This window comes from Streptomyces sp. NPDC046821 (assembly GCF_040645335.1).
In the GTDB taxonomy this organism is placed as follows: Bacteria; Actinomycetota; Actinomycetes; order Streptomycetales; family Streptomycetaceae; genus Streptomyces.
The window spans coordinates 1-51,994 of record NZ_JBEYYB010000023.1 but is presented as its reverse complement, the minus strand read 5'-3'; the positions used below and the strand labels follow the sequence as shown (position 1 = coordinate 51,994).

The following is a 51,994-nucleotide window of genomic DNA, read 5'->3' as shown; positions in this document are numbered from 1 at the left end:
AGGACCGCCGGGGTGGCGGGGCGGGGCTCATCGGCCACGAAGCCTTCGAGTCGGTCGTTCAGCTCGCCGACGACCTGGGGCCCCGCGGCCAGTGCGCCCAGTACGGGGTGCAGGTAGGAGCGGCTGGGGGCCGTCGGGTATTCGGTGGTGAGGATGGCGGAGACGCTCTGCGAGGCCTCGGTGAGGAGGCCGGCCAGGTCGGTACGGGACAGCGGGGCTCGGTCGGTGGTCATCGCTGAGGGGCCTTTCGGGAAGCGGCGGCCGTGGAGCGGGCCGTGGGGGGAGGGGCTGTGGGGGAGGCCGTCGCGCGACTGGTGGTGAGGGTGGAGCGGGACCGGGCGGCCTGGACCCGGGCCTCGGCGGCGGAGGCCGTTTCGGTGTCCTGCTGGGGGCCGGTGCGCAGGTGGGCCGAGCGGTAGACCGCGTAGTCCTTCCGACTTCCGGCGGCGACGAGATAGACCTCGCGTTTGTGGGTCGAGGTCGGTGGGGCGGGGCGGAACTGGATGACCATCCGGTAGGCGACGGAAGGGTCGACGTAGACCTTGTGGAAGCCGGAGAGACGGCCCTTCAGCGGCAGGCAGTCGTCACTTCCGTGGACCAGGTTCTGCAGTTCCAGCAGTGCCAAGTCCCGTACCTCGTCTGGAAGTTCCCGCAGGTCGGCGATGGCGTCGGGGTGCGCGGCGAACGCGAAGCGGGCGCGGCTCACAGCAGCCTCCCCTGCCCCGGACGCTGGACCGCCCCCGTCGTCGGCGGCACGCGGGTGGCGTCGAGGCCGGACTTCGACGTGGTGGAGGCGGCGGCCGACCGGGCCAGGGCGGCACGGGCGATGCGGGCCCGCAGGACGGCGCCGTTGCGGCTGCTGTACTCCGGCGGCTCCGGGAGCGGCCCGTTGCGGTCGTTCAGCCAGGAGCGGGCGGCATCCACGTCGGCGAAGGCACCCTCACGCATCGTGTAGGTGCCGGCGTCGTGGTTCCACTCTTCGTGGAAGACGCGAACCGGCGCCTGACGAGCATCGGAGTCGCGGGTCAGCGTCCAGGTCTCGCTCGGGTCGTAGTCTGAGGTGTGGGTGTCGAGGACTTCGTAGCGAGTGCCGGACTCCCGGATCTGCTGTTCCACCTGGAGGGTGAGGTCGTCGTCGGGCTTGAGGTGGTCGTTGCCGACGAGAGCGATGTGCTCGGGTGGGCAGCCGCGTTCGGCAAACCAGTTCTGGGCGAAGGCCGTCGTGGCGTGGTGGCTCGTCTGCAGAGTGAACGTGGAAAGGCTGAGGTCCCGAGCGACCGCGATTGCAACGAGCTGGGGCGAGTTGGGGATCCCCCATGTCGCCGATTGGTCGTGGGCGAGGACGAAGCTGTGCGAGCCGTTGGGCGTGGTGTGGTGCTGGGACAGGACCTTCATGTCACCGGACCAGAGCCTGTCCAGCTCCTCCTCGGAGGCGGCATCGGCGGGCGCGAGCTCGTCGAGGTCGAAGTCGAGGTCGTCGTTCACGCCGATGCTCCCGCCTGCTTGGGCGACGGGGTGGCCAGCACGCGGTGGTTGGGCCGGGTTGTGCTCGTCGTGCACGCGGCGAAGGGCCCGTCGGGGGCGCGCAGGTGCACCAGCGCCTGGTCCAGGTGGTCGCGGTGCCAGGTCGAAGGACCGGACAGGCCGGCCTCCGTGTCGGTGAGCTGCTGCCACGCGAGCCAGAGCGCGTGGAGCCGGGCGACGGCCTCGGGGTGTTCGTGCCACTGCGCGCACCACGGTCGAGTGGTGCTGATCTCCCGGCCGTAGACCGGGAGGAAGAGGTGGTGCACCCAGTTGCTGAGGACGGTGAGTTCGGCGGCGTATGCCTTGCCGCCCAGGGCGACGATGAAGACCGAGGAGGGCCCGTCGGGCTGAGTGGTGTCGGCCGCCTCGGCTGCCGAAGCGCCGTCTCCCTGCTGGGGGTCAGCGGGATCGGGTGCGGGTTCGGAGCCGAGGCGGTCGAGAATGATGCCGTGCTGCCTGACCTCGGCCATGGTCTTGGCGAGGGCGCTGGCAAGGTCGTCGAGGTCCCCGTCCGGGACGCGGAACGGTTCGGGGACGGAAGAGGTAGGGCTGGGGTCGGGCATGGGGGCTTGCTCCATCTGTGAGACGGCGACATGCCCGAGAGGATCCGGAGAAACCACGGTTTGGCCGGGCCGGGAAAACCCGGTAGTGGAGCGCTACCCGCCCGCACAACGCGGGCAGCGCGGGAAGGGAGGTGCCAGCAACTGCAAGGCACGCGCGGCCTGTTGGGGGACAACGCCGTTACCGAGCGCGGTGAGCTGCGCCGGCCGTCCGAGCCCCGGGGTGGCGGTGACCCAGCCGGACTCCAGGCCCTGCATCCACTCCACGAAGTCGGCCCGCAGCCGCCCGGCCCCGTCCGTGGGGTCCGGTGCGGGACGGGTGAGCCTCTCCCAGCGGGTGATGGCGGCTGCGTACGGTCCCCATTGCCGGTGCGGTTCTCGGCCTCCGGCGACTCCTCCGCCCACAGTGGCAGGGCCGCCGCCGTCCGGGAAGGGCGCCGCTCCTTGCCGCTGGTCCGACGGGCGGGGGAGAGCGAGGCCGCCGCACTGGGCAGGGTCATGTCCCCGTTCCCGTGCCGCTGGTTGGGCGAGCCCTTGATCCCGTCCGACGCCTTCGGGGTCGGCAGTAGCCACTCGACCTCGTCGGCCAGGTTCGGACCGTGCCCGCCGCTCTTCCGCTTCGTGGGGTGCTGGGAGCCGCCGTTCTTGCCGATGTTGCTGGTCGGCGTCTTGAGCAGAGTCTCCGGCGGGCCAGGCGGCAAGGAAGGTCCGCTCGCGCCGGTGAGGGGCCCCGACGTCGGAGGCACGAAGCACGATCCACTTCGCGTCGTACCGCAGGTCGGCCAGGGATCCGAGTACGGCACCGAGTGCCCGCAAAGGAGGCTGACCTGGGGTGTCTCCCAGACACCACGGGCAGGGCTCCACGTCGCCAGGGGAGCCGGCGGGGGAGGTGAGGAGGCCGCGCACATTCTCGATCACAACCAGGCAGGGTCGGAGGGCCTCGACCGCACGGGCGACGTGCAGCCAGAGCCCGGAGCGGGTCTGGGCGTTGAGTCCGGCCCGGCGGCCGGCGACCGAGACGTCTTTGACAGGGGAAACCCGCAGTGAGGACGCACACCCGGGGGACGGCGGACCAGTCGACGGTCGTGATGTCGCCCAGGTTCGGGACGCTCGGCCAGTGGCGGGCCAGGACGCGCGAGGCGTTCGGATCGACCTCCGCGTGCCAGGCCAGGGTCCCGCCGAGGGCGGACTGCACGCCCAGGTCGAGGCCGCCGTACCCGGAGCAGAGCGACCCGATCAGCGGAGGACCCGCGGAGGCGGCGCGAAGGTCGCCGCCGCGCAGGGCCAGAACGTCGGAGGAAGGGGAGTCGATCAAGGCGAAGTCCAAGGAGGGTACGGGGAGGTGGGCTGGGTGGTGAGTGGCGTTAGGGGCGGGCGCGCGAGGGTCGCCGGGCGGCGGTCGGCGCGGGGATGGGGCCGGTCCGGGTCGGGGGTGATGCGGCGGGGTGTGGCGTGCTGCGGGCGCGGGCGGCCTGCACCCGGGCCGGAGGCGGTTCACCTTCCGATGGAGCGGAGGCTGTCGGCTTCGGGGCCGGACTGCCCTTCGTGGTTGCCCAGCGGGTACGTACCTCGTCGAGTGGGCCGAGGGCGTGTAGGGCGTGGTTGATCAGCCGGCCGGGTCCCAGGGCCTCGTCCTCGGCTAGGGCCCGGATGCAGCGTGCGGAGGTGGCTGCGGTGCGGGTGAGGGAGGAGCGCATCACCCGGTGTCCGAACCATTCGGCGCTGCCGGGGACCATGCCGTCGCCGATGGCGGTCAGTTGCTCGCCCGACAGGGTGCCGTCGGCCAGGAGGCCGCGCCGCTGGGCCTCCCAGAGCAGGGTGATCCGGTCGATGGGCTCGCCGCGATGGTGCAGCGCGCCGAGGCATCGGTAGACCTGCCCGTGGGCCGGATCGGCGAAGTCTCCCGGCCGCAGCCAGTCCACTACCTCGTCCATGGCCCTCGGCTGCTCGGTGAGGACGGCCAGGAGGAACTGCTCGTCCTCGGCGGTCTGGTCGGACTGGACCGGCGTCGAGACGGTGGTCACGGCGGCGGCTGGTGCAGCGGTGGGCGCGACCGGGCGTGGATCAGTTCCCCAGCGGCGCGCGAGATCGGCGAGCACTCCTGCCAGGACGTCCGCCGTGCGCAGCGCTCCCTTGACCTCGCCCTGGACGGCGTCGGCGCGAGCCGCCTGGTGGAGGCGGATTGCGTGCTGGGCGATGGTGCGGTGGATCGCTCCCTCCAGCACCATGCGGCCGTACACCGGAGCGTGTTCGGAGCGCGGGCAGGCCGAGATCAGAGTGTGGGCGTAGGACGCGGTCAGCCCCCGGACGTGGAGGCCGGCCTCGTGAACCGCGTCGGTCACCCACGACAGCGGCACCGGCCCATCGGCTGAAAGCGCCGGGTGGCCATCGTTTCGGAGCGTGCGGAGCGCGGCGAACAAGGCTTGGTGGACGGGCCGGTAGAAGTGATCCGGCGCGAGCCAGTCCAGGTGCGAGAGCTGGCCCGGGTCGATCAGCGCCGCGCCGAGGACCGCCTGCTCCGCTTTCAGCAGCGGGTTCAACGACGGCCTCCAGGTCGGGCAGGAGCTGGCGGCTCACCCTTGACACGGAGAAGGGCGACGGCCTGATCGGCGGCGGTCATCGACGCGGCGAAGCGGTCCAGCTCGGCGGTGAACTCCGGGTCGGCGGCGAGGACCGAACCCGAATCGGAGACCAGCCACCACTGGCCGTCGCGCACAACGACCGGCGTGTGGGCCAGCCGCCGGGAACGGGGCGCGCTCATACCGACAGCCCGAAGTCGCCGTGGCCGATGGTCTTGGCGAGGGCCCGCTCGGTGATGGCCTTCGTGGCGCGGGCGGAGGAGGGCCCGACGACCTTGGCTGAGGGTTCCTTGTACCAGGGCTTCAGGTTGAGCATCGCGACCCGGATGCCAGTGGCCAGCAGCAGCGCCTTGCCCTTGGGCAAGGCACGGATCGCGTCGGGCGGCAGGATCCGCTCGGTGCGCATACTTACCGAGGTTGACTTGCCGCCTTCGCTGGTCGAGACCGAGGTGGTCTGGACGTCGTGGTCACCGACTTGCCTGCTGAGGCGGTCGGCGAAGTCGGCGTCGTCGATACCCGACCCGATGATCTTGACGGTGGCCGCCGACCACAGGGCATCCATCCCGGCCTCGCCCCAGCACCGCTGGCCCTGGCGGTAGGACTGCAGGATCGTCATCGGGATGACGCCCCGGCTGCCCAAGTGGCTGTACAGGTCGGGGAGATCGGAGATCTTGCACACGTTGGCGGCCTCGTCGAGGACACACAGGGCAGGCGGGTCGAGCCGTCCGCCGGAGCGCTCGGCGACGACGACGGCCGCGCGCATCACGGCGTCAGCCGCCGCCGCGATGATCGCGCTCGCGCTGCCGCCACCGTCCTTGCTCAGCAGGTACAGCGTGTCGCGGGACGTGGCGAAGGCGAAGGGCTTGAACTCGGGGAAGTCCGCGGTCGGCGTGACCCAGGCCGCGACGTCCGGGTCGAGCAGGCAGCTCGCGTACTGCCGTGCGGTCTCGTAGATGCCGTCGCGGGTCTCGGTCGCACCCGAGACGGTGCCCTGGAGCTGGGCGGCGACCGCGTCGTGACCGGCATCGGTGAGAAGGTCCACCGGGGACCGGTCGGCTGGCATAGCCAGCCAGGCGAGGACGTCGGTGACCGGCCGCCGGTGGCTGGCGGCGGCCAGGAACAGCGCGCCCAAGGTGTTGGACGCGGCGGTCGACCAGAAGTCGGAACCGCTGGACTCGTCCACGCTCGCGGCGACGAAGTGTCCGGCGAGCCGTTTCGCGCCGGCCAGGTCGCGGGCGTCGGCCAGGATGTCCCACCACATCTCGCGCGGGTGGTGAGCGATCTGCTGGGGGTCGAGGGTCCAGACTGTGCCGACCTCGGTGCGGGCGTCCACGGTCGCGGTGAAGGCGTCGTTCGCGGCCTTGTTACTGGTGAGCAGGACCGGGCCGGGCGCCGAGAGGATCGCGGGGATCGCCAGCCCCGAGGTCTTTCCGGAACGCGGGGCCATGATCGCGACGATCACGTCCTCCCAGGAAGCGCGGACCTCGGCCCGACCCGGGGCAAGGGTGCCGAGCAGGATGCCGCGGTCAGCGGGAGCGACCTCTTTTACCCTCCCGGTCGCTCAGAGACGGCCGCAGGCTCTTCGCCTTGGCGGTGATCTCCTTGTCCAGCAGCGACGCCACGTCGCCCTTGCGGGCCAGACCGGACTTGGCACCGGACCGCCAGCGCATCCACCAGATCAAGCCGGTGGTGAACAGGGCCAGGGTGAGCAGACCGGGGATGACGCGGGCGCCGACCAGCAGCGCGGTGCTGCTCAGGGTCGGCCACAGCACCTCGGGGTGCAGCAGGGCGTCCGCGCGGAACGGGGCCCACGGACCGCTGCCGACAAGAGAGTTGGTCAGGTTGCCGGTCAGCCAGGCGAGAGAGGCGAAGGCGAGGGCGGCGCCGACGGCGCCGATCAGGAAGAAGAGGAGCGCGTCCGACCCGGTGGTGGTCGAGGGCGCGCTGGTACGCGGGGAGGGCAAGGCGGTTCCTTGGCGGTGTGAGCGGGAGGGGGGAGGGGCGCGCTCGGCTCTCGTGCAGTTCACGGGCTCACTCCTTGAGGATCGAAGAGAAGGGTTCAGCGGCGTCGGGTGACGGGGCGGGCCGCAGGAAGTGATGGTGCGGCGGGCGGCGTGGCCCTGGTGGCAGTGCTGGCGGTGGTCGTGACCGCAGAGACTTGGCGGGCGGCGGCCAGACGCCGGGCTTCGGGATCGACGGCCTCGCCGACGAGGCCCGGATCCGGGGCGGAAGGCGCGGCGCCGACGGGGCTCACGCCGAGGACGTCGTCGAGCAGCTCCCGGGTCCGCAGAACGCTGACCATCTTGTGGTGCCGGGGATCGGTCCGTTCCGCCGGGCACGCGGTGACCCCGTCCTCGGCAACCTCCAACTGCTCCCCGACGCCCTGGAGCATCCCGTGGGCGGCGGCCAGCCGCGTCCAGGTCTCGAAGGTCGGGATGTGGTGCGGGTCGTCGAACGTCAGACGGACACGGGTCCAGTCGGCCGCAGCAGCGACGAGCTCGGTCAGCTGAGGCAGCGCGCCGACCAGCGCCCGCACCGTTGACCTCCTCCAGAATTCCCGCGACCTCGGCAGGCGATGCGTCCTCGGTGAGACGGGCGATCATCCCGCGCACGGAGTATGGGGTCGGCGGAAGCACTGGGCAGGTGCCGGACCTGCAGCGGCGCGTCGGAGCCGGGTGCCACACCGCGGTGCGCGAGCCGGACGTTGTGCTGCATCGCAGCACCGATGGCCTCGCCGATGCTGGAGTAGTACTCAGGCACGCAGCCCTCCTCGGCGGTTGTCCCGGGCGTCAGAGAAAGGGACGAAGACGGCGGTCACCGCCGAGGGCCCGAGATGCGCGACGGGTGCACGGCTGCGTTGGACGGCGCCGTTTCAGTGCCGGGCGCCGAGGGGACCTTGGCCTTGGCCGCTGCGGGCGACGGGGCCAGAGCGGCGCCGCGCTGATCGGACAGAGCCGAGTACCGCATCCGTGACTCGGCGCGGGACTCGGACGCGGTGCCGACCTGGCGCAACTCCTCTTCGGAGTCGACAAGTTCGGACTGCGCAGCGCTGACGAACTCCGCAGCGAAGTCGAACCGGTCGGCGAGTCCGTACGCCTCGCCGTCGAGGTCAGTGACCTGCGCGCCTGCTGCCTCCAGCGCTTCCCGGACGCGCTCCAGGGCACCGTGCTCGGGGTGAATGAGGTGATCGACCGCATTCTGGAGGCCGGACCCGGTCTTGGCGGCCCTGATCGCGTCGGTGATCTGAAGGAGTTCCGCTCCAGCGGTATAAGGCCCAAGGACAGACACCGGGGGGTTCATCCGGGCCGTATCCAGGGAGGGCGGCAGGTCGACGTCGTAGCGGGCTGCACGGAGCATCTCGACCGCGTGGGTCGCGATGGCGACCTGGTCGGCGAGCGGCATAGTGGTGGGCAGACGATGACGCCGGCCGTGCCAGTCGTCGATCTGCTTGAAACCGGCGTGCTTGAGGAGCTGGGCGGACAGGTCGTCGGTGGCGCCCTTGGCGACGACGCTGCCGCTGAACTCGGACGTGATGGTGATCGAGGGGGCAGGCACGTGGGCCTCCTGGGTTCGGGGCAGGTGTCCCGGGTCGGCGGCGCTGCGCCGTACTTGGGCTGGCGGGGAGAGGATCCGCAGGATTCGAGGTTTGGCCTGGCTGGGGATCGCTGGTAGGGGCTGCGGCGGTTCGGGTGACCCGCCGCAGAGGGGCACCCCAGCGGTCAGAAGTAGGGGTTCTCGGTAGGCCGGTCGGCCTCGGTGGCGGCCTGAAGCAGCTCGGCGAGGTCGTCCGGTTCGGAGGAGCGCTGGTCGATCCACCACCCGGCACGGGTGACGCTACGAGCGGTGCCCTCGACCCCCTCCCATTCGGTCTCGCTGGTGTCGCCTTCGAGGACCAGAGCGGTGTAGGCGGCGGCCAGGACCTGGTGGCGACAGCGCAGACCCCAGGCCACGGCCCGCGCGGTCCCCTCCAGAGGAGGCATCCGGTACTGCGCGGACCAGGCTTCGGACTCGGCCTGCTCTTCGGCGCGCTTGGCCTTGAGCCACGCGGCCTTGTCCTGGTCGTCGCCCTCCTTGGAGGCACGCCAGCAGTCGGTGCACTCCTGCTCGGCGAGCCACTCGGCGAAGCCCGCCCGGCGGTCGGCCGCCCGGTCGGACAGATCGCGGTCGGCCTGGTGACCGCAGGTGTGGTTGATCGACCAGATGGTCTTCACGGCCATGGGGCCATCTCCTTAAGGAAGTTGAATCAGCGGGTGCGGGAAAACGCGATGCGCGGGTCGACCGCACGCGATGCCGCGGCCGAGTTGACGGGTGCGGGGGCCGGTGCCTTGCTCGGGAGACCGGAACGGGCTGGGCTGGCAGCGAGGGCGGCGGCGCTGATTGGAGACGCGCGAGGAGCGCCCTGGCCGCGTTCACGTGACGTGGCCGGTATGGGAGCAGGGCGAGAACGTGCCGCTACGTCCTGAGCAAGGCGGGGCTGCACCGCGACCGGGACGCCGGACCGGTGCAGCGCCAGCGCGGCGTCCGCGACCTTCCCCAGCGCCTCGTCCCGACCCGTGCCGGCGGGCAACGTGTAGATGTCCAGGCTCGGCTCGTGCCGCCAGCCGTGCTCCACCAGGGCGAGTGCGGTGAGCCCGGAGGCGCGGTTGTCGACAGCCGCGATGATGCCGAGCTGAGGATGCTCGGCGAAGGCGACATCGGGCTCGCCGAGCGGAGCCCGGTCACGGAGAGGCGCCACATCGCGTGCCGGCGAGGGGGCGAGCGCGGCGTCGATGTCGACCCGGTAGCCGGACTTGCGCAGCAGCTCGACGGCTCGGGCCGTACGGCCCTGCCCGTCACGTGCCTGGTCGACCAGCGAGTACAGCGTCGGCTGGCCGGGAAGGGGCTGGAAGTCGAAGTGCTTCAGCATCCACTCGCTGGCTGCGAGGTTTTTCGGGTTCGCGGCAACGATGCCGTGGACGGGGTGGTGGCCGAAGGCGAGATCGGGCAGTGCGTCGTAGTGGCTGGGCATGGCGGATCCATCCGGGGTGGGCTCGGTCGCAGTGGTGGTCGAGGGACGGATTGCTTCTGCCGATGCGGTACACGAAGGACTCCAAGACGGTGAGGGTCAGCGCCCGAGGGAGGACGAAGGGCGCGCGGGTGGCAGCGCGGTGTGCGCGGACGACGCTGCCGGTGGACCGGCCGGGACCGCGTGGTGTCCGGCCGACGGCGAAGGGGCGAGGGCAGCGCTTAGAAGCGCTAACAGAAGTCGTTGATCATGTGACTGTCAGCTTGTCCTGTCGTTGGTTTCGGTGTGGGAAAGCGTCAAGCGCGGCCGTGGGTCGTGTCGGATGAACTGTGGTCGCTGATCGAGCCGGGCCCGAAGCTGGTGGCGGGCCGGCCGAGGGTGCCGGACCGGCAGGCGTTGTGCGGGATCTTGTTCGTGCTGCACACGGGCATTCAATGGGAGTACCTGCCCCAGGAGTTGGGTTTCGGCTCGGGCATGACGTGCTGGCGGCGCCTGGCCGCGTGGAACGAGGCCGGCGTGTGGGACCGGTTGCATGTCGTGCTGCTGAAGAAGCTGCGGGCCGCGAACAAGCTGGACTGGTCGCGGGCGGTGATCGACTCCTCTCACGTCCGGGCGGCTCGGCGCGGCCCAAAAGCGGGCCGAGCCCGGTCGACCGCGCGCGACCCGGCAGCAAGCACCACGTCCTCACCGACGGCCAGGGCATCCCGCTCGCGGTGTCACTGACCGGCGGCAACCGCAACGACGTCACCCAACTGCTGCCCCTGCTCGACAAGGTCCCACCGGTTGCCGGCGTTGTCGGGCGACCGCGACGCAGACCGGACATGCTGTTCGCCGACCGCGGCTACGACCACGACAAGTACCGGCGCCTGCTCTGGCAGCGCGGTATCCGCCCGGTGATCGCCGAGCGGGGCCAGCCACACGGCACCGGCCTGGGCGTCTTCCGCTGGGTTGTCGAACGCACCATCGCCTGGTTTCACGGCTTCCGCCGCTTACGCATCCGATGGGAGAGACGCGACGACATCCACGAAGCGTTCCTCGGCCTCGCCACCTGCCTCATCACCCACCGACACGTCCAACGCCTTTGTTAGGACCTCTTAGCCGTGACGGATCAGGGACGAAGCCTGCGCGGTGCGGCGTCGCATCGGCAGTGCGCTCCTCGACGGATCGTTCCTGCTCCTGGCGCGGCGGCACGCCAAGCCGGTCCAGACGTGCGTCGACGGCGGTGAGCAGATCCGGGATGCTGCCGCTGTGCCGGGCATCGGGGCCGTCGGGCTCGGAGTCGTAGACCACTTCGTACACCGCGGGCTCGGCGGACCGGTGACGGGTCACCATCCAGCTCTCGGGCGACTCGGGGTGCTCGGACGGCGGCTCCTGCGGCGGCGAGATGATCAGCGAACTGCCGTCGGGAAGCTCGGCGTGGACGATGTAGTCGCTGAGGCCGTACTCGATGGTGCACTCCAGGCCGCGCTGCCGGAAGGCAGCAGTAAAGGCCGCGAACCGGCGGGCCTGTTCGGAAGCCGCGGACCGGGAAGACGGCGCGCTGATCCGCGTGAAGGTGGTGAGGGTGTTGTCGGGGTGCATGGGGTTTCTCCGTGGCCGGACGCCCCGCGCCCAAGGCATGAGCCGCAGGCGCGTGGCGCTGGAAGAGGTGCGGTGGGTCACGAGGGTCCGGGAGATCGGCCGGTTTGGTGCTGCCGTGACTCGGTGCTAGGAGCGTCCACGGCCGGGGGCCGGCGAATTTGGCGCCGGGGGGACAGGATGCGAAGCGGGCAGGGCGAGGTCGGCGTGGGTGCCGGGAGCGGACCGGGCGAGGGCCATGCGCGCCCGTTCGGTGTGCGCAGGCTGCTCGGCGTCCGCCCGGTTGGCTAGGTGCTCGGCGGCTCGGACGAGCGCAGGGCCCTGGTAGGACAGCTCGTCCGCGTAGTGCCAGCCCTCGGAGTTGCGCTGCTCCTCCACGCTCTCCTGGTAGAACTCTCGCGAGCCCGGCTGCGAGGCTTCCATGAGCGCCAAGACGTTGTCCCACTCGTGCCGGATCTGGCCTGCACGTTCCAGCGTGGTGTCGATTCCGCGCAGACGGCGCAGGTCGTCGGCGACGGGTCCCTCGACGTAGTCGGGACCGTGAGCGGCGGCGCGGACCCCGGCCAGTACCTCGGGTCCGTGGTCGAGGAACACCTCGGCGTGCTTCCACGCCTTGGCATCGCGTTTCACCTTGCCGTCCGCGTAGCCCTCCTCGTCGATGGGCCAGCCGTCCGGATCACAGAAGGAGTCCGAGACGGCGTCCCAGGCCTCGGACGCCTGCCTGATACCGGCGGCGGCCGAGGCCAGCGCAGGGACGTGCTGCCGCCACGCCAGGGCATCGGTGGCCGTCGGCGGCTGGTTTCCGGCCGACGTGGGAGAAAGAGGGGAGGTAGACATGTTCGATCCTTGTTCCTGTGCCGTTCGACGCTTCAGAAATGACGAACTTGCGGGCTTAGGCCGCCATGCGGGCGTCGGTGTCGAACAGCTCGCGTTCCGCCGGGTGCAGGATGTGTTGCGTGATGAAGGAGCGGCCTGCGACCTTCCACAGACCCCGGCCCTTTGTCAGGGCGGACACCGCCTGGGTCTCGACGCCGGTCAGGCCGAGCAGCGACGCGGCGGCGGCGAGCTGGTCGGGTTCCTGGCGGTAGATGATGCGGGTGGAGCAGTCGGCCAGGAGACCCTCGGCCAGCACCCGGCCACGCGAACCGGCATCGCCCGCCGAGAGCAGGTCCGACAACCGGTGGATCACCATCAAGTTCGCGATGCCGAGCCCACGGCTCAGCTTCCACTGGCTCTGCATCCGCTCCAGCAGACCCACGTGCCGCATCAGCCGCCACGCCTCGTCGTAGATCACCCAGCGCCGGCCGCCGTCGGGGTCGGCGAGGGCGGACTCCATCCACGCGCTCGCGCAGGTCATCGCGAGAACCAGCGCGGTGTCGTCTCCGGCGCCGCCGAGGCGGGAGAGGTCGATGGACAGCATCGGCGCGGTCGGGTCGAACGCCACCGTCGAGGGGGCGTCGAACATGCCGCTGAGGTCGCCGTGCACCAGGCGGCGCAGGGCGTGCGCGAGGTCCTGGGCAGCAGACCCCAGGTGCCCGCCCTCGTGACCGAGCGCCTGGTCGAGACGCTCGGGCGAGCCGAGGGCCTGCGCGATCTCGCCGAGCAGCGGCACCGTGCCTCGGTCGGTGGCCTCGGCGACGACGAGGTCGAGGGCGAGGTCCAGGGCGGTGTGTTCCATCGGCAGCAGATCGCGCTTCAGCACGGTGCGTGCCAGGCCGGCCAGCAGCATCAGGCGGCGCTTTCGGACCTCGGTTGCCCAGTCGTCCTGGCCGACGGAGGCGGGCCGGGGTGGGGCGTCCAGCGGGTTCAGCCGGCCGGGGAGTCCCGGGCCGAGGGCGATGCTGTAGCCGCCGAGGGCCTGTGCGACGCCGGTCCACTCGCCCTTGGGGTCGCAGGGGATGTAGATGCGGTAGCCGTGGGCGATCGACCGGGTGGCGATGGACTTTGCCAGAGCCGACTTGCCCATGCCGATGATCCCGGCGAGGACCACGTTCGGGTTCGTGAAGCCGTCGATCCGGCCGCTGTTGTAGAGCGAGAACGGGTCGAAGCAGAAGGCGGCTTCGGCGTGGACATCGCGGCCGATGAAGACACCCTCGGCCCCGAGGCCGCCCTCGGCCACGAACGGGTAGGCGCCGCTGGCCGTGGCGGTGGTCATCCGGTGGGCTGGCAGGCGGAGCTTGCCGCTCCGGGCCGAGGCGCGACCGGGACGACCTGTCGCTGGGTAGGTCGGCCGCAGCTCCGGGTCGATGGCTTCTTCCGTGCGGTGCTTGGGAGGTATTCCTGCGAGGCGGGCCTGGCGGCGGGCCTCGGCGAAACCGGCTCGGGCGGCCCTTTGCTCGGCACGCGACGCCTTGCGGGGCACATAGAGAGGGGAGGCGCTGGCGCGGGTGCGGGACATGAACGTTTCTCCAGAAGGAATGAGAGTCAGCGGCGCACGAGGCCGGTGAACGGTGCGTGCAGGTCGGCCGGGGTGGTGCGGCGGCGTACCAGGTGCGCGGTGCGCTGATGGCGCTGGCAGATGGTCAACTCCGGCGCGCCTTCTGGCAGGCCGGCCCGGCACGCCTCCGGTTCGAGCACCTCGCCGGAGTCCGGCCGGGGCGCCGCGTGGTAAGCGGCGTGGAGGTGCTCGGCGGCGTGCCAGATCCGCGTGCGTGCGGTGCGGAGCTGGTTGCCCTCGGCCGGAACGAGGTTGGCGGTACGACCGGTGTGGGCGTCGAGCAGCTCGTACAGCGCGACGAGGTGGGCGTGCAGGGCGTCGAGCTCGGCACGGGTGGTGACGAGCGGGCCGCCGGGGATGTTGAGTGCGCGGTGGAAGTCGAGCGCGGCGGTGGCGAAGGGCACGAAGTCCTGCGCGGGCGGGCTGGCGGTGCGGGACATGAGAGTGCTCTTTCGAAAGGTGGGAGGCCGGCGTCAGGCGGCGCGAGCGAGTGGCAGGGCGGCGGCGGTGAACGCTTCGGCCTGCTGCCAGGTCAGTGGCCGCAGGTCGAGCTGGGCACCGACGGCGGCGGTCTCCACGACCGCGCAGGCGGAACGCAGTTCGTCCTCGGAGTCGGCCGAGACGGTCAGCAGCCCGGTCAGCGCGACATCGGCATGGCCCGCGATGAGCTGCCGTTCGCGGGACTTGATGTCCTGGTACTCGACCGAGTCCGCCTCGGAGTCGACCTGGCCGCGCCGGGCCCGTTCGGCGGCGTCGGCGATCACGCTGGCCTTCTTGCGCTGGACGTCACGCAGGGCGGCGTCCAAGCCCTTCGGCTCGTAGGAGAGCGACAGCGTGCGCCGAACTCCGCCGGTGAACAGGAGCTGGTGCAGGAAGCCCGCGCTGGTTTCGGTCCTGGGCCAGTTCTCCACCCAGTACGTGGCGTGGACGGCCGAGTCCGTCGCGATGTGGTCCGCCTTCTCGACGACCACGACGGGTCCGGCAGCGGCAGGCTCGGCCTCGGGACGGCCGTCGGTCGACCAAGGGTCCAGCGCTGCAAGGGACTTGGGGTCGTACGCGGTGCGCACAACGGCCGCGATCTCGTGAGCGGTGAGCCAGCCCGTCGGATTGAGCCCGGCGGTCCGCGCGGCCTGGTCGAAGGTGGACGTGAGCTGCGCCAGGACGCTGAAGGAACCCGTCAGACCCCCGCCGGCCTGGTTGATCAGGCGTCGCGCCGCCTTGGTGTCCAGTGACACCGCGACGTACGCCTCGTGCGGGGCGGCTGCCGGGCCCGCGCTCTGGATCAGCTCGCTGTAGATCGGACCCGCCGTGGCAGCGTGCGGCTGCCCGTGTTCTTCCCAGTAACGGCGCAGGGCGTCGCCGGAGTCCGGCACCGTGCGCTCGATCACCTGGATGCGGGCGACCTGCCCGGTACGCGCCAGCGCTGCTAGTGCGCGTCCCCAACCGCCGACGTTGGCCTGCTGGGTGCCCGGGTCGAGCAACGCGTAGGCGCGCGAGGACACCTTGACCACGGCGGTCAGCGTGCCGCTGTGCGGGTCGTGGACCGCACCGTACCTACCGTCGGGGGCGGTGACCACCCGCAGGCTGGCCGCGGTGCCGGGTAGATGAAGGAGCCCCTCGCGGGTCGGCCGGCGGGAGGGCCGGGTGAGCCAGACGAGCTGGCCGCGCATCCGGCGCAGAGCGTACCGGGCGACGATCGGAGCCCAGTCCGCCAGGGCACGGCCCCGGTGGCGGACGAAGACGAGAAGGGCGATGAGCGCCCACAACGGTATGAGTTCGAGGGCACCGACTACGCCGCGGGTCAGGACCACGGCGAGAAGGAGAAGGCCGGTGAGGCCGGCGACGATCAGTTGCGGGGCGGTCAGGCCGAGCAGGATGCCGCGCCTGCTGCGGTGGGGGAACTTCACAGTGGCCGTGGGGGACTGGTGATTGCCGGACAAGGTGGCTCCAGACGGTGAGAACGGTGGGGGGGCAGGGCGCGTGGTGATCTTCTGTACGTCATGGCGGGACCTTCCTGCTGGTCGGGTGAGGCGGGGGCGGGCCGTGGAGCACGGCCCGCCCCTGGGGCGTGGTGGGTTACGAACCCCTAGGCGGCTGGGTGGGGAACACCCAGGTCGTCGGCGTCGGAGAACCGGCGGCCGACGGTCCGGGGTCGACCGGCGGTACAGGGGCCGGCCTGCTGCCCGGTGCCGACGTGCCCGCCAGATGGCCGGAGCCGCCCTGGACGGCCGCCTCGGATCCCTCCGCTTCGCTCTCGCCGGGACGCGTGATCAGCGGTGGGATCCCGGGCCGCTGGATCAGGGCTCGGTCCTTGTCACCGGTGGCGTTCGGGTCCTCGCCGTACCGGAAGCTGGTCTGCTGCTTGGACGGCCCGGCGTCGATGCCCTCCTTGCTGAGGGCGCCGCCGGACGGGTTGATGCCGGAGGCGACTCCGTTGGCACCTGCACCGGGAACCCGGCTTGGACCCTGCGGAGCGGGCGCTCCGGTCCTGGCCTGCATCGCGAGGCTGCCCGCGGTCTTCGCGGCTCCGGCTGTGACCGCAAGACCGGCGACGCCGGTGCGGTGCAGGTCGTCGTGGCCGCCGCCGTCGCTGGCCCAGTGGACGAACTTGTAGGTGGCATACGGGCAGAGCAGCACCAGGATCATCACAACGATGCCGGCCATCGCGTCGGACAGGGCCGCCATCCCGTCACTAGCGTCGGATTTGCCCATGGCGGAGACACCGATCAGGAAGACGACGGTCATCAGGAGCTTGGAGACGACCAGCGTGGCGGTGGCCTCGATCCAGCCGCGCCGCCACCGCTTGGCGACCTCCCAGCCGCCGCCGGCCCCGGCGAACACGGCGAGGGCGACCATGATCAGGACGCCGACCTTGCGGGCGACCATGACACCCCAGTAGAGGAAGGCGCCGATCGCACACCCCAGGGCGACCAGGGCGGGGATACCCCAGCCCAGGCCGTACATGGCCCCCAGTTGATTGACCTTGATCACGCGGCGGATCGCGTCGTCGATCGAGGTGTTGGCCGCTTGGAACAGGCCGTCGGACAAGGCGTCGACCACGGTGATGGCGACGGTGGTGAAAGCGATGGCGGAGAAGCTGAACAGGACGCCGGTCATGGTGCCGAACGCCGCCTGAGCCAGCGCGCGTTCATCACGTCGCCAGGCCGCGAGCATGAGCTGGATGCAGAACATGCCGACGGTCAGGGCGAGCCCGATGGGGAGCAGGAGTTCGTAGTTGTCCCGGAACCATCCGGCGTTGAGATCGATGGCGGTCGTCTTGTTGACAGCCTTGGCCGCGAGATCGGCCGCGCTGGCCGCCAGTTCCCCAGCCGACTTCGCGATCCACGCCCCGAGGCCGTCGGTGACGGCGCCGCCCGGGTTGGTGGCGAACTCGACGGCGCCGCACACCTTGTCCATCAGCGGGAAGTCGCAGACTCCCATGGTCGTACCTCCTTTCTCGAACGGGCGTCAGGGCGCGACGGACGGCATGACGCCGACCAGGGCGCAGGGATGCTTGGGCCGGCACTGGACCGCGAGGGTGGCGGACCGGCTCTCCGCGCCGCCGGCGGGCGAGCCCTTCCAGGCGATCGACTGCTTGCCGGAGACCGTGACGGCGTAGACGTACGCCTCGGTGATTGCTCCGGGGTCTTCCTGAAGGGCCTGGGTGAAGGCGTTCGGGAAGTGCCCCTCGTGCACCTTGGCGGTGGCGAACTGGCCGTTGGCGGCCATCTCCTTCCACAGCGCGCGCGAAGGGACGACCTTGTCGACGGAGGCCGGGTCGGCGTACTTCGCCTCCGTCGTCAGCCACCCGCGAAGCGCCTTGCGTAGCTCGGCCTGCGAGTACGCGCGGGTGTCGTAAGACCACAGTGCCGCCGCTGCTGCCTTCCCGAACTTGATCGGGTCACGGGTCTTCGGCGGGACCGGGAGATCACCAGGACCGGTGCGCGGCGCCGACGGACCGGAGGACGACACGGACGGGGAGACAGCCGCAGGTGAACTCAAGGATGGAGCAGGGGGTTTCGAGGGGCTCCTGCCGTCGCGGGTGAGATAGGAGGCCAGGCCGGCGAGGGCGACGAGCACCACCAGGACGGCGGTGCCGAGCAGCGCCCGGCGGCGCACGCGAGATGCGCCGCCGGGGTGAGTGGAGTGCTGAGCCATCAGTGGACCTGCGTCCCAAGCGTGCTGAAGAACGCCACGACACCGTTCGCCGCACCGAGCAGCAGGGCCGCACCTGCGCTCACCAGCACGCCCTTCTTGCCGTTCGCCTCCGCCTGGTGACCGCCCGAGTGGTGGCCCCAGGCCCACACGCCCGCGCTGACGGCGAGGGCGCCGACCACGGCGACGAGGCCGAAGAGATTGATCGAGCCCATCACTTGCTTGAGGACGGACAGGCCCGGCAGGCCGCCCTCGTTCGGCTTGATTCCGGGGTCGTAGGCGAGCTGTATGACCTTCTCGGCGAGATACATGTGTTGAACTCCAGTTCGATTAAGTGCACGCCAAAGCCCGCTCGGGCGAAGCGGCGGTGCGAGAAGAGGGGGAGGGGGAAGCGCCGGTCAGATGACTCGGCGGGCCGCGAGAATCCGCGGTTTCCAGGAGGAGAGGGTCGCAATGCGGACCACGTCACCGGTGTGCGGGGCATGGATGATCAGGCCCTGACCGATGACCATCCCGACGTGCTCGGGAACGGCGGCCGTTCCCTCCGTGAACACGAGGTCACCTGGCCGAAGTGCGTCGACGGATACCGCCTTGCCCTCCTTGACCTGCGTGTACGTGGTTCGCGTCAGGGACACCCCGGCGGCCTTGTACGCCTGCTGCACCAGGGAGGAGCAGTCGCACCGGCCCATCGCGTTCTTGCCATGGGAGTTCGTGCAGCTACCGCCCCACTGATACGGCGTGCCGAGCTGACTGAGCGCCCACCGGATCGCCGTCTGCACCTCTCGCGAAGCGTTGGCAGGGATCTTGTACTCGGCCGGCAGAGCACCGGCCGGGATGGTGCCGAAGTCCGTCCCGTCACCGTCGGCCGAACAGCCACCCGTGTCCTCGGGTGAAGGGCTGGCGTCGGTCGAGCCGGACGACGAAGGACTCGGTGACGCGGCGCCAGCCTTCGGCAGTAGGGGCTCGATGGCCTTCTGCAGGGCGGTGGCCAGCGGCTCCCACTTGGCGTACGCCTCGGGAAAGCCCGACTTCTGCACCGCCTGGGCGGCCTGCGTGATGGACAGGGACTGCCAGCCGGACACCTTCTTGAGCCCCTCGTAAAACTTGGTCGAGGCGTGCACCGGATCGAGGATCTCGTTCGCCGTGCCCCAGCCCATCGACGGCCGCTGCTGAAAGAGCCCCAGCGAATCGCGATCGCCGTAGGTCAGATTCCGAAGCCCGCTCTCCTGCAGGGCGGTCGCCAGAGCCACGATCTGCCCCTTGGCCGGGATGTTCATCGCGACGCCGGTGGCCTGGATCGTCTTGGCGTTGGGCACCTGATCGGCAGGGTCGTCCAGGCCCGGCACGGAGACCGTGCCCTTGTCATCGCCGTCCAGGATGGCCTTCACCTGCTTGGCGACGGCGGCGCCGTCCACAGCCTGTGCGCCGCCGGTCGAGCAGGAGGCCGAGGCGGTCCCGGCGCTGATGGCGAGAATCGGAATGGCCAGTAGCAGCGGGCCAGTTGCGCAGAGACCGAGGAGGGCTCCGGTCGTCTTCTTCATCGTCGCCGCCGTTCACCGAGGCGGCGATGCCAGCCGGGCGACGGCGCGGGGGCAGGGCGTGGATGTATCAGGGCATGCTGCATCGCAGCGGCTCCTCGGTGTGTTCGTGGGAGGCGCGGTGCCGACTTCTCGTGCAACGCCGTCGGCACCGCGCCGATGTGCATCCGCCGCTCGGGCGGGCCCGGTCAAGGGAGTTGGTAGCTCCCGGACGCCGGTCTCAGGTCATGCGCGGCAGCCAGCCGCGCTCGTAATCTCAGGCAGTACACCAGGGGCCTCCGGACGGTGCTCGGACATGCATGGTCAACGCGCTTCCGATGCTGCTCGATTGGACGAGACAGCACGGATAAGCACAGGTCAACGGGGGTGGAGGTCGACTCCTGCCCGGCGACACGGGGCGTGACAGTAGACCGGGATTCCGGCCGCACCAAACGACTCCCCAGACCGTGCTGCCAGAGCAGCCCACCTCGCTGGGCCCGGCCGGAAATCACCGCTAACCTCCAGCGCAACCCCGCCCTGGAAGAACGCCGTTGAAGGCTGCTCGGAGCGGGCCCAGCCGCCATGTCCTGAGAGAGGCCCTTCCCATGAGCTACACGCTGCACCGCGGCGACGCCCTGACCGTCCTGAAGTCCCTCCCGGGCGAGAGCGTAGACGCGGTGATCACCGACCCGCCGTACAACTCAGGCGGTCGTACGAGCTCGGAACGCACCGGACGGACCGCGCGCGCCAAGTACGTCACCGGCAACTCGGCCCACGACCTCGCCAACTTCCCCGGCGAGAACCGCGATCAGCGCTCCTACCGTTCCTGGCTGACCGAACTGCTCACCGAGGCGTACCGGGCTTCCACCGATCACGCGGTGGTCATGGTCTTCTCCGACTGGCGCCAGGAACCGACCACGACCGACGCCCTGCAGATGGCCGGCTGGACCTGGAGCGGCACCATCCCGTGGATCAAGCCCGCCAGCCGGCCCCGCAAGGGCGGGCCGAAGCAGGACGCAGAGTTCATCGTCTGGGGCGTCAAGGGGGCCCTCGACAACACGCGCGACCTCTACTTGCCCGGCCACTACGTCGCTTCTCAGCCTCGCAAGGGCAGGGTCCACATCACCCAGAAGCCTGTCGAGATCATGCAGCAGCTCGTCCAGGTCTGCCCCGAGGGCGGCACCGTCCTGGACCCGTTCACCGGCAGTGGTTCCACGGGCGTCGCGGCCCTGCGCGAGGGACGCCGCTTCGTGGGCGTCGAACTGTCCGCGCACTACGCCGATGTCGCCGAGCAGCGGCTTCAGGCCGAGCTGACCAAGGACGACTTCGAGCTGGCCGGACCGGAGGACTGAGCATGAGAGCGGAGAGAACCCGGGCCGGCGGCCCGCAGGACGCCGAAGGGCGGCTGGAGCATCGCGTAACCGATGTGTCAGCCGCCCTTCTTGTTGCGTCAGGCTGCTTCGAACGCCCGCCGGATGAGCGGGGCGGCCTTCTCCAGGTTGGCCGCCGAGGAGAGACGCACCTCCAGGTCCCCGGTCCCCAGGTGCCCGATACCGCGCATGTCCCGGGTGAAGCCCTCCTCCAACTCGACCGAGCCCGGGTCGAGTCTGAGGTACACCAGGATCGCCTCGTGCTTCGGACGAAAGATCACCGACGCGACGTTCACCAGCCGCCGGTAGGCGATGTAGTGCCGCAGGACCGCGACCTCGACGTCGCCCCACGCCGTCAGCGCCTCGTCCAGCTCCCTGTACAGGTCCCGCAGGCACTCGGGAACGAGGCCGGTACCCGCGGACGAAGGAGCCGCCGGGACCACCGGCGCGCTGTCGACCACCGCGTCCCGCCCCCGATTTCTCCGAGACGAAGCGGGGCTCGGCGAGCCGGGCGAGGAATCGACGAGGAGCAGGCCCAGCAGGCCGCCGTCGAACACCCGGTAGCGCACCAGGTCGATCCGCTCGGGCAGCCGCTGCACGGCCACGCGGTCGTGGTGGGAGAACCCGGCCGCGATGCAGACCATCCGCGGACGACGCCAGTCGATCGACTCGGCCGCCTCCGCGCCCAGCACGCTCCGGACCAAGGCCTCGAACTCGTGGCGCGCCGAGTCCAACCAGGACAGGTAGGAGACTGCCTGCGACAGCACTCCGCTGTCGGAGCCTTTCTTGAACTCGATCACCACCGGGGACCCGTTCTCGTCCAGCCCCAGGGTGTCGATCCGCCCCCGGTGCCACGGACCGGTCGCGTACTCCGACGCCACGAACCGGATGCCCAGCATCTGCTCCAGCCCGGCCTCCACCCGCCGCTGCAGCTCCACCTCCAGCGCCACCGTCGAACCGGACAGCTCGACGTCCCGCCCGTCCGCGTCCTGCCGGAACAACATCAGCTCAGCCACCAGCGCCCCTCCCCGTGGTCTCCACAAGAAGGCCAATCGACGGATGGCCCGGGGTATTCCGCCCAGGCCGGGCCCCTCGAGTGAACGCGCACTGCGAACGGATCATTGGAACCCTGCGGCGCGAGGCCCTCGACCACCTCTTGATCTGGAACGCGACGCACGCAAGGCAGGTCCTCGATGCCTACGCCCGGCATGACAACGGTCATCGCCCCCACGAGGCTCGCGGACAGCTCCCTCCCCTCGCCCAGGAGCACCCGACGCCCATGGTCGCCCCGTCCGCTCACCGGCTTCTACGCACGCGAATATTTGGCGGCCTGATCAACGAGTACAGATACGCGGCCTGACCAGCGGGGACGAATATCCGAACGGCACAGGGTTGGCGAGCGGGGTGTGTCCGCGTACCTGGAGAGGGCCGCGCAGCGGCAGATCGAGCAGGACAACCTGGACGAGCTGATCGCCGACTTCGACAAGACGCACGGGCCGGCCGTCCCGGAGGCTGTGGCCGCCAAGCGGGCCACGCTCACCCGGCAGTCCCTCCTCCGCAACCGAGGCTGGGGTGGCCGCGTGAGAGGCGCGCTGATCCTGGACCGCGAGGGCCCCTGGCCAAGGTTGTGCAGTGCGACCGCGAGGTCCACGAGTGGCTCACCGCCGCCCGCGACACCGACCTTCCGGTGATCACCTCTGTTGTCCGCCGTGAGAACGTCAGTCGTCCTGCCACGTGAAATGTCGGTGGCTCGTATGGATGCCTATGGCTGGTCCGGAGCTCCCGGGGCGGCGTGGGCCAGTGGCTCGAGGTCCCCGTAGAGGGCGGCGTGCAGTGCGGCGCCCAGTTCGCGGGCACGCTGTTCGTCCTCCACGTCGTACAGGACGAAGTAGACCGGGCCGGCAGACGAGTCGGAGCGGATCTCCCGCGCGTGGATCAGGCGGATGACGGCGGCGCGGATCGCGTTGTAGGTGGTGTCGGCGATGGTGTGGCGCGGTCCGGCGGTGAGCGTGTCGGCCTTCACTGTCCACCGTCCGCCCTGCTGCTCGACCGCGATGAAGATTGCGTGTTGTTGTGTGGCCTGCCGGTAGGTGGCGTTGAAGGCGTCGGTGGTGGTGGCGTCCGGGATCTGGGCGGCGGGACACGGGGCGGGCAGCGGCTGCATGAGGTGCATCCTGTCAAGGCCGGGGGCGCCTGGCGGGATCCGTCTGGTCCGCCGTACGTCCCCTGGGGCGGGAGCCTGCACGCGCTCTTCTCGCGCTGTGCTGGGCGGGATCAGGGGGGTGTGAGGGTGTTGAGGCGGGCGGCGAGGTCGGGGTGGGCGGCAGCCAGGTGGGGGCGGGTGGCGGTCAGGGGTGCGAGGAGGCCGGCTGGGTCGTCTTGGCCGAGGGCCGCGTGGAGCTCGCCGAGCGGGCGGCGGGCTGCGGGGGGAAGGTCGGTGAGGGCGGTGATCTGGCCGGCGAGACGGCGTAGGTCGGCCGCGTTGGCGCGAGCCCAGGCGGCGGTGGTCCGGCTCGCGGCGCGGTGTCTGCGGGTGGCTGTCACGCGTTGTTCGCCGGTGGTGCCGGCGGGGCCGGGGCGGCCGCGTAGGTAGCGGCGTTCGGCGGCCTGGCGGCTGGCGACGCCCAGGGGTGGGGCGAGGTCGGCCCAGCTGGCGCCCGCGTCCCGGGCCGTTTCGATCAGGCCGGTCTCCCATCCGGCGAGCTGTTCGCGGACCTGCCGCAGCAGCACCAGGGAAGCCAGGGCCGCCTCCGGCCCCGGCCCGGGGGTGCCGGGGGCGTCGGGGGTTTCGTGCCGGGCGGTGTGCAGGGCGTCGTCTATGGCGTGAAGGGCCGCCGCGGCGGCGAGGAACGACGCAGGGCTGTGGGCATCAGTGCCGGGCGTGGACGGCTGGTCGGCTGCAGTCACGGGCACCTCCTCTCGTTGTCATCCTGTCGACGACATCATGTTTGTCATCCATGGGATGACATGTTACAACGGTGTCAGTGCAGCGCATTGGCAGCAACTGCCCGAACCTGCTGGAGGTGTTTCACGATGTTGATGCGCACTGACCCCTTCCGTGAGCTGGACCGTCTGGCGCAGCAGCTGATGGGCCCGGGCACCTGGTCGAAGCCGTCGGCGATGCCGATGGACGCCTACCGCGAGGGCGACGAGTACGTGGTGGCCTTCGACCTTCCCGGTGTCACCGCGGAGGCGATCGACATCGACGTCGAGCGGAACATGCTCACCGTCAAGGCCGAGCGCCGGCCGGTGGCGAAGACCGACGACGTGCAGATGGAACTGTCCGAGCGGCCGCTGGGCGTCTTCTCCCGCCAGATCGTGCTCGCCGACACCCTGGACACCGAGCACATCAAGGCCGACTACGACGCCGGGGTGCTCACCCTGCGCATCCCGATCGCCGAGCGCGCCAAGCCCCGCAAGATCTCCATCGGCGTCGGCTCCGGTCACAAGGAGATCGCCGGCTGACACCGGCCGCGCGCTGGTGCGGAGGACGGGCCCCTGATCTCCCCCTCACCCCGCCCTCCGCACCCCTTTGGGCATTGCGACGAAGACAAGGGGTGACGGTGGCCATGACTCTGCGACGCGAAGCGTTCCTCGACCAGGTGCAGGAACGCGGCGAGTACGGCACGGTGGAGGAGGCCGAGCGCGCGGCCCGCGTGGTCCTCGCCCTCCTCGGCGCGCATCTGGTCGGCGGGGTCCGGGCCCAGCTCGCGGCCCGCCTACCGGAGAGCTTCGCGCTCATCCTGCTCAATCCGCTGCAGAGCGCCGAACCGCTGCCCCCGGAGCGGTTCGTGCGGGCGACCGCGGCCTGGATCGAGGGCGCCACCGAGCAGACCGCGACCTGGGACGTCAGCGCCGTACTGTCCACCGTCGCCGACGCCGCCGGCGAGGACCTGATGGGCCAGATCCTGCTCCAGCTCCCCGTCGGCTACGACCTCCTCTTCGGCCGCCCCGACCCCACCTGACCCATAACCCGGGCACGCCCCTGCGTTTTCACGAAAGGCATGCACGCAGTGATCACCTACTGCGCGTATCGCTTGAGCACCAGCAGCCGTACCCGGCGGCGTACGAGCAGATGCTGGAGAAGGTCCGCTACGAAGGCGCCTACCCCACCCGCGAGAAGGCTGACGAAGCCGTCTGCCTGGTCCTGGCGGGGCTGGGGCGCCAGCTGACCGGCGACGAACGCGTCGAGCTGGCCGCCCGGCTGCCCTCACGGCCGGGAGCGTCAGGGTCCTGTAGCGCGGACCGCACGGTCCGCCACGGCGTGGTCATCGGCCCGACTTCCTCGCTGAGGGCTGGGCGAGCGCGAAGCCGGTCGCGGAGCGCACCCTGTACCGGGTTTTCACCGACGGCCTCACTCCGGCGGAGCGCGCGGCGTGGGAGGCCGGGCGCCGGGCGGGCTCGGTGTACGTGCGCCGCCCCGACGCGCTGCGCGGCCGGTGCTGGGAGATGGACCACAAGCAGCTCCCGATCCTCGTCCTGCCGCCGAAGGCCAAGGCGCTCGCGCCGTGGCTGACCGCCGTGGTGGACGACGGCACCCGGGCCCTGCTCGGCTGGGCCATCGCCATCGCCATCGCCATCGCCATCGCCACCGCCCCGACCTCCGGCACCGTCCTCACCGCGATGCGCATGGCGCTCACCCACGAACCCGACCTCTCCCCGTTCGGCGCGGTGGCCGAACTCGTACGCATCGACCGCGGCCTGGAGTTCGCCGCTGGCGCGATCAAGGAGGTCCTGGGCGGCCTGGCGGTGGTCATGCACCGCCTACCCGTGTTCACCCCGCACCGCAAGGGCAAGGCCGAGCGGCTGAACCTCACCATCGAGCAGATGCTGATCTCCCGCCTCCCCGGCGGCCCACGCGAGGCCGCCGGCCGCCTGTACGGGCCGGTCAAGGACTCGCCCGCCGCCCAGCGGGCCGCCGAGAGCACCGCCGAGGGCGAGGGCCCGCTGCGCCTGGAGCAGTTCGTCCGCGGCTTCGCCGACTGGTGCGGGGCCGTCCCTCATCTCTGCCAAGGGCAGGTTCCTCATGAGTACTTCCAGCATCCTCAGCGTCGACGAGGCAGAGCCACGGCTGGCTGACCTGAACGTGGTCGACGTCCGCACTCCCGGCGAGTTCGCCTCCGGCCACGTGCCGGGCGCGTCAATGTTCCCCTGGAACGCGTCGAGGGCAGCTTGGCGGAGTTGCGGAGCGCCAAGAACGGACGGTTGCTCCTGGCGTGCGCCTCAGGCGCCCGCTCCGAGCAGGGCGTCGCCGTCCTCGCCTCCCACGGGCTAGCGGCAGCGAGCCTCACCGGCGCGGTACCCGGGCCTGGGCCGCCGCCGGCCACCAGCTCGAGCACCGCCCAGCCCCGTACGCGCCGTCTGGGGCATGGAGCGTTAAGTCGGCTTCACCGCCGGCGCGCTCGTGCTGATCGGCCTGGCTCTCGGACTGCTCTTACATCCGGCGTTCGAGCTGCTGTCGGCGGGGATCGCCGGAAGGCTGGTGTTCGCGGCTCCTCATGGGTGACCGGTGCCGTCCTGGAACCGAACCGGCCGAGCAACGCGGTAAGAAGGACCGCGGTCAGAGTGCCGGCGACGACGCCGCTGCCCAGGATCGTACGGGCCCATCCAGGGAACCCTGCGTACAGGTCCGGGCTGAGCAGCGGCAGCAGTCCCATGGTGAGCGCGAGCGCCGCCGTCAGCGAGCCCGTACCCGTGCCGGACAGGTCGGCGCGGCGGAGCATCTCGACGCCCATCACTGCGATGACGGCGTAGACGACGAGGGCGGATCCGCCCACGACTGCTTCGGGTATGCCGGCCAGCGCCCAGGACACGGGTGTAGCCAGGCCGAGGACGACCAGGAGCACTCCGGCCCCGGCGGTGACGAAGGGGCTGCGGACTCCGGTGAGCCGGCCGATGCCGATGTTCTCGGCGCTGGTGACCATGAGGGACGTACCGAACAGTCCGCCGGCTAGGGAGACCAAGGCGTCGGCGCGGGCGACGCGTGGCACGTCCCGTTCGGGAGCGGGAGTCCGGCCGACGGTCTCGCTGTTGAGCACGGTCTGTCCGGTGATCTCGGCCAGCGTGGTGAGGCTGAACACGAGCAGCGGAAGGGCGGCCACCAGGTCGAACCGTGGCGTCCCGAAGGGTAGGAACGCGGGCAGCGCGAAACCGCTCCCGGCCGCGGGGGCGAAGGCTCCGAGCCCGGTCGTCACCGCCACGACGGTGCCCGCCGCCATACCGATGAGGACGGAGGACTGGCGCCAGACGCCGCGCAGGAGCACGTACGCGGCGACGGTGGCGGCGACCGTGAGTGCGGCGAGCAGCACGGCATGGGGCTCGCCTGTGCCGTCGGGGCCGGTGACGAGCCGGGCGGCGACCCGGATCATCGCGATCCCGATGAGCAGCACGGTCACGCCCATGACCAGGGGCGGGAAGAGCCGTACAACCCGGGCGTACAGCGGCAGCACGGCCAGCAGCAGCGCCGCCGCCAGGAGAACGGCGCCGGCAGCGGTCGGCGCGCCGTGTTCCTGGGCGATCTGGAGGAACAGGGCGGTCGCGGCGCCGCCGGGCAGCATGACGAAGGGGAGCCGGCCGCCGATCCGCCACACTCCGAGGGACTGGAGGAGGGCGCCCGCTCCGCAGAGCAGGAGGACGGCGCTGAGTAGTGAGGCCGTCGCGCCGGGCGGCATCGTCAGGGTGCCGGCGACGAGGAAGACGGTGGAGACCGGGGCGGCGATCATCGCCAGCACGTGCTGGGCCGCCAGCGGCACGAGTCGCCGAAACGGCACCGGTGCGTCGATGGCTTCGGCAAAGGGGGTGGCAGCCGCGGCTGGGGTGGTCGTCATGCCGTCGCCTCCAGCCACGGGATGTCGGCGGCGGCGTAACGGTAGGCGCGGAAGACGGCGTTGGGCTCGGACGGGAACAGGCCCCGTACCTCGCGCTCGCCGTAGCCGGCGAAGTACGGGACGACGTACTCCCAGCACAGATAGCCGTCCTTCGTCACTTCGAACAGCCGCCCGGACGGGGAGTCGGTGACGAGCGTGTTGCCGTTCGGGAGGCGCTGCGCGGAGCCCATGAAGGGTGCGAAGAAGAACTCACGGGCCGGGTCGTGGTACTCCCACACGATGTCGCCGTCGGCCCGGTCGATCTCGATCACGCGAGAGTAGGGGACGTCGTGGCCGGGCCGGAAGACGCCGTTGTCGAAGACGAGCAGTCGGCCGTCGTCGAGTTCGGTGGGCGCGTGCTGCTGGCTGACCGTGCCGGGACGGCTGCGCCAGAGGATCTCGCCGGTGTCGCGGCTGATGACGACAATGGCCGAGACGCTGCGCAGGCTGGCGAGGATGTTGCCGTCCCGCAGGTGTGTGACGCTGTTGATCAGGGGCCAGTGCTCGCGGGCGTACGCCTCGTGCAGCGGGAACGCCTCGTGGTCCAGATGCTCCGCCGCACGCCAGGACCAAAGGAGCTCACCGTCCGAGCCGACCTCCTTGATGGTGTCGGCCCAGACGACACCGCCCGCGGCTTCGGAGCCGGGCACTCCGCCTCGTACCGCCGCGGCCTCGGCTCCAGCCAGGGGTTCGAGGGCGGTGTAGAGGATGCGGCCGTCGTCGAAGTGGTGGGCGTCGTGGTGCTGGAGAGAATCCCGGTGTTCCCGGAGCACGGTCCCGTCAGGGGCGGCATGGAGCATGACACCGCCCCGGTACTTGTGCCACATCGGGAAGAGGGCCTGCTCTCCCAGGAGGACCCCGTTGTAGGCGAGTGTTCCGTCGGCGAGTAGTCGGGCGTGGCGGCCGGGGCGGTACGGGAGGTCCCAGCGGTGGACGGTACGGCCGTGGAGGTCGACGAGGTAGACCTCTCCGGTACCGGTGAGCGGTGCGTAAAGCGTGTAGCCGTCGGACGCTGCCGTCTCGTCGAAGGCGATGAGGCCGGTGGGCCGTCGGCGGCGAGAATTCTGGTCGATCGGGGTCACGTCAGAGCTCCTGCGTCAAATTTTCTTTGATGAGAACAACCAACTTTGACGGTAGGGGCGTTGTGTGACGGGCGTGTGTCGGGAGCACGAAACCGTCTCCGGATTCCTGCCGCGAGCCGCGTAAGGTGCCGTCAGGCGCCGCCGACCAGGGAGAACGGCGCCGCAGGGTGGGGAAGGACGGGACTGATCCATGGATAGCGCGAGCACACCGCGGGTGGGCGCCGCCGTACGCCGTCGACGGCGGGCACTCGACCTGACGCTCGCCGACGTGGCCGGGCGCAGCGGGCTCTCCTCCCCGTTCCTCAGCCAGATCGAGAACGACCGGGCGCGCCCCAGCATGCGCTCGCTGCAACGGATCGCGGACGCCCTCGGCACGACGGCCGTGCAGCTTCTCGCGGCCTCCGACGAGACCCGCACGGTCGATGTGGTGCGCGCCGACGATGACAGTGGCCTCGACCGGGAGGCGCGCGTCCGCCCGGTGGTGCGCGGCCGCCATCAGCTGCACGCACTGGAGTTCACCGGCGGGCACGAGGCTGATCGCGAGTTCCGGCACCGGAATGACGAGTTGATGTACGTGGCGGACGGCGCGGTGGAGGTGGAGGCCGACGGCCGAGTCCACCGGCTGGGCCGTGGGGACACGCTACTGCTGTCCGGCGGCGTCCGGCACCGCTGGCGCAGCACCGAACCGGGCTCTCGGGTCCTGGTGGTCGCGGTCGGCGACCACATGGAGGTGCTCGAGTCCTGACGGGGCGGGCCGCGCCTGCCGGGCCCGTCCATCGCGGCTCGATCCACCGGAGCCCGTCAGGCACGACTCCGCCAGGAGGCCGCACTTGGAACTGCCACAGGTCCGACGCGACTGGCTCAGCCCCGCGACAGCCCGCCGGGCAGTTTCAGGGGCGACGCTCCATGGTCGCCACGTCCTGTGCGAGGAATGCCCCGCCGTCGTCGGACGGCTCGTCCACCGCGGCGGCCGAGCCGGGCATGGCGCGGTGGTCGGCAGCGCGGCGCACAGGGCGGTCGCCGCTGCCTCCTCTTCTGCTTGGGCGGCGTTACGAGGGCAATCGTGCCGGTGATCACCGGCCTCGCGATGGGCCGCGCCGGGTCAGACCTCGCTCTGGAGGCCGCCGACGCGGTGATCGTGCGCGACGAACTGGCCGCCGCGCCCGCCGTGGTGGCTCACTCCCGGCGGGCCCGCCGCCTGGTGATCCAGAACCTCGTCATCGCCTCCGTGTTCATTTCCGGCCTGGTCGTCTGGGATCTCATCGGCACTCTGCCGTTCCCCCTCGGCGTCCTCGGCCACGAGGGCTCGACCGTCATTGTCGGCCTCAACGGCCTGCGCTTGTTACGCGAGTCCGCCTGGGTGCGGGGCCGCGAAGAGGCATGCCGCTAGCCGAAGACGGTGCATGACTGAAGTTCACATGGACATGGATTTCATTTTCATCTACGGTGACGGCGACACCGCTTCGACGAACGTTTCAGGGGGTGGTACGCCATGGGCAGCCGGACGACCCGGCAGCGAAAGGCGGTCCTGCGGGTGCTCTCCGGCTGCCAGGACTTCGTGTCGGCACAGGCGTTGCACGCCCTGCTCCTCTCGGACGGCGGCACGATCGGCCTGACCACGGTCTACCGCGCGCTGCGTGACCTCGAGGCGGACGGCAGCGTGGACGTCGTACGCGACGACGTGGGCGGACGGCTGTACCGGCCGCGCCCCGCCGGAGGGCACCGCCACTACCTGATGTGCCGTGACTGCGGGCGCAGCCGCGCGGTCGACTCCGAGGTCGTCGAGGAGTGGGCGGGCAAGGTCGCCGCCGACACCGGCTTCGCGGCGGTCGAGCACACCGTCGAACTCACCGGCGTCTGCGCCGATTGCCGCCATCCGGCGAAGAAGGAGAACCGACATGCCGCTGGGAGCGCGCCCGGGACCAGCCGGGCCGGACCCGAAGGTACGCCAACTCAAGGACACCGTACGGCGATTGCTCGACCTCGATGACGAATGCGCCGTCGTGGTCCGCCAGCTCGCCTGCACCGAGCCGGGCTGCCCGCCGGTCGAGACCGTCGTCGCCGTCCTGCCGATGGACGGCGACGCCCGGCGCTGGACACTGCACCGGCCCGCCGACCAGATCTCCGAGGGCGACCTGCGCGCCGCCCTCATCGCCGACCGATCCCACTGACAGGAGCCCGACTTGACCACCCCCGAAACCAGCGAACCGCGCGACGAGAGGGTCCCAGTCACCGTCCTGACCGGCTTCCTCGGCTCGGGCAAGACGACCCTCCTCAACCGCATCCTCACCGAGCACCACGGCATGAGGATCGCCGTCATCGAGAACGAGTTCGGCGAGGTCGGCATCGACGACGCGCTCGTCCTGGACGCCGAGGAGGAGATCTTCGAGATGAACAACGGGTGCATCTGCTGCACCGTGCGCGGTGATCTCATCCGCATCCTGGGCGCGTTGATGCGCCGCCGCGAGAAGTTCGACCACATCCTCATCGAGACCACCGGGCTCGCCGACCCGGCCCCCGTCGCGCAGACCTTCTTCATGGACGACGAGATCGCCTCCCAGCTGCGCCTCGACGCGATCGTCACGCTCGTCGACGCCGCGCACGTGCTGCGGCACCTGGACGAGGTCAAGCCGGAGGGAGTGGAGAACGAGGCCGTCGAACAGATCGCCTTCGCCGACCGCGTCGTGCTCAACAAGACCGATCTGGCCGACGAGGCGACGCTCACCGAGGTCGAGGCGCGCGTCCGCTCCATCAACGCGCCCGTACAGATCCTGCGCGCCCAGCACGCCCGCGTCGACCTCCACCAGGTCCTGGACGTAGGGGCGTTCGACCTGGAGCGGGTGCTCGCCGACGACCCGGCCTTCCTCACCGAGACCGAGCACCAGCACGACACCACGGTCACCTCCGTCGGCATCGAGCTGACCGGCGAACTCGACGAGGGCCGGCTCAACGCCTGGCTGGGGAACCTCCTGCGCACCAAGGGCGTGGACATCTTCCGCTCCAAGGGCATCCTCGCCATCGCCGGGGCGCCCCAGCAGTACGTCTTCCAGGGCGTGCACATGCTGCTCGACGGGGAGTTCGGGCGGCAGTGGCGCGAGGGCGAACACCGCACGAACAAGCTGGTGTTCATCGGGCGCGACCTCGACCGTGCGGCACTTGAGCGCGGCTTCGCCGACTGCCTGGCCACGGCGGGGGCGGTCGCGTGAGCACCACCATCCAGTCCCCCGAGACTCCGCTCGCCTGGGACATCGCCGTCGACGACGCTCCCGTCGCGCTCAGCTCTGGTGGTGACCTGGTCGCGGTCGCCGGAGCCGAGGGCAGCGTGCGAGTGCTGGATGCCGCCTCGGGCGCCACGGTCGGTACCGTCGATCTGCCCGGTGGCGCGCTCAGCGTCCACCTGGCTCCGGACGCGGGCGCGTTGGTGGTCACCGGCCCGATGGGTTACGCGCTGTGGCGGCGCTCCGACGGACGTAGGACATCGAAGTTGACCAGCGCCTGGTCGACTTCCGCCGCCTGGGCCGACGGGCAGCGCCTCGCCGTCGCCTCCGGCCGGCGCGCCCTCGTACTCGACGCGGACGGCGAGGAGTTGTGGCGGACGGAACCGGCCGCATCCACCGTCACCGATCTCGCCTGGATGCGGCAGGGCCGGCGTCTGGCCGTGGCCGCGTACGGGGCGGTGCGCTGTCACGAGCGGCACACCGACAAACCGGTCGCCACCTACCCTTACGTGGGCTCGCACCTCGCACTCGCCGTCGCCCCCACCGGCAAGTGGATCTGCAGCGGCAACCAGGACGCCTCCATCCACATCTGGCGCGCCCGTGATGCCAGTGAGCTGACCATGTCCGGCTACCCGGAGAAGGTCTCCCGGCTCGCCTTCGACGACAGCGGCTTCTGGCTCGCCGCCGACGGTGCGCCCGACGTGACGGTCTGGGACTTCTCCGGCAAGGGCCCGGCGGGGACCGCGCCGCGCTCCCTGCGCTGCCACGAGACCGTCACCGCTCTGGCCTGGCGTCCCGGCCTCGCCGGGCACCTCGCGAGCGGGGGCGACGACGGGACCGTGGCCCTGTGGCACGCGACATCCGGGCGCCCGAAGCAACTCCTGCGCCCGGTACGTGAGTTGCCGGGCGACGGCGCGGCGGTCGCGGCGCTGGCCTGGACGGGTCCGCACCTGCTGACGGCCGCCTGGCGCGACGGCCGGATCAGGACGTACGGCGTACCGTCGCGGACATCCCTGTGAACCGGTCCGTGATCCGGGCCGCGGCGCCCCGGCCGTGCACTCTCGTGGTGTGCCGGGGCTGCTGCTGCGGCAACCAGCGCAAGTATCCCGGCACCGATCACACGTGGCAGCTCGACCGGCTGCGCGCGGGCGCCGCCGAGCACGGCTTCCATGTCCGCACGACGGACTGCCTCGGCCCCTGCGACCAGGCCAACGTCATCGTCGTCCAGCCCTCCAGCGCCGGACGCCGGGCCGGTGCCCGTGCGGTCTGGATCGGGTTCGCCCTGGACGACGACTGCACCGACGACGTGGTGGCCTGGGCGGCGGCGGGCGGCCCGGGCGTCGCCGAGCCGCCCGCCACGCTGGACCTCCAGCGCATCCGCCCACCGCGCGAGGCCCGCACCCGTGCACGCCGATGACACCGAGAGGGGTGGCCGCGACGTCCTCGCGGCCACCCGCCTCGACGAGGCCACCGCCGCCTCCGTCGCCGCCACACTCCAGGCCCTGGCCACCCCGTCCCGCCTGCGAATCCTCACCGCGCTGCGCCGACAACCCCATCCGGTCGGCGAACTCGCCGCCGCCGTGGGCATGGAACAGTCCGCCGTCTCCCACCAGTTGCGCCTGCTGCGCGCCCTCGGCCTGGTCACCGGCCGGCGCGACGGCCGCCGCATCGTCTACCGGCTCTACGACGACCACGTAGCCGCACTCCTCGACCAGGCCGTCCACCACATCGAGCATCTGCGCCTGGGGATCCGGGACACGGACTGAACGCCCGGAGCGGGCGGACCATCCGGCCGAAAAAGCCCGACCGCTGCCCGACGTCGCTTGTCGGCGCGGGAAGCCGCGGACTCTCCAGACCAGAACGCACGCGGCGGCCACGGCGTTTCACCGCCGGCATCCGAGCCCGGCAACTTATGCTCATGACATCCATTTTCATCAGAGGACATCCTCACGACCCCGAACAGGACGGCCCCTCATGTCGCTCGACGTCTCGCCGCAGCTGCTCGCCGAAGCCGAGAACGGTGACGTACGAGAGGAGGACTTCGTGAACACGGTCCGCACCTCTCTCCCCTACGCCTACGATCTCGTCGCCCGCCTGGCCACCGAACTGCGCGCCGGCGCAGCCGAGTTCGCCGACAACCAGACCTCGCCCCCTTCAGAGAAGGAGCGCGGCCAGCTCCTGCGTGCACTGTCCAGTGACGCGATCCGGGGCGCACTCGAGCGCCACTTCGGCATCGCGCTCGCCTTCCAGAACTGCCACCGGGTCGCCGCCTTCCACCCTCAGGCACGCGGCGGCGCGACCCACACCCGCTTCACCTCCCTGCGATCCCAGATCCTCAACCAGTCGCCGGAGTTCCGCGACTGCTGACCGGCCGCCGTCGCTGCGTCAACACTTGGCAATGATTTCCATCTGGCCTCACCCTGATGCCGTAACGACAATCATTTCCATCTAGCCTGGTGCATGCCCGCCTCGGGGACCGGACTCTCGGCCCCCGAGGACAGCCCCCTTCCCCTGGAGGCCCCATGCCCACGCCACCTTCCACCCTGCGCCTGGCCCTGACAGCCGGCGTCGGCCTCGCTCTCCTCGCAGGCTGCGGCACCTCGTCGGACAGCAAGAACCAGACGAGTACGTCGCACGGCTCGTCGCACAAGATCGCGGTGACCGCCTCCACGAACGTGTACGGCGACATAGCCCGCCAGATCGGTGGCGACCGGGTCGAGATCACCTCGGTCATCAGCGACCCCGCCCAGGACCCGCACTCCTACGAGGCCAACACCCAGAACCAGTTGACCCTGTCCAAGGCGAAGGTCGTCATCGAGAACGGCGGCGGCTACGACGACTTCATCGACCGCATGTTGAGGAGCGGCGGCAACTCCTCCGCCCAGCTGATCAACGCGGTCGAGGTGTCCGGCCGCACCGCCCCCAAGGGCGGCGCGCTCAACGAGCACGTCTGGTACGACTTCCCCACCGTCGCCAAGATCGCCGACCGGATCGCCGCGGCACTGGGCAAGGCCGACCCCGCGCACGCCGCGACCTTCACCAAGAACGCCGCCACCTTCAAGGGCAAGCTCGCCGGACTCGAGGTGAAGGAAGCGGACATCAAGAAGAAGCACGACGGCGAGGCCATCAGCATCACCGAACCCGTGCCCCTGTATCTGACCGAGGCGAGCGGCCTGGTGAACAAAACGCCCGAGGAGTTCAGCACGGCCATCGAGGAGGGCCGCGACGTCTCCCCCAAGGTCCTGCAGGAGACCCTGGCGCTGTACAGCGGCAAGCAGGTCAAGGCCCTTCTCCGCAACGCGCAGACCTCGGGGCCGCAGTCCGAGAAGGTCGAGAGTGCGGCCAAGACGGCGGACATCCCCGTCGTCCCGGTCACCGAGACCCTGCCCAAGGGCAAGGACTACCTGGGCTGGATGACCTCGAACGTGGACGCGCTCGCGAGCGCGCTGGGCAAGTGAGGCAGCAGACCGTGGCCTCCGTGCCCCGGGCCCGCCAGGACAGGACCGATCAGCCCGGCCCCGGCTCCGCCCCAGTGATCGGCCTGCACGGGGCGGCCCTGTCCTACGGCGCGCGCACGGTGTGGCGAGACCTCCAACTCGACGTAAGGGCGGGCGAGTTCATAGCGGTACTGGGGCCGAACGGATCGGGCAAGAGTAGCCTGGTGCGCGCCCTGTTGGGCCGGCAGTCCCTCTCTGCCGGGACGCTGAGCGTGCTCGGCCGCGCCCCGCGCGAGGCCGCCCGGCACATCGGCTACGTCCCGCAACAGGCGGAGGTGTCCGCTCAGGCGCTGCTGCGCGCCCGCGACCTGGTCCGCTTCGGCATCGACGGGCACTGCTTCGGACCACGGCTGCGCACGGGCGCCGTCCGTCGCCGGGTGGATGAGATCCTGGAGGCGGTCGGCGCCTCCGCCTACGCCGACGTCCCGCTCGGCATGCTGTCCGGCGGCGAACGCCAACGCGTGCGCATCGGCCAGGCGCTGGCCACCGACCCGCGCATCCTGCTGTGTGACGAGCCCCTGATCTCCCTCGACCTGCACCACCAGCGGGCGGTCACCGAACTGATCGACGCCCGCCGCCGCTCCCACGACACGGCGGTGGTCTTCGTCACCCACGAGATCAACCCCGTCCTCGACCTGGTCGACCGCGTGCTGTACCTGGCTCCGGGCGGCCACTGTGTCGGAACGCCGGACGAGGTGCTCACCTCCGAGTCGCTTTCCCGGCTCTACGGCACCCAGGTCGACGTCGTCCGCGTACACGGCCGCATCGTGGTCGTCGGTGTACCCGACGAACCGGGCACCCCACCCCACCACGCCCCCGAGCAGGAAGGAGTACTCCCATGACGCTCGCCGACGGGATCTGGCACCAGATCTTCGCCTTCGACCATTACGGCGAGCTCCTCGCCCTGGTCCGCAACTCCCTCATCGCCGGCGCCGCCCTCGGCCTCATCGGCGGACTGACCGGGGTCTTCGTCATCATGCGCGACCTGCCCTTCGCGGTGCACGGCATCAGTGAACTCTCCTTCGCCGGCGCCTCGGCCGCCCTGCTGCTCGGGACGAACATCGTGGCGGGCTCGATCGTGGGCTCGCTCCTCGCGGCGGGCGCGATCGGCATCCTGGGCACACGGGCCCGCGACAGAAACTCCGCCATCGGCATCCTCATGCCGTTCGGCCTGGGACTCGGCGTGCTGTTCCTCGCCCTCTACAAGGGCCGCGCGGCGAACAAGTTCGGCCTGCTGACCGGCCAGATCGTCGCCGTCGACGCCCCGCAGACGGCCTGGCTGCTCGGCACGTCCACCCTGGTGCTCGCCGCTCTGGTGGTGCTGTGGCGACCGCTGACCTTCGCCAGCGCCGACCCGGACGTCGCCGCGGCCAGGGGCGTGCCGGTACAGGGACTGTCGTTCGCCTTCATGATCGCGCTCGGGCTCGCGGTGGCCCTGTCGGTACAGGTCGTCGGCGCGCTGCTGGTGCTTACACTCGTCGTCACCCCCGCCGCGGCCGCCGCCCGCGTCACCGCGTCACCGGTCCTGCTCCCGCTGCTCAGCGTGGTGTTCGCGGTGGTCTCGATCGAGGGCGGCATCCTGCTGGCGCTCGGCAGCTCCATCCCGATCAGCCCGTACGTGACGACCATCTCGTTCGGCGTCTACGCGATCTGCCGCCTCGCCGGCACCTTCCGCGCCCGGCGCTGGGGAGTCAGAACAGTGGCTGCGCAACCTGCCTGAAGCCGGGCACGGCGATCCCTGACGCGACCCAACTTGGTAATGGGTTCCATTTTCATATAGCGTTCTCCGTGACACCCCGTCCCCACCACAGAGCCAGGAGCCCCTGATGGCCGTCCCCAAGCGGAAGATGTCCCGCAGCAACACCCGCCACCGCCGCGCCCAGTGGAAGGCGACCACGCCCCGGCTCGCCCCGATCACCGTCGACGGCGTCTCCTACCTCGTCCCCCAGCGGCTCGTGAAGGCGTACGAGCGCGGGCTGCTGCGCCCGGAGGGCTGACCTCCCGTGGCCGACGACCGACTTCCTGTCACCGTCCTGTCCGGCTTCCTCGGAGCCGGCAAGACCACCCTGCTCAACCACGTCCTCGGCAACCGCGAGGGCCTTCGCGTCGCCGTCATCGTCAACGACATGAGCGAGGTCAACATCGACGCCGCCCTCGTGCGCGGCGGCGACGCGGCCCTGTCCCGCACAGAGGAACGCCTCGTGGAGCTGACCAACGGGTGCATCTGCTGCACCCTGCGCGACGACCTGCTCGAAGAGGTCGACCGGCTGGCCCGCGAGGGCCGCTTCGACTACCTCCTCGTCGAGTCGTCCGGCATCTCCGAGCCCATGCCGGTGGCCGCCACCTTCGAGTTCGCCCGCGACGACGGCGCGACCCTCGGCGACCTGGCCCGCCTGGACACCATGGTCACCGTCGTCGACGCGGCCAACTTCCTGCCCGAGCTGCGAAGCGGCGACGAACTCACCGAGCGCGGACTCGACCAGTACGAGGACGACGAGCGCACCGTCAGCGACCTGCTCATGGACCAGATCGAGTTCGCCGACGTCATCGTCGTCAACAAACTCGACCTCGTCGACGACGCGGCGGCCGACCGGCTCCGGGCGACGCTCGCCCGCCTCAACCCCGCCGCCCGCATCGTCCCCGCCGTCCACGGCAAGGTGCGCACCGCCGACGTCCTCGGCACCCGCCTCTTCGACCTCGACCGCGCCCAGCAGGCCCCGGGCTGGGTACGCGAACTCAACGGCGACCACGTCCCGGAGACCGAGGAGTACGGCATCTCCTCCACCCTCTTCCGCTCCCCGCACCCCTTCCAACCGGAGCGGTTGTGGACCTTCGTCACGCAGCAGCTCGACAGCGGCGCGTTCGGCCAGATCCTGCGCTCCAAAGGGTTCTTCACGCTGGCCAGCCGCCCGAACGTGACGGGCCTGTGGTCCCAGGCCGGCGCCGTCGCCCGCTTCGAACCCTCCGCCGCCCGCGACACCGGGGCGGACGACGCCCAGGAACTGGTCTTCATCGGCACGGACTTGAACCAAAACGCCCTGCATACAGCCCTGGACGCCTGTCTCATGGCTCCGGGCGAGAGCCCGTCTCCAGTCGATCCGTTCCCCGCCTGGGACGCCTACGGCATCGACGACACCTGCCTACACGAGCACTCCGAATACCTGGCGCCCCTCTGAAGACTCCGGGTCGGGCGGCGAACTCCGGCAGTCACGGCGCCGCCCGGCCCGGTCCGAACCCCCTGCAAGGGAGGCAGAGATGACAGCGGCAGAGCACGGCCCCGGCATACAGCTGGGCAGCGTCCAGGAGACCCTGTTGATCCCCCTCTATGGCCGCGCCGTGGACGCGGGCAGAAGGGACAGCGTCCTGGGCGACGCCCGCGCCGCGGAACTCGTCGCCTCGCTCGACTACGACTTCACACGCTTCGACGGCCTGCCCAGCCTCACCGGCGCGGTCCTGCGCACCGCCTTGTTCGACCGCTGGGTGACGGACTTCCTCACCGCCTACCCGGCCGGCACCATCGTGGAACTCGGCGCCGGGCTCAACACCCGCTACGAGCGTCTCGACAACGGCCGCGCCCGCTGGTTCGACCTCGACCTGCCCTACGTGGCCGCCCTGCGCCGCGCTTTCTTCTCCGACACCCCACGCCGTACGACGATCGCCACATCGGTCACCGAGACGGCCTGGCCCGACGTCGTGACCGCCCAGGGCACGGGCCCGTACTTCTTCGCTGCCGAAGCCGTCCTGCCGTTCCTCGACGAGGCAGGCGCCCGGCACACCATCGGCCTGCTCGCCGACCACTTCCCCGGAGCCCTGCTGGCCTTGGACACCGCCGGACCCGCCTTCATCGCCGCCCAGGGCCACCACGACGCACTCGGCAAGGTCGACGCCCGCATGCGCTGGGCCTGCACCGGCCCGGACCAACTCGCCCAGTGGTTCCCCGACACACGCGTGCTCGCCTCACACACCCTCAGCACCCCACCCGCCAAGATGTACGAGGAACTGCCCGCCGCATACCAGCAATTGCTGGACGGCCTGGCGGCCCAGCGCTTGCCTCAGGTCGAGGAGTACCGCCTCAACCTCGTCCGACTGCCCTGATCGCACGCAGCTCGTCCCCGCGCCTCGGATCCATTCGAGGCGCGGGGACGAGCTGCTTCTGCGCGGCTACCAGGAGGACTTGCGCACTCCCGGCAGGAACCCGGCATGCGCCTGCACCCGCAGGTTCACCCTCGACAGACCGAAGGCACCCACGTAACCGCGCGGGCGGCCGTCCACGCTGTCACGGTTACGCACCCGGGTCGCCGAGGCGTCGCGGGGCTGACGCTCCAACTCCCTCTGTGCTTCGCGGCGTTCACCCTCCGTCGAGGAGGGGCGTCGGATGATCTCCTTGAGTTCGGAACGGCGCGCGGCGTACCGCGCGACCACCGTACGGCGCCGCTCATTCGCGGCGATCTTGCTCTTCTTCGCCATCAGACCTTCACCCCGCGCGCCCGGATGCGGGCCACGGCGGCCTCGACCCCGATGGAGTCGATGGTCTTGATCGCCGAGGCGCTGAGCGTGAGGCGGACATGCCTCCCCTCGCTGGCCAGCCAGTAGCGCTTGCGCTGGATGTTCGGGTCGAAACGGCGTGAAGTGCGCCGGTGGGAGTGGGAGATGTTCTTGCCAAAGCCGGGTTCACGCCCGGTCAACATGCAGTGCGCGGACAAGGTGACGTGCCTCTCTGTGGATGCGCCGAATCATCGTCTTGAAGATGGGAACCATTTTCATATAGCGTAGCGCACATGGCACGCAACGAACTACGCCCCGTCATCAAACTCCGCTCCACCGAGGGAACCGGCTACACGTACGTGACCCGCAAGAACCGCCGCAACGACCCGGACCGGCTGACCTTGCGCAAGTACGACCCGGTGGCTGGACGGCACGTCGACTTCCGAGAGGAACGCTGAACGATGAAGCAGGGCATCCACCCCTCCTACGGCCCCGTCGTCTTCCGCGACCGCGCCGCGAACTTCGCCTTCCTCACCCGCTCGACCGCCACCAGCGACAAGACCGTCGAGTGGGAGGACGGACACACCTACCCCGTGATCGACGTCGAGATCTCCAGCGCGAGCCACCCCTTCTACACGGGAACCGCGCGCGTCATGGACACCGCCGGCCGCGTGGAGCGCTTCGAGCGGCGCTACGGCCGGCCCGGAGCCCGCTGATGGAACTGCGCATCGCGCTCGTCGCGGGCCTGCACGCCGAGGCCCGCCGCGCCACCGTGGAGCAACTCCTCGCCACCACACCCGACAGTGTCGCCCTCCATCACAATCTCTCAACCGCCGTACAGGGCACGGTTGTTCGCACCCTGCGCGACACCACCGGCGTGCTGAGCTCGGGCGAGGCACCGCTGGTCAACGACTGCGCCTGCTGCGCCCTGCGCGAGGACCTGCTGCTCGAACTGGAGCGCCTGGCCGACGCGGGCCTGACCCGCCTCGCGATCGTGGAACTATGGGACTCCGTCGAGCCCAAGGCCATGGCCGAGGTGGTCGCAGGCGGCGGATTCGAGGTCAGCAGCGTGATCACCGCCGTCGACCCGGCCCTGCTGCTGCCCTGCCTGGGAAACGGTGACGACCTGGCCGAGGCAGGGCTGGCCGCAGCCCCGGCCGATCAGCGCACGATCGCCGACACGTTCGCGCGCCAACTGGAATACGCCTCCGTTCTCGCCGTCGCCGACAGCCCGGAGTCCGACGCCGAAGACCGGGCGCTACTCACTCAGTTGCACCCCACCGCTCACCAAGTGCGCCTGATCGACGGCCACTTGACGGAGGCCGCCTTCGCCGGATTCGACGTCGAGGCGGCCGCCGCCGCCCAGCACCCGGCCTGCGCGCTCCTACCGCAAGAAGCGGACGAGGCAGGCGTGACCACGTACGTCTGGCGTGCACATCGCCCCTTCCACCCGCAGCGGCTCTACGCGGCCCTGGAAGACCTCACCTGCGCCGCCGCCCGCAGCCGCGGACGTTTCTGGCTCGCCGACCGGCCTGACTCGCTGCTCGCCTGGGACGCCGCGGGCGGCGCGCTGTGCGTCGAGAACGCAGGGCCCTGGCTCGCCTCGCTGCCCGACGCCGCCTGGGACCTCGTCCCACCCGTACGCCGTGCCGCCGCCGCGCTCGACTGGCACCCCGAACACGGCGACCGCTGCCAGCACCTGGTCTTCACCTCACCCGGACTCGACCGCGACGGACTCCAACACACCCTGGACTCCTGCCTGTTGAACGACCACGAGTACGCGGCCGGACACGCCACCTGGAAGCACCTGCACTCCGCCTTCGACACCCTCCTGGAGGTCTGACCCTCATGTCCCCCCGCCGCGACACCACCCGCAGCACGCACCTCAAGCCCCGCCCCAACCCCCTGGACCAAGCGGGCATCACCTACATCGACTACAAAGACACCGATCTGCTACGGAAGTTCATCTCCGACCGCGGCAAGATCCGAAGCCGCCGCGTGACCCGAATCAGCGCCCAGCAACAACGCCAACTGGCCCGCGCCATCAAGAACGCCCGCGAGATGGCCCTACTGCCCTACTCGTCCGGCAGCAAGTAGCACCCCACGCCACGCCCTGCACCAAGGCATCACGGGCAAGGGCTCGTCGATGCTTCCGTGACCGATCTCGACGCCCGGTCTCTGACAGGAACGGCCTTCGCATGAACAAGAGGAAGCGCCTCGGAAAGCAGCCGGCACTCGAAGGATTCACGGTCGTCCTCTGCCAGGCGGAGAACGGCTGCGGCCTGGCCGACGACGCTGTCGTCAACCCTCTTCGCAGCGCGGTGAGGGGGTCCACCTACGGCCTGTTGATCCGCGGGGGCTGCCTGGCACGGACCCTGCACTGCCCGCACCACGCAAGAAACTGGGTACCACGGCCGGGAATCCGCCTTGTCGTTCAGCCCTGCACAAGGGATCGCAAGCCCCTCGGCAGTGCCGTGGCCTTCGGCCCGCTCACTGAACCGGCACAGACCGAAGAGCTGGCCGACTGGCTGCTCACGGGCCTGTGCCAGGGCCACCGGCCACCGAAACATCTGCTGGCGGTACGACTGCCAGACCACTCCACCTTCGGGATCACGTCACACACCGGTTCGTGATGCCCGCGCCGCCCCCTGAACAGGAACCTCTCACAGCAGGACCGGGCAGCCGGGCCGAAGAGGAGGCGACGCCTGCTGCGCCCTCAACCATGGGCGGGCGTGGTGACGACTGCCGTTTTTGAGTAGGTGCTCGATGTGGTGGACGGCCTGGACGAGGAGTTGGGCGCCGTGGACGTCGTAGAACCGGTAGATGATGCGGTGGCCGGTGACCAGGTCGAGGGCGCCGCAGCAGGTGGAGTTGGTGGGAGATGGCGGAGTGTTCCATGCTGACGGTGTCGGCGAGGGGGCCGACACCGTGAGGCTCGTGCCGAAGTGTGGTGAGGATACGCAGCCGTGAGAGGTGCGACCAGGGCCTGGAACATGACGGCGACCGAAGCGGCAGTGGTCTCGTCGAAGCGGGCGGAAGGCACGCGCACGTCATGGACCCCGCCTTTGCTCTCGCTCGTGGAGCTGCGGTCAGCGGAATGTACGGGCCGGGGATACAGGCGCCCCGCCGTCACCCGCGGCGCTCCGCCAGCGTCAACCTCCTCGGCCCGGTGGCCGGAGCTGGCGGCTCCATGAACCTGACCCTCGCCGCCCTGCTGCACGATCGACCCGCCGGAGCCGATCAGCAAAGCCTGAGCCGAGACGACTGTAGCGGCGGCCAGCGCCCATACGACCGGTTTCATGGAGCTCCAGCAAGGCCAGTTCGACTTCTCCTGAGAGGTACCGCTCATGCTGCTCGTGCACGAAGGGGTGCGAAGGGTAAGGCGCCGAGGTTGCGGCGATCACGCACGTCGAAGGTGGCGCGCGGGTGCAGGCCCGTCTCTGGGGTCACCGCGGCTCTCCTCGCGCCAAAGCCCACTCACTGAGCTGACGGACCATCATGAAAGTCAGCAAGCACTCAGCATCGAGACTGCCAGAGGTGGTCGAACCCGGCGACACCTGCAGTTGAGGCATCAGGCGAGAATGTGCTCTGACCTGGAAGGTTGCTGGTCCGGGGCAGGAGCGTATGCTGCCAGCGTGCCCGTATAGGAGAACCAGTCGAACCACTCGACGGCGTTACCGACGGAGGCGGCTAAGAGCTGGCGTAGTGGGTGAGCAGGACGGGTGGCGGTGTTCAGGGTTTCTGTCATGATCCTGACCCGTTCCCAGGAAATCCCCTGCTCACGCACAGGCTGCCGGAGTCGATGGCCCGCCGTCGGCCACGCCGTCTCGCCGCAGCCGGCCGACGCTGCCGTTTGGTGCGGCCGGAGATCAGGAGCAAAATCACGGGCGCTGAGTCAGCAAAAGGTCAGCAAGAGCCCGAGGTCAGTACATTGCCTTCCATCCCCAAGCAGCTCGCCCGTGGCATGGGAACCTTCGCCAAGCCGTGCAGCTGCAGCCAGCCCACACGATGCCCGCACCCCTACTTCATCCGGTACCGCGACGCGAGCGGCAAGCAGCGCGAAGAGTCTGGCTTCCGCACGCAGGACGCCGCCAAGGAGCGGCTCGTCGAGCTGTACGCGCGGAAGTCCAGCACACCCGCGTCCAAGGCCGAACTCATACGCCACTACGGGCAGATGCGGTTCGAGGACTTCGTCGGCGACTACATGGGCCGACAGCGGCGACTCTCGTACGGCACGACGTACGAGTACGAGCACCTCGCGCGGAACCATCTCATCCCGGAGCTCGGATCACGGCGTGTGGAGACTTTCAGCCCGATGGTGGTGGAGAACTTCCTCACGACCATGGATCGCCTCGGAACGCCAGACCCCACCCAGTTCAAGGTCTACGTACTCCTCAAGACGCTGCTGCTCGATGCCCACCGAAAGGGGGCCATCAGCGGCCACCCGTTGCAAGACGTCGACGCGCCACGGTACGAGGCCGAGCGGGCCGTCGTGCCTACCCAGGAACAGATCGTCGGGATCAAGACGGCTGCCGCTCACGACCGCTTCTCGATGTTCGTGGATATGATGGCCGGCTGCGGCCTGCGCAACGGAGAGGCGCTGGCCCTGAACGTGAACAACATCGTGGCTGACGACGTCTACCGAGTCACAGAGCAGGTCCACTACCGGACGAAGAAGCTCGAGACGCTCAAGCACAGGAAGCCTGGGGACTTCCGCGAAGTCCCGCTGCCCCGAAGCATCCGAGAATCGATCGAGCGCTTCGTCGAGCAGCACGGAACCACCGGCGACGGCTATGTCCTCCAAGGAACCCGCGCGAAGCACATGAACCACAGCACGATCAACGCCATCTGGCATCGGAAGCTGGCCGGCAAGGACGTGGACATGCCCGAGGGCCTGACGATCTACGGGTACCGGCACTTCTTCGCGGCGAACTGCCTGGCGCACAACATCCCCATCACGGATGTCGCCGAGTGGATGGGGCACAAGAGCATCGAGGTCACGTTCCGGATTTGCCGGCACCTGATGCCAGCTTCGATCGGGCGGGCGGCGAGGCTCCTCGACCGAGGCTTGCACGACCTCGCTGGCTGAAGCCGGCGCGGCGGCCCCGGAAGTGCGAACCTCCGGAGCCGCCGAATCAGTCCATGCGCTGCTGCCGAGCCCACGCATCTACCTCAGAGACCTTGAACTGCAACTTCGCGTTCCGGCCTGCACCGAATTTGTGGGCGGCCAGCCCCAGCCGAGGGGCGTCACGGTAGACCCACGTGACGGACATGTTGAGGTACTCGGCGGTCTGCCGGGCATCCATGAACTGCGGGCGCATCGGACCTCCAGAATCGGCGTGGGAGGCCAGTGTCTTTGCCAGGTCCGGCTTGGTCCCGCTGACGAATACCTGGTAGCGATGCCTCGGCTCGGCGCCGTGTGCGGCAGAGGGCGGCGCTCGGGGAGTACCCGAACGGAAATTAGCGGTAGCCGCTGACCCGGATCATGGTCTGGTCGGGATGAGGACTCTGACCCGGTTCTCGTACTCGCGGCGGGCCTTGCGCTGGGCCGGAACCGCGAGGGTGCCCTGGACGCCGTCGAGCGGCTGGCAGCAGACGAGGAGCCCTCGGTGCACGGCGCTGACGCGCAGGGTGTGTAGCCCTGGCCGCGCCGCACGGTGACGCCCTGGTCGAGCGCGGCGCGCTCGGCGGGCTCCAGCTCGGCCGAGCGGAGGAAGTCGGCGACCTTGCCGGCATGTCGAGGACGACCGTCAGCTCCGGGGCCGGGACGCCCGGGTCGCCGGCCGTGTGCTCGGGCAGGAGATCGGCGACGGCGGTGCGAATCGCGCCGCGGCTGACGCCGTGGTCGCGCGCGAGGGCGGCGATAGGCCGGCCCTCGAGGTACGCGGTGCGGACGGGTTCGGTCTTCGCGGCCGCCACGGCGGGACGGCGTCCGCCCTTGCTGCCCTTGGCCTCGGCGGCGCGCAGTCCGTCGTAGGTCAGCTCGCGTTGGAGGTCGCGTGGAGTTCGCCGGTGGCGGCGAGGGTCTGCACCATGAACTTCACGGTGGACAGCAGCTCCCCGGTGCGCGGGTGGCGGGCGGTGAGGTCCATCGCGGAGAACGCGCCGTCGTGGATGCGCAGCGCGAGGCGGTCGCTCGAGGACGTAGTCGTCTCGCCGGACGCGAACCGCGATTACCGGCCCGCGAGCTGATAGAAGTGCTGAGTTTCCGCAGGTCGCACCCATATCAGCAAGTAACTACTGCCTGGGACGGCCCGAGCCCAGAACGGGCGGGCGAACTGCTGTGCCTGCGGGTCCCGTTCGGGTGCGCGTGCGGGTGGGCAGCCTCGATGCGCCCCGCTCCCGCACCTCTGAGAGGACTCTGCTGATGAAGAACGTCAAGAACCACGGGTGGCTCATCGGACTCTGGTTGATCGGCATCCTCGCCGTCATCCTCATCCCCGCCGTCTGGGACCGGGAGTCCCGGTTCATGGGCGCCCTGTTCGCGGTCGTCGCCGTGGGCACGGTCCTCGCTGCGGGTCTGCTGACGTGGTCGTACCGGCGGCTCCGGCAGCCCGCGGGCACAGGCCAGAGGCAGGCGCACGAGTACCTGTCCACGGGCTGCCTACACGGCGAGCACGCCTACTGCCAGTCGATGACCGGATACCAGGGCGAGAAGCGGCCGGGCCGCTGCAAGTTCTGTGACGCGCAGTGCAGTTGCTCCTGCCACATGGAGGCTGGCCTGTGACTGCGTACCCGAACTCGGCTGCTCGTCAGGCTACTGCGATGCGTGCGCACGTCCGACGCGGGGTGTGGCGGCGTGTCACGGCGTGGGCGGGGATGAATCCGCAGGCGCGGCGCGCGGACGCTCAGGCGGCGTTGTGGGCGCACGGGGCAGCGGAGGAGGAGGCCACCGCCCGGCTGCTGCGCCCGCTCGCAGCTGTGGGCTGGGGGATACGGCACGACCTGGCGTTACCCAGGTCGGGCGCGAACCTGGACCACGTGCTGGTCGCCCCGCATGGTCGGCTGGTCGTCGTCCGAGACACGAAGACGTGGCGGCGGAACTGGACCACGACGCTCGTGCAGGGCCGCGTGCACTGCGGGCCCGAGGACCGGCACAAGCAGGTCGTCGCCGTCAGCGGGTACGCGCGCCGCGTCCAGGATGCGCTCACCGTGCCCGACGTGATGGTGCTGGCGCTCCTCGTCGTGCACGGCTCCACGGTCGCTGGCCACTTCCTGTCCGTGCCGGTGCAGGGGTTTGAGGAGCCGGTGCACGTGCTGGCCGCGGACTGGCTGGTGTCGACGCTCACCGCGAGCGGCAGGCAGGCGCCGGCAGACCCGGCCCGCGTGGCCGCGGTCGTCCGGCGTGTCGACCAGGTGCTGCGGCCCTATGGGCAAGGGGAACGCCGATGAAGGGCTCCGACCGCGAGTACTGGGAGGAGCATTTCGCCGCCGGAGATGGCTTCCGCGGCGTCACGGCAGGGGAGATGCGCATGTTCGCTGAGCAAGTGGCGCCGCCCGTGGGCGCGCGGGTGTTGGACGTCGGGTGCGGGCTGGGCGGGTACGCCGCCGAACTCGCACGGCTCGGCTGCCGCACCCTGGCCACCGACTGGGCAACCTCCTCAGTCTCCGCCGTCCGCGACCGGTACGAGGGCGTGCTGCCCGGCCTGACCGTTCAGCGCCTGGACTTTGAGGACGACGAGGCCGTGACCGTGCTGCCGCGCGGCGGGTTCGATGTGGTGACGATGCGGCTGGTGTTCGGGTTCATGGGGGACAAAGAGGCGGCCGCCGCGCGGGTGCGCCGGCTGCTGGCGCCGGGCGGGGTGTGGGTGGTGACGACGTCACTCGCGGAGCGCCTGTCGGCGCGGCGGCATATCGGCATCACGGGCGAGGAAGCGGCCGAGTTGCTGGAGGGGTGGGGGAGCGGGCTTTGGTACGACCTGGAGCCGAACGGGGTGCGGTGTTTCGTGCTGTGCCGTTGAGCCGGTTCGTGGAGTTCTACTCGTGAGGCCAGCCGTCCCTTCTTGGGACGACGGGCCTTTTGTGCTTACCGGCGCCCAGGGATGGCGAGTCGAGATTCCCGTCTCACCGTCTGAGACCCAGGTTCGATTTCCGCTGGATCGCGTGGCCGCAAGAAAGGTGCCTTGAGGCTGTGACCTGCGCAGTCGAATGACTTCACTCTTACACAACCGTGTAGATGGCGATTTCGGCACTTTAAGGGCAATTTACGCTGCGCCGCAGGTCGCGAAGGTCGCACGTGAGAGTGCGCGGACTGCAAGTCCGGGAGGGCGTACGGATGCCGCTGCCCTGGAAACTGCTGGCCATCAAGGCCACCGAGCGCTATCTCGCCGATATGACGAGTCGCGGCTTATGGCAAGGCAGACGCGAACAGGGGCCCAGTCGTGAACCATCAGAGAGATCAGCGGATGGTACTGCTCCTCATTGCTGGCGGGGTCGCAGCCTATGCCGCCTTCGAGCACCCGCCGCTCGGCACCGCCCTCATGGTCGGCATCGGCCTGGTGACGCTGCTCCATCTCCTGATGGGGGACCGGTGAACATATGAAGCGCTCGGTACGCCCCTACGAGGGATCGATCGTCGCAGATCAGAGACGCATGATCGAACGTGTGAACGATACCCCTCCGCTTACACGTCTCGATTCGCTGCGCTTCCTGGAGCGCGTCCAGGTCGGCGACCTGCGGACCCGCCGGTGGATCGCCGACGAGGAACGACGCGAAGCGGAACGCGCCCGGGGCGCTGCAGCGCACCCGCCGGAGCCGGACTTGCTGATCGAGATGGGCCCTCAACGGGCGCGCCCCCGTGTACGCCCATGTCGGGTGCTGCCACATGGCCGGGAAGCGATCCCAGGGCGTGAGCCGGGACCAGGCACTGCGCGCGCTCACGGAGTGCGTGCCGGCCTGCACGCACTGCCGGGCGGACACGGAGCTGGGCGTACTCGACTAGAGATCTGCCGGATGGCCGACTAGGGATTCCGGTGCGCACCCTCCAGCTCTCATGATCGTTTTCCGGGCATGAAGAAGATGATCAGCATCGCTGCCCTCGCCCTCGCCGCTGCCAGCCTCGCCACGCCCGCAGTCGCGGACAACGACTCCAATTTCGGCGGCGGAGTCAACGCCGCGAACAACTGGAACTTCACCGCCGCGGCCGTCTGCCTCCAGGAGGTGGCTGTCGTGCCGGTGCTCGGCGATTGGGTGGGCGACCACGTCAACAACTGCTCTAACGGCAACGTGATCGACCACAGCAAGTAGGCCCCCCGCTCGCGGCAGGTTCCTCGCAACCACTGGCGGATCAGGCTGCGAGGAGCCGGAGATCACACTCGGTTAGGCCGACCGCTTCGGCTTTCGCGCCGTGGCCTTCTTCTTCGGCATGTCGTGCACGGTCGCGTCTCCGGTGCTCTCGCCAAGGCTAGCCTTCGCCTTCTGCACGGACTCGTGGAGAGCGGCCATCAGATCGACAACGCCCCGGCTGGCGCGGCTTCCCCTTCTGCTTCGCGGTGATGAGGTCGGAGACCGCCTCCGTGTACCGGTCGACCGCGATGTCTTCGGGAATGGTGTCGGTTGCGAGGGCGTCCATCAGGGCGAGGCCTCGTCGATCTCGCCATCGGGGATGTCGACGGCTGGCGGGGCCAGGGTCTCGGGGGAGTGGATCTCGTCTGGCCAGCGCATCGCGTGGAGGACGATCACGTTGTCCTTGATGCGGAGCAGGCCGAGGCGTTCGCGGCCATGCCACGCGAATTTCGCCCCCGCGGCCTTGGAGTTCCTCTCGAGGGCCTTGCGGAGCAGTGTGTACGGCTTGGTCGCGACCGGGCCGTCCGGTTTACCAACTGCCGGTATGTGTCGTTGGGCTCTGAACTGCCGCGATGCGTCGCGTACATGTCCGCGACGGTTCCTGACTGTCCACTGCTGGTTGAACTCGTGCACGCTGATCGCGGCCCAGCAGCGGAGCCCCTTCGAGTTGGTTTTACCGCTCGTAGAGCTAATGATCTCTGCGAGCTGGATGGGGCGCAGCGAGCCAGGCCCGGATGGCTCTCGCCTCTTGTGGACGTCCGATGCTGGTGAGCAGGTCCGCCTGCAAGTCCAGCACATCACGGAGCGGGGAAAGGAACTGCTCGGGTGCAGCTGCCACAAGTCTGCCGAAGATCTCGACCGCTTCCCCCGTCGCCCGCAGTGCCCCGGCCAGGTCCTGTCGCGCCTCGTAACGCACCAATGCCCAAGCGGTCAGCGACCCGGCGAGGTAGAACTCATAGGCGGCCGGGTTGACTGTCGCCGGCCGACGGTAGACCTCTATCGCCTCTTCGGCGGCGGTCAGGGCCTCCCCTCGCCGACCCAAGCCCCACAGGTGAAGACCGTGGCTGTTCAGTAAGAGGGCGAGGTCGGGCTCGTACGTGGCAGGGTTGTCGGCGGCCAGCCGACGCCGGATCTCCACCGCCTGTTCGCCGGCGGTCAGGGCGTCGCCCCTACGGCCCACCTCCGGCAGGAGGCGGTAGAGGTTGGTCAGCGCCCCGGCGAGGTCAGGCTCGAATGCGACCGGGTTGCCACCGGCCAGCCGACGCCAGATCTCCACCGCCTGTTCGATCGCGGTCAGACAACAAGCTCACCCACAAGCACACCGGACTGAAGGACCTGTTCTATGCCCTGGTCAAGGCCCGACAGTCTCCGCCGCAGCCCTTCACCGATAAACAACGGGAGACGAGTAAAGAGCAGAAGGACGACCTGGTCCGGGTGCGGGCTGAACGCGACTTCCTCCGCACCAAGACCCAGCAACTCGCGCGGATCGTTCATGTCCTCGAGGTCGAGAACCAACAACTGAGGCAGTCGGCCGGAAGTGACGGCGTCGTCCGGGTCCTGCCCGGTCACCATCGCTGACTGGAGGCCGCCCTTGCCTCCCTGGTGCCGAAGCCGTTGCCAGCCGGCACCGAGCTGGTCACCGACGCCCGCCGTCCGGCCCGAGCGGGCTCGGCCGCACAGGTGTGACACCTGACAGATGGCAAGGGACTGTTCGAACGGATGGTTGAGCACGTGAGTTCGTGCGCGGTGCCGCACGAGGGAAGCAGTACGCAAATAGGGCCGATCAGCGGTACATCCCCTGCGGATCTTCCTGGCTCGTGATGCGGACCATACTGGTCCCGGCCATCCGCACCGAGCGCCACCGCCGACTCAGGGCAGTCTGGCTTGCGGCGTCCACCGGGGCGAGTGGCTCGTCCACCAGCAGATCGAGATGACCGCCGGCGGCTGCATCTGGTACGTGCTCAACACCGGGCACCATACGGTCTGGATCGACAGCACCCCATGACCAACGCCGTGGCCGATCGGAGCGCCGGGCCGACCCGGCCCTCCTCGCTCGGAATCTAACCAAGATCACTGGATCGGCGCCGAGACCGTAACCGGAACCACGCCGAGACTTGCCCGGAGCGCGAGCCAGCTATTACCCACGCCTCGGCACCGCCGGACAGCTCTCGCTATTAGCCGCGTCGCATGAGTGCCGCATTCAGTGAGTCGCTTTTCAGTAGGCGTGATTCTGCTACTGTCGAGACACCCCTCCAAGAATTCCGGTGGATTTCAGCTGGTCTACCGGGAGGAGGTGATTCGGTGTCCGGCAGGAACCCCGACGAGGGAACCAAGCCGGACCGGACCAAGCGGCAGTCAGCCGTCCAGATATGCATCCTGATCGCGCGTGCCAGCCAGGCCGCGTACTGGGTGTACAAGCTCTGGCAGCTGAACTAGCAGCAACGATGGGCCCGGCCGATGCCACGGCCGAGCCCATCCCAGGTCCGGAACCGGGGGCCCCACGATCTCGTGCAACAGAGGCGTGGGGCCCGACTCATTTGTGGACCGAGTGATCTGTCCGGCTTCCCGGAACTGGCGATCAGCTGCCAGCATACATCCCTTTTCCTATTTGCGGAACCCAATGAATTACGGATCCCGATTCCCGAATCGGGAAACTGTTGAATCTCGGGGTCCTCCAATTCTCGCGAATGTTGGCATTTCATTCTTTCGATTCACCCCTGCCGTATGACTTCATTTCCTCATCCTGTGTGGTGTTTCGAGGGCACGGCCATCGGCTTCGGGAGCGTCCCCGTTCGTTTCGGAGACGCGGCCATCGGCTTCGGGGGCGGCCCCGTTC

66 protein-coding genes and 8 pseudogenes (1 of these 74 cut by a window edge) are annotated in these 51,994 nt (G+C 70.0%); 38 read left to right on the top strand and 36 right to left on the bottom strand.

Going from position 1 to position 51,994, the window contains the following annotated elements; all coding sequences use genetic code 11:
• The 13 genes and pseudogenes from ABZ893_RS34175 to ABZ893_RS34115 form a co-directional block, all read right to left on the bottom strand.
• Positions 1–233, bottom strand: the start of a protein-coding gene (locus ABZ893_RS34175; RefSeq protein ID WP_361411861.1) for a hypothetical protein. It extends 439 nt beyond the left edge of the window; the window shows 233 of its 672 coding nt (coding positions 1–233); it begins with the start codon at positions 231–233; its stop codon lies beyond the left edge, outside the window.
• A complete protein-coding gene (locus tag ABZ893_RS34170; RefSeq protein WP_361411860.1) occupies positions 230–706 on the bottom strand; it encodes a hypothetical protein in 477 nt (158 codons plus the stop codon). The genes ABZ893_RS34175 and ABZ893_RS34170 overlap by 4 nt, the downstream gene beginning before the upstream one ends.
• Positions 703–1,485 carry a glycosyl hydrolase gene (locus ABZ893_RS34165; RefSeq protein ID WP_361411858.1) on the bottom strand — a complete coding sequence of 261 codons (783 nt, stop codon included), beginning with the start codon at positions 1,483–1,485 and terminating at the stop codon, positions 703–705. The genes ABZ893_RS34170 and ABZ893_RS34165 overlap by 4 nt, the downstream gene beginning before the upstream one ends.
• Positions 1,482–2,087 (bottom strand): DUF4913 domain-containing protein, encoded by a 606-nt coding sequence (locus tag ABZ893_RS34160; RefSeq protein WP_361411856.1) that lies wholly within the window; start codon positions 2,085–2,087, stop codon positions 1,482–1,484. The genes ABZ893_RS34165 and ABZ893_RS34160 overlap by 4 nt, the downstream gene beginning before the upstream one ends.
• Before the next feature lie 93 nt (positions 2,088–2,180).
• On the bottom strand, positions 2,181–3,128 hold the full coding sequence (locus ABZ893_RS34155) for a DNA cytosine methyltransferase (protein ID WP_361411923.1): 948 nt from the start codon (positions 3,126–3,128) through the stop codon (positions 2,181–2,183).
• A 46-nt stretch (positions 3,129–3,174) separates the two neighbouring features.
• Positions 3,175–3,279: pseudogene (locus tag ABZ893_RS34150) on the bottom strand (DNA methyltransferase); the annotation flags it as partial.
• A 169-nt stretch (positions 3,280–3,448) separates the two neighbouring features.
• Positions 3,449–4,624, bottom strand: coding sequence for a DnaB-like helicase N-terminal domain-containing protein (locus tag ABZ893_RS34145; protein ID WP_361411854.1), 1,176 nt, complete (start codon positions 4,622–4,624; stop codon positions 3,449–3,451).
• Positions 4,621–4,845, bottom strand: coding sequence for a hypothetical protein (locus ABZ893_RS34140; protein WP_361411852.1), 225 nt, complete (start codon positions 4,843–4,845; stop codon positions 4,621–4,623). Before ABZ893_RS34140 ends, ABZ893_RS34145 begins: the two co-directional genes overlap by 4 nt.
• Positions 4,842–6,627 (bottom strand): annotated as a pseudogene (locus tag ABZ893_RS34135) (TraM recognition domain-containing protein). The gene ABZ893_RS34140 and the pseudogene ABZ893_RS34135 overlap by 4 nt, the downstream one beginning before the upstream one ends.
• 95 nt (positions 6,628–6,722) lie before the next feature.
• On the bottom strand, positions 6,723–7,199 hold the full coding sequence (locus tag ABZ893_RS34130; RefSeq protein WP_361411850.1) for a hypothetical protein: 477 nt from the start codon (positions 7,197–7,199) through the stop codon (positions 6,723–6,725).
• Positions 7,200–7,477: 278 nt separating this feature from the next.
• Positions 7,478–8,218 (bottom strand): hypothetical protein, encoded by a 741-nt coding sequence (locus ABZ893_RS34125; protein ID WP_361411848.1) that lies wholly within the window; start codon positions 8,216–8,218, stop codon positions 7,478–7,480.
• 164 nt (positions 8,219–8,382) lie between these two features.
• Positions 8,383–8,880: a hypothetical protein gene (locus tag ABZ893_RS34120; protein ID WP_361411846.1), complete on the bottom strand. Its 498-nt coding sequence runs from the start codon at positions 8,878–8,880 to the stop codon at positions 8,383–8,385.
• A 26-nt stretch (positions 8,881–8,906) separates the two neighbouring features.
• A complete protein-coding gene (locus tag ABZ893_RS34115; RefSeq protein WP_361411844.1) occupies positions 8,907–9,671 on the bottom strand; it encodes a hypothetical protein in 765 nt (254 codons plus the stop codon).
• Positions 9,672–9,995: 324 nt separating this feature from the next.
• On the opposite strand from ABZ893_RS34115, the gene ABZ893_RS34110 reads away from it, so the two are divergent.
• Positions 9,996–10,756 (top strand): IS5 family transposase gene (locus tag ABZ893_RS34110; protein WP_361411921.1). Its coding sequence is split into 2 segments (ribosomal slippage): positions 9,996–10,299 and positions 10,299–10,756, totalling 762 coding nucleotides; the frame shifts between segments, so codons are not numbered across the junction.
• Here the strand turns inward: ABZ893_RS34110 and ABZ893_RS34105 are convergent.
• From ABZ893_RS34105 to ABZ893_RS34065, 9 genes are all read right to left on the bottom strand, one after another.
• On the bottom strand, positions 10,725–11,249 hold the full coding sequence (locus tag ABZ893_RS34105; RefSeq protein WP_361411842.1) for a hypothetical protein: 525 nt from the start codon (positions 11,247–11,249) through the stop codon (positions 10,725–10,727). The two genes, ABZ893_RS34110 and ABZ893_RS34105, sit on opposite strands and share 32 nt — an antisense overlap.
• Before the next feature lie 126 nt (positions 11,250–11,375).
• The gene (locus tag ABZ893_RS34100) at positions 11,376–12,083 is read right to left on the bottom strand and encodes a hypothetical protein (protein WP_361411840.1); all 708 of its coding nucleotides are present in this window, start codon (positions 12,081–12,083) and stop codon (positions 11,376–11,378) included.
• 55 nt (positions 12,084–12,138) lie between these two features.
• Positions 12,139–13,644, bottom strand: a complete 1,506-nt coding sequence (locus ABZ893_RS34095) for an ATP-binding protein (protein WP_361411838.1) — start codon at positions 13,642–13,644, stop codon at positions 12,139–12,141.
• A 26-nt stretch (positions 13,645–13,670) separates the two neighbouring features.
• The gene (locus ABZ893_RS34090; RefSeq protein ID WP_361411836.1) at positions 13,671–14,123 is read right to left on the bottom strand and encodes a DUF6238 family protein; all 453 of its coding nucleotides are present in this window, start codon (positions 14,121–14,123) and stop codon (positions 13,671–13,673) included.
• A 33-nt stretch (positions 14,124–14,156) separates the two neighbouring features.
• Positions 14,157–15,623: an SCO6880 family protein gene (locus ABZ893_RS34085; protein ID WP_361411834.1), complete on the bottom strand. Its 1,467-nt coding sequence runs from the start codon at positions 15,621–15,623 to the stop codon at positions 14,157–14,159.
• 136 nt (positions 15,624–15,759) lie between these two features.
• Entirely contained in the window at positions 15,760–17,124 is a 1,365-nt protein-coding gene (locus ABZ893_RS34080) for an ATP-binding protein (protein ID WP_361411832.1), read from the bottom strand.
• Between the two features lie 27 nt (positions 17,125–17,151).
• Complete coding sequence (locus tag ABZ893_RS34075; RefSeq protein ID WP_361411830.1) at positions 17,152–17,841, bottom strand: hypothetical protein; 690 nt, start codon at positions 17,839–17,841, stop codon at positions 17,152–17,154.
• The gene (locus ABZ893_RS34070) at positions 17,841–18,149 is read right to left on the bottom strand and encodes a DUF6112 family protein (RefSeq protein WP_361411828.1); all 309 of its coding nucleotides are present in this window, start codon (positions 18,147–18,149) and stop codon (positions 17,841–17,843) included. The genes ABZ893_RS34075 and ABZ893_RS34070 overlap by 1 nt, the downstream gene beginning before the upstream one ends.
• 87 nt (positions 18,150–18,236) lie before the next feature.
• The gene (locus ABZ893_RS34065; protein ID WP_361411826.1) at positions 18,237–19,379 is read right to left on the bottom strand and encodes a C40 family peptidase; all 1,143 of its coding nucleotides are present in this window, start codon (positions 19,377–19,379) and stop codon (positions 18,237–18,239) included.
• Between the two features lie 581 nt (positions 19,380–19,960).
• On the opposite strand from ABZ893_RS34065, the gene ABZ893_RS34060 reads away from it, so the two are divergent.
• Positions 19,961–20,707 carry a site-specific DNA-methyltransferase gene (locus tag ABZ893_RS34060; protein ID WP_361411824.1) on the top strand — a complete coding sequence of 249 codons (747 nt, stop codon included), beginning with the start codon at positions 19,961–19,963 and terminating at the stop codon, positions 20,705–20,707.
• A gap of 98 nt (positions 20,708–20,805) precedes the next feature.
• Here the strand turns inward: ABZ893_RS34060 and ABZ893_RS34055 are convergent, their stop codons facing one another.
• Positions 20,806–21,741: a DUF5655 domain-containing protein gene (locus ABZ893_RS34055; RefSeq protein ID WP_361411822.1), complete on the bottom strand. Its 936-nt coding sequence runs from the start codon at positions 21,739–21,741 to the stop codon at positions 20,806–20,808.
• A 68-nt stretch (positions 21,742–21,809) separates the two neighbouring features.
• On the opposite strand from ABZ893_RS34055, the pseudogene ABZ893_RS34050 reads away from it, so the two are divergent.
• The 3 pseudogenes from ABZ893_RS34050 to ABZ893_RS34040 form a co-directional block, all read left to right on the top strand.
• Positions 21,810–22,085, top strand: a pseudogene (locus tag ABZ893_RS34050) (integrase core domain-containing protein); the annotation flags it as partial.
• A 28-nt stretch (positions 22,086–22,113) separates the two neighbouring features.
• A pseudogene (locus tag ABZ893_RS34045) lies at positions 22,114–22,309 on the top strand (hypothetical protein); the annotation flags it as partial.
• A pseudogene (locus ABZ893_RS34040) lies at positions 22,306–22,424 on the top strand (DNA-binding protein); the annotation flags it as partial. The pseudogenes ABZ893_RS34045 and ABZ893_RS34040, both read left to right, overlap by 4 nt.
• Positions 22,425–22,487: 63 nt before the next feature.
• Here ABZ893_RS34040 and ABZ893_RS34035 read toward each other — a convergent pair.
• Both ABZ893_RS34035 and ABZ893_RS34030 read right to left on the bottom strand, forming a co-directional pair.
• Positions 22,488–22,889: a hypothetical protein gene (locus ABZ893_RS34035; protein WP_361411820.1), complete on the bottom strand. Its 402-nt coding sequence runs from the start codon at positions 22,887–22,889 to the stop codon at positions 22,488–22,490.
• Positions 22,890–22,999: 110 nt separating this feature from the next.
• On the bottom strand, positions 23,000–23,632 hold the full coding sequence (locus ABZ893_RS34030) for a type III effector protein (protein WP_361411818.1): 633 nt from the start codon (positions 23,630–23,632) through the stop codon (positions 23,000–23,002).
• Positions 23,633–23,758: 126 nt separating this feature from the next.
• Here ABZ893_RS34030 and ABZ893_RS34025 point away from each other — a divergent pair, with 126 nt between their 5' ends.
• The 5 genes and pseudogenes from ABZ893_RS34025 to ABZ893_RS34005 all read left to right on the top strand — a co-directional run bounded on the left by ABZ893_RS34025 (position 23,759) and on the right by ABZ893_RS34005 (position 26,000).
• Complete coding sequence (locus ABZ893_RS34025; RefSeq protein WP_361411816.1) at positions 23,759–24,190, top strand: Hsp20/alpha crystallin family protein; 432 nt, start codon at positions 23,759–23,761, stop codon at positions 24,188–24,190.
• A 104-nt stretch (positions 24,191–24,294) separates the two neighbouring features.
• Positions 24,295–24,690, top strand: a complete 396-nt coding sequence (locus ABZ893_RS34020) for a DUF2267 domain-containing protein (RefSeq protein ID WP_361411814.1) — start codon at positions 24,295–24,297, stop codon at positions 24,688–24,690.
• A 110-nt stretch (positions 24,691–24,800) separates the two neighbouring features.
• Positions 24,801–24,935: pseudogene (locus ABZ893_RS34015) on the top strand (DUF2267 domain-containing protein); the annotation flags it as partial.
• A 200-nt stretch (positions 24,936–25,135) separates the two neighbouring features.
• Positions 25,136–25,804 carry a transposase family protein gene (locus ABZ893_RS34010; RefSeq protein WP_361411925.1) on the top strand — a complete coding sequence of 223 codons (669 nt, stop codon included), beginning with the start codon at positions 25,136–25,138 and terminating at the stop codon, positions 25,802–25,804.
• Positions 25,752–26,000, top strand: coding sequence for a rhodanese-like domain-containing protein (locus tag ABZ893_RS34005; protein WP_361411812.1), 249 nt, complete (start codon positions 25,752–25,754; stop codon positions 25,998–26,000). Before ABZ893_RS34010 ends, ABZ893_RS34005 begins: the two co-directional genes overlap by 53 nt.
• A gap of 112 nt (positions 26,001–26,112) precedes the next feature.
• Here the strand turns inward: ABZ893_RS34005 and ABZ893_RS34000 are convergent, their stop codons facing one another.
• Together ABZ893_RS34000 and ABZ893_RS33995 are read right to left on the bottom strand one after the other, a co-directional pair.
• Positions 26,113–27,552, bottom strand: a complete 1,440-nt coding sequence (locus ABZ893_RS34000) for a solute carrier family 23 protein (RefSeq protein WP_361411810.1) — start codon at positions 27,550–27,552, stop codon at positions 26,113–26,115.
• Positions 27,549–28,673, bottom strand: a complete 1,125-nt coding sequence (locus ABZ893_RS33995; RefSeq protein ID WP_361411808.1) for an aryl-sulfate sulfotransferase — start codon at positions 28,671–28,673, stop codon at positions 27,549–27,551. The genes ABZ893_RS34000 and ABZ893_RS33995 overlap by 4 nt, the downstream gene beginning before the upstream one ends.
• Before the next feature lie 190 nt (positions 28,674–28,863).
• Here ABZ893_RS33995 and ABZ893_RS33990 point away from each other — a divergent pair, with 190 nt between their 5' ends.
• The 15 genes and pseudogenes from ABZ893_RS33990 (at position 28,864) to ABZ893_RS33920 (ending at position 39,483) form a co-directional block, all read left to right on the top strand.
• The gene (locus tag ABZ893_RS33990; protein WP_361411806.1) at positions 28,864–29,418 is read left to right on the top strand and encodes an XRE family transcriptional regulator; all 555 of its coding nucleotides are present in this window, start codon (positions 28,864–28,866) and stop codon (positions 29,416–29,418) included.
• 330 nt (positions 29,419–29,748) lie between these two features.
• Positions 29,749–30,063 (top strand): annotated as a pseudogene (locus ABZ893_RS33985) (heavy metal translocating P-type ATPase); the annotation flags it as partial.
• 102 nt (positions 30,064–30,165) lie between these two features.
• A complete protein-coding gene (locus tag ABZ893_RS33980; protein WP_361411804.1) occupies positions 30,166–30,663 on the top strand; it encodes a Fur family transcriptional regulator in 498 nt (165 codons plus the stop codon).
• Entirely contained in the window at positions 30,647–30,844 is a 198-nt protein-coding gene (locus tag ABZ893_RS33975; protein WP_361411802.1) for a hypothetical protein, read from the top strand. The genes ABZ893_RS33980 and ABZ893_RS33975 overlap by 17 nt, the downstream gene beginning before the upstream one ends.
• Before the next feature lie 12 nt (positions 30,845–30,856).
• The gene (locus tag ABZ893_RS33970; RefSeq protein WP_361411800.1) at positions 30,857–31,879 is read left to right on the top strand and encodes a GTP-binding protein; all 1,023 of its coding nucleotides are present in this window, start codon (positions 30,857–30,859) and stop codon (positions 31,877–31,879) included.
• Positions 31,876–32,910, top strand: coding sequence for a hypothetical protein (locus ABZ893_RS33965; RefSeq protein ID WP_361411798.1), 1,035 nt, complete (start codon positions 31,876–31,878; stop codon positions 32,908–32,910). Before ABZ893_RS33970 ends, ABZ893_RS33965 begins: the two co-directional genes overlap by 4 nt.
• Entirely contained in the window at positions 32,907–33,308 is a 402-nt protein-coding gene (locus ABZ893_RS33960) for a (2Fe-2S) ferredoxin domain-containing protein (RefSeq protein ID WP_361411796.1), read from the top strand. The genes ABZ893_RS33965 and ABZ893_RS33960 overlap by 4 nt, the downstream gene beginning before the upstream one ends.
• On the top strand, positions 33,295–33,657 hold the full coding sequence (locus tag ABZ893_RS33955) for a metalloregulator ArsR/SmtB family transcription factor (protein ID WP_361411794.1): 363 nt from the start codon (positions 33,295–33,297) through the stop codon (positions 33,655–33,657). Before ABZ893_RS33960 ends, ABZ893_RS33955 begins: the two co-directional genes overlap by 14 nt.
• Positions 33,658–33,865: 208 nt before the next feature.
• Positions 33,866–34,258: an SCO5389 family protein gene (locus tag ABZ893_RS33950; protein WP_361411792.1), complete on the top strand. Its 393-nt coding sequence runs from the start codon at positions 33,866–33,868 to the stop codon at positions 34,256–34,258.
• Between the two features lie 155 nt (positions 34,259–34,413).
• On the top strand, positions 34,414–35,349 hold the full coding sequence (locus tag ABZ893_RS33945) for a zinc ABC transporter substrate-binding protein (protein ID WP_361411790.1): 936 nt from the start codon (positions 34,414–34,416) through the stop codon (positions 35,347–35,349).
• Between the two features lie 11 nt (positions 35,350–35,360).
• Entirely contained in the window at positions 35,361–36,230 is an 870-nt protein-coding gene (locus tag ABZ893_RS33940) for a metal ABC transporter ATP-binding protein (protein ID WP_361411919.1), read from the top strand.
• On the top strand, positions 36,227–37,108 hold the full coding sequence (locus ABZ893_RS33935) for a metal ABC transporter permease (RefSeq protein ID WP_361411788.1): 882 nt from the start codon (positions 36,227–36,229) through the stop codon (positions 37,106–37,108). The genes ABZ893_RS33940 and ABZ893_RS33935 overlap by 4 nt, the downstream gene beginning before the upstream one ends.
• Positions 37,109–37,214: 106 nt before the next feature.
• Complete coding sequence (gene rpmF / locus ABZ893_RS33930; protein ID WP_361411786.1) at positions 37,215–37,385, top strand: 50S ribosomal protein L32; 171 nt, start codon at positions 37,215–37,217, stop codon at positions 37,383–37,385.
• 6 nt (positions 37,386–37,391) lie between these two features.
• Positions 37,392–38,564 carry a GTP-binding protein gene (locus ABZ893_RS33925; protein ID WP_361411784.1) on the top strand — a complete coding sequence of 391 codons (1,173 nt, stop codon included), beginning with the start codon at positions 37,392–37,394 and terminating at the stop codon, positions 38,562–38,564.
• Positions 38,565–38,643: 79 nt separating this feature from the next.
• Entirely contained in the window at positions 38,644–39,483 is an 840-nt protein-coding gene (locus ABZ893_RS33920) for a class I SAM-dependent methyltransferase (protein ID WP_361411782.1), read from the top strand.
• 66 nt (positions 39,484–39,549) lie between these two features.
• Here ABZ893_RS33920 and rpsN read toward each other — a convergent pair whose 3' ends face one another.
• Together rpsN and rpmB are read right to left on the bottom strand one after the other, a co-directional pair.
• A complete protein-coding gene (gene rpsN, locus ABZ893_RS33915) occupies positions 39,550–39,855 on the bottom strand; it encodes a 30S ribosomal protein S14 (RefSeq protein ID WP_361411780.1) in 306 nt (101 codons plus the stop codon).
• A complete protein-coding gene (gene rpmB / locus ABZ893_RS33910; RefSeq protein WP_361411778.1) occupies positions 39,855–40,091 on the bottom strand; it encodes a 50S ribosomal protein L28 in 237 nt (78 codons plus the stop codon). Before rpmB ends, rpsN begins: the two co-directional genes overlap by 1 nt.
• A gap of 75 nt (positions 40,092–40,166) precedes the next feature.
• Here rpmB and rpmG point away from each other — a divergent pair, with 75 nt between their 5' ends.
• The 5 genes from rpmG to ABZ893_RS33885 all read left to right on the top strand — a co-directional run bounded on the left by rpmG (position 40,167) and on the right by ABZ893_RS33885 (position 42,506).
• Positions 40,167–40,331 carry a 50S ribosomal protein L33 gene (gene rpmG / locus ABZ893_RS33905; protein ID WP_361411776.1) on the top strand — a complete coding sequence of 55 codons (165 nt, stop codon included), beginning with the start codon at positions 40,167–40,169 and terminating at the stop codon, positions 40,329–40,331.
• A 3-nt stretch (positions 40,332–40,334) separates the two neighbouring features.
• Positions 40,335–40,589 (top strand): type B 50S ribosomal protein L31, encoded by a 255-nt coding sequence (locus ABZ893_RS33900; protein WP_361411774.1) that lies wholly within the window; start codon positions 40,335–40,337, stop codon positions 40,587–40,589.
• Positions 40,589–41,716 carry a GTP-binding protein gene (locus tag ABZ893_RS33895; protein WP_361411772.1) on the top strand — a complete coding sequence of 376 codons (1,128 nt, stop codon included), beginning with the start codon at positions 40,589–40,591 and terminating at the stop codon, positions 41,714–41,716. The genes ABZ893_RS33900 and ABZ893_RS33895 overlap by 1 nt, the downstream gene beginning before the upstream one ends.
• Positions 41,717–41,721: 5 nt before the next feature.
• The gene (gene rpsR, locus ABZ893_RS33890; RefSeq protein ID WP_361411770.1) at positions 41,722–41,970 is read left to right on the top strand and encodes a 30S ribosomal protein S18; all 249 of its coding nucleotides are present in this window, start codon (positions 41,722–41,724) and stop codon (positions 41,968–41,970) included.
• 101 nt (positions 41,971–42,071) lie between these two features.
• Positions 42,072–42,506 (top strand): hypothetical protein, encoded by a 435-nt coding sequence (locus tag ABZ893_RS33885; RefSeq protein ID WP_361411768.1) that lies wholly within the window; start codon positions 42,072–42,074, stop codon positions 42,504–42,506.
• Positions 42,507–42,536: 30 nt separating this feature from the next.
• On the opposite strand, the pseudogene ABZ893_RS33880 reads toward ABZ893_RS33885, so the two are convergent.
• Positions 42,537–42,922, bottom strand: a pseudogene (locus ABZ893_RS33880) (ArsR family transcriptional regulator).
• An 882-nt stretch (positions 42,923–43,804) separates the two neighbouring features.
• Between ABZ893_RS33880 and ABZ893_RS33875 the strand changes: the two are divergent.
• Complete coding sequence (locus ABZ893_RS33875; RefSeq protein ID WP_361411766.1) at positions 43,805–44,962, top strand: tyrosine-type recombinase/integrase; 1,158 nt, start codon at positions 43,805–43,807, stop codon at positions 44,960–44,962.
• Positions 44,963–45,008: 46 nt separating this feature from the next.
• On the opposite strand, the gene ABZ893_RS33870 is transcribed toward ABZ893_RS33875, so the two are convergent.
• Both ABZ893_RS33870 and ABZ893_RS33865 read right to left on the bottom strand, forming a co-directional pair.
• Positions 45,009–45,194 carry a helix-turn-helix domain-containing protein gene (locus ABZ893_RS33870; protein ID WP_361411764.1) on the bottom strand — a complete coding sequence of 62 codons (186 nt, stop codon included), beginning with the start codon at positions 45,192–45,194 and terminating at the stop codon, positions 45,009–45,011.
• Positions 45,195–45,356: 162 nt separating this feature from the next.
• Positions 45,357–45,488 carry a hypothetical protein gene (locus ABZ893_RS33865; protein WP_361411762.1) on the bottom strand — a complete coding sequence of 44 codons (132 nt, stop codon included), beginning with the start codon at positions 45,486–45,488 and terminating at the stop codon, positions 45,357–45,359.
• 752 nt (positions 45,489–46,240) lie between these two features.
• Here ABZ893_RS33865 and ABZ893_RS33860 point away from each other — a divergent pair.
• The 6 genes from ABZ893_RS33860 (at position 46,241) to ABZ893_RS33835 (ending at position 49,119) form a co-directional block, all read left to right on the top strand.
• Complete coding sequence (locus ABZ893_RS33860; protein ID WP_361411760.1) at positions 46,241–46,600, top strand: hypothetical protein; 360 nt, start codon at positions 46,241–46,243, stop codon at positions 46,598–46,600.
• A 38-nt stretch (positions 46,601–46,638) separates the two neighbouring features.
• Positions 46,639–47,265: a nuclease-related domain-containing protein gene (locus tag ABZ893_RS33855; RefSeq protein WP_361411758.1), complete on the top strand. Its 627-nt coding sequence runs from the start codon at positions 46,639–46,641 to the stop codon at positions 47,263–47,265.
• Positions 47,262–47,834, top strand: a complete 573-nt coding sequence (locus ABZ893_RS33850) for a class I SAM-dependent methyltransferase (RefSeq protein WP_361411756.1) — start codon at positions 47,262–47,264, stop codon at positions 47,832–47,834. The genes ABZ893_RS33855 and ABZ893_RS33850 overlap by 4 nt, the downstream gene beginning before the upstream one ends.
• A gap of 444 nt (positions 47,835–48,278) precedes the next feature.
• On the top strand, positions 48,279–48,407 hold the full coding sequence (locus tag ABZ893_RS33845; RefSeq protein WP_361411754.1) for a hypothetical protein: 129 nt from the start codon (positions 48,279–48,281) through the stop codon (positions 48,405–48,407).
• 290 nt (positions 48,408–48,697) lie between these two features.
• Positions 48,698–48,814 (top strand): DUF6233 domain-containing protein, encoded by a 117-nt coding sequence (locus tag ABZ893_RS33840; protein ID WP_361411752.1) that lies wholly within the window; start codon positions 48,698–48,700, stop codon positions 48,812–48,814.
• Between the two features lie 68 nt (positions 48,815–48,882).
• Positions 48,883–49,119 carry a hypothetical protein gene (locus ABZ893_RS33835; protein ID WP_361411750.1) on the top strand — a complete coding sequence of 79 codons (237 nt, stop codon included), beginning with the start codon at positions 48,883–48,885 and terminating at the stop codon, positions 49,117–49,119.
• A 72-nt stretch (positions 49,120–49,191) separates the two neighbouring features.
• Here ABZ893_RS33835 and ABZ893_RS33830 read toward each other — a convergent pair whose 3' ends face one another.
• The 4 genes from ABZ893_RS33830 to ABZ893_RS33815 all read right to left on the bottom strand — a co-directional run bounded on the left by ABZ893_RS33830 (position 49,192) and on the right by ABZ893_RS33815 (position 50,913).
• Positions 49,192–49,317 carry a hypothetical protein gene (locus ABZ893_RS33830; RefSeq protein ID WP_361411748.1) on the bottom strand — a complete coding sequence of 42 codons (126 nt, stop codon included), beginning with the start codon at positions 49,315–49,317 and terminating at the stop codon, positions 49,192–49,194.
• 126 nt (positions 49,318–49,443) lie between these two features.
• The gene (locus tag ABZ893_RS33825) at positions 49,444–49,791 is read right to left on the bottom strand and encodes a Ku protein (protein WP_361411746.1); all 348 of its coding nucleotides are present in this window, start codon (positions 49,789–49,791) and stop codon (positions 49,444–49,446) included.
• Positions 49,792–49,846: 55 nt separating this feature from the next.
• On the bottom strand, positions 49,847–50,434 hold the full coding sequence (locus ABZ893_RS33820; RefSeq protein WP_361411744.1) for a hypothetical protein: 588 nt from the start codon (positions 50,432–50,434) through the stop codon (positions 49,847–49,849).
• Positions 50,435–50,451: 17 nt separating this feature from the next.
• The gene (locus ABZ893_RS33815) at positions 50,452–50,913 is read right to left on the bottom strand and encodes a hypothetical protein (RefSeq protein ID WP_361411742.1); all 462 of its coding nucleotides are present in this window, start codon (positions 50,911–50,913) and stop codon (positions 50,452–50,454) included.
• Between the two features lie 546 nt (positions 50,914–51,459).
• Here ABZ893_RS33815 and ABZ893_RS33810 point away from each other — a divergent pair.
• Positions 51,460–51,594 (top strand): hypothetical protein, encoded by a 135-nt coding sequence (locus ABZ893_RS33810; protein WP_281392946.1) that lies wholly within the window; start codon positions 51,460–51,462, stop codon positions 51,592–51,594.
• Positions 51,595–51,994 lie beyond the last annotated feature (400 nt).

Excerpts from the sequence above, each read along its gene's own strand:
- ABZ893_RS33835 (WP_361411750.1), top strand. The coding sequence starts at position 48,883 with ATGAAGAAGATGATCAGCATCGCTGCCCTCGCCCTCGCCGCTGCCAGC.
- ABZ893_RS33895 (WP_361411772.1), top strand. The coding sequence starts at position 40,589 with ATGGAACTGCGCATCGCGCTCGTCGCGGGCCTGCACGCCGAGGCCCGC.
- ABZ893_RS34140 (WP_361411852.1), bottom strand. The coding sequence starts at position 4,845 with ATGAGCGCGCCCCGTTCCCGGCGGCTGGCCCACACGCCGGTCGTTGTG.
- ABZ893_RS33935 (WP_361411788.1), top strand. The coding sequence starts at position 36,227 with ATGACGCTCGCCGACGGGATCTGGCACCAGATCTTCGCCTTCGACCAT.
- ABZ893_RS33950 (WP_361411792.1), top strand. The coding sequence starts at position 33,866 with ATGTCGCTCGACGTCTCGCCGCAGCTGCTCGCCGAAGCCGAGAACGGT.
- ABZ893_RS34065 (WP_361411826.1), bottom strand. The coding sequence starts at position 19,379 with ATGAAGAAGACGACCGGAGCCCTCCTCGGTCTCTGCGCAACTGGCCCG.
- ABZ893_RS33945 (WP_361411790.1), top strand. The coding sequence starts at position 34,414 with ATGCCCACGCCACCTTCCACCCTGCGCCTGGCCCTGACAGCCGGCGTC.
- ABZ893_RS33980 (WP_361411804.1), top strand. The coding sequence starts at position 30,166 with ATGGGCAGCCGGACGACCCGGCAGCGAAAGGCGGTCCTGCGGGTGCTC.
- ABZ893_RS34000 (WP_361411810.1), bottom strand. The coding sequence starts at position 27,552 with ATGACGACCACCCCAGCCGCGGCTGCCACCCCCTTTGCCGAAGCCATC.
- ABZ893_RS33850 (WP_361411756.1), top strand. The coding sequence starts at position 47,262 with ATGAAGGGCTCCGACCGCGAGTACTGGGAGGAGCATTTCGCCGCCGGA.
- rpmF (WP_361411786.1), top strand. The coding sequence starts at position 37,215 with ATGGCCGTCCCCAAGCGGAAGATGTCCCGCAGCAACACCCGCCACCGC.
- ABZ893_RS33845 (WP_361411754.1), top strand. The coding sequence starts at position 48,279 with ATGGTACTGCTCCTCATTGCTGGCGGGGTCGCAGCCTATGCCGCCTTC.
- ABZ893_RS34005 (WP_361411812.1), top strand. The coding sequence starts at position 25,752 with ATGAGTACTTCCAGCATCCTCAGCGTCGACGAGGCAGAGCCACGGCTG.
- ABZ893_RS33860 (WP_361411760.1), top strand. The coding sequence starts at position 46,241 with ATGAAGAACGTCAAGAACCACGGGTGGCTCATCGGACTCTGGTTGATC.
- ABZ893_RS34100 (WP_361411840.1), bottom strand. The coding sequence starts at position 12,083 with ATGTCTACCTCCCCTCTTTCTCCCACGTCGGCCGGAAACCAGCCGCCG.
- rpsN (WP_361411780.1), bottom strand. The coding sequence starts at position 39,855 with ATGGCGAAGAAGAGCAAGATCGCCGCGAATGAGCGGCGCCGTACGGTG.
- ABZ893_RS34035 (WP_361411820.1), bottom strand. The coding sequence starts at position 22,889 with ATGCAGCCGCTGCCCGCCCCGTGTCCCGCCGCCCAGATCCCGGACGCC.
- ABZ893_RS34080 (WP_361411832.1), bottom strand. The coding sequence starts at position 17,124 with ATGGGAGTCTGCGACTTCCCGCTGATGGACAAGGTGTGCGGCGCCGTC.
- ABZ893_RS34115 (WP_361411844.1), bottom strand. The coding sequence starts at position 9,671 with ATGCCCAGCCACTACGACGCACTGCCCGATCTCGCCTTCGGCCACCAC.
- ABZ893_RS34105 (WP_361411842.1), bottom strand. The coding sequence starts at position 11,249 with ATGCACCCCGACAACACCCTCACCACCTTCACGCGGATCAGCGCGCCG.
- rpmG (WP_361411776.1), top strand. The coding sequence starts at position 40,167 with ATGGCACGCAACGAACTACGCCCCGTCATCAAACTCCGCTCCACCGAG.
- ABZ893_RS33855 (WP_361411758.1), top strand. The coding sequence starts at position 46,639 with ATGCGTGCGCACGTCCGACGCGGGGTGTGGCGGCGTGTCACGGCGTGG.
- rpsR (WP_361411770.1), top strand. The coding sequence starts at position 41,722 with ATGTCCCCCCGCCGCGACACCACCCGCAGCACGCACCTCAAGCCCCGC.
- ABZ893_RS33900 (WP_361411774.1), top strand. The coding sequence starts at position 40,335 with ATGAAGCAGGGCATCCACCCCTCCTACGGCCCCGTCGTCTTCCGCGAC.
- ABZ893_RS34120 (WP_361411846.1), bottom strand. The coding sequence starts at position 8,880 with ATGGCCGTGAAGACCATCTGGTCGATCAACCACACCTGCGGTCACCAG.
- ABZ893_RS34025 (WP_361411816.1), top strand. The coding sequence starts at position 23,759 with ATGTTGATGCGCACTGACCCCTTCCGTGAGCTGGACCGTCTGGCGCAG.
- ABZ893_RS34020 (WP_361411814.1), top strand. The coding sequence starts at position 24,295 with ATGACTCTGCGACGCGAAGCGTTCCTCGACCAGGTGCAGGAACGCGGC.
- ABZ893_RS33885 (WP_361411768.1), top strand. The coding sequence starts at position 42,072 with ATGAACAAGAGGAAGCGCCTCGGAAAGCAGCCGGCACTCGAAGGATTC.
- ABZ893_RS33830 (WP_361411748.1), bottom strand. The coding sequence starts at position 49,317 with ATGGCCGCTCTCCACGAGTCCGTGCAGAAGGCGAAGGCTAGCCTTGGC.
- ABZ893_RS34060 (WP_361411824.1), top strand. The coding sequence starts at position 19,961 with ATGAGCTACACGCTGCACCGCGGCGACGCCCTGACCGTCCTGAAGTCC.
- ABZ893_RS34070 (WP_361411828.1), bottom strand. The coding sequence starts at position 18,149 with ATGTATCTCGCCGAGAAGGTCATACAGCTCGCCTACGACCCCGGAATC.
- ABZ893_RS33990 (WP_361411806.1), top strand. The coding sequence starts at position 28,864 with ATGGATAGCGCGAGCACACCGCGGGTGGGCGCCGCCGTACGCCGTCGA.
- ABZ893_RS33840 (WP_361411752.1), top strand. The coding sequence starts at position 48,698 with ATGGCCGGGAAGCGATCCCAGGGCGTGAGCCGGGACCAGGCACTGCGC.
- ABZ893_RS34090 (WP_361411836.1), bottom strand. The coding sequence starts at position 14,123 with ATGTCCCGCACCGCCAGCCCGCCCGCGCAGGACTTCGTGCCCTTCGCC.
- ABZ893_RS33920 (WP_361411782.1), top strand. The coding sequence starts at position 38,644 with ATGACAGCGGCAGAGCACGGCCCCGGCATACAGCTGGGCAGCGTCCAG.
- ABZ893_RS34160 (WP_361411856.1), bottom strand. The coding sequence starts at position 2,087 with ATGCCCGACCCCAGCCCTACCTCTTCCGTCCCCGAACCGTTCCGCGTC.
- ABZ893_RS34095 (WP_361411838.1), bottom strand. The coding sequence starts at position 13,644 with ATGTCCCGCACCCGCGCCAGCGCCTCCCCTCTCTATGTGCCCCGCAAG.
- ABZ893_RS34075 (WP_361411830.1), bottom strand. The coding sequence starts at position 17,841 with ATGGCTCAGCACTCCACTCACCCCGGCGGCGCATCTCGCGTGCGCCGC.
- ABZ893_RS33870 (WP_361411764.1), bottom strand. The coding sequence starts at position 45,194 with ATGCGCCCGCAGTTCATGGATGCCCGGCAGACCGCCGAGTACCTCAAC.